The organism is Salinimicrobium maris (assembly GCF_049680855.1).
GTDB lineage: Bacteria > Bacteroidota > Bacteroidia > Flavobacteriales > Flavobacteriaceae > Salinimicrobium.
In genome coordinates, this window is the sequence record NZ_JBMPGS010000002.1 from 688,410 (window position 1) to 746,080 (window position 57,671).

General features: G+C 40.5%; 43 protein-coding genes and 1 other RNA gene (2 of these 44 cut by a window edge). 25 read left to right on the top strand and 19 right to left on the bottom strand.

Features of this window, described 5'->3' with window-relative positions; genetic code table 11:
• From ACOV1Q_RS08690 to ACOV1Q_RS08725, 8 genes are all read left to right on the top strand, one after another.
• On the top strand, window positions 1-602 hold the 3' portion of the coding sequence (locus tag ACOV1Q_RS08690; RefSeq protein ID WP_424494007.1) for a geranylgeranylglycerol-phosphate geranylgeranyltransferase. 310 nt of this gene lie to the left of the window's left edge; only the last 602 of its 912 coding nucleotides appear in the window; its start codon lies off the left edge, out of view; its stop codon occupies window positions 600-602.
• 2 nt (window positions 603-604) lie between these two features.
• Window positions 605-1,192, top strand: a complete 588-nt coding sequence (locus ACOV1Q_RS08695) for a Maf-like protein (protein ID WP_424494008.1) — start codon at window positions 605-607, stop codon at window positions 1,190-1,192.
• Window positions 1,193-1,267: 75 nt separating this feature from the next.
• A complete protein-coding gene (locus ACOV1Q_RS08700; protein WP_424494009.1) occupies window positions 1,268-1,807 on the top strand; it encodes a mechanosensitive ion channel domain-containing protein in 540 nt (179 codons plus the stop codon).
• A gap of 73 nt (window positions 1,808-1,880) precedes the next feature.
• Entirely contained in the window at window positions 1,881-4,382 is a 2,502-nt protein-coding gene (locus ACOV1Q_RS08705; protein ID WP_424494010.1) for a PIG-L family deacetylase, read from the top strand.
• 199 nt (window positions 4,383-4,581) lie between these two features.
• The gene (locus ACOV1Q_RS08710; RefSeq protein WP_424494011.1) at window positions 4,582-6,282 is read left to right on the top strand and encodes a sodium:solute symporter family protein; all 1,701 of its coding nucleotides are present in this window, start codon (window positions 4,582-4,584) and stop codon (window positions 6,280-6,282) included.
• Window positions 6,272-7,246 carry a Gfo/Idh/MocA family protein gene (locus ACOV1Q_RS08715; protein ID WP_424494012.1) on the top strand — a complete coding sequence of 325 codons (975 nt, stop codon included), beginning with the start codon at window positions 6,272-6,274 and terminating at the stop codon, window positions 7,244-7,246. The genes ACOV1Q_RS08710 and ACOV1Q_RS08715 overlap by 11 nt, the downstream gene beginning before the upstream one ends.
• Window positions 7,247-7,392: 146 nt before the next feature.
• A complete protein-coding gene (locus tag ACOV1Q_RS08720) occupies window positions 7,393-10,047 on the top strand; it encodes a PAS domain S-box protein (protein WP_424494013.1) in 2,655 nt (884 codons plus the stop codon).
• An 18-nt stretch (window positions 10,048-10,065) separates the two neighbouring features.
• Window positions 10,066-10,443 (top strand): response regulator, encoded by a 378-nt coding sequence (locus ACOV1Q_RS08725; protein WP_424494014.1) that lies wholly within the window; start codon window positions 10,066-10,068, stop codon window positions 10,441-10,443.
• A gap of 166 nt (window positions 10,444-10,609) precedes the next feature.
• On the opposite strand, the gene ACOV1Q_RS08730 is transcribed toward ACOV1Q_RS08725, so the two are convergent.
• The 3 genes from ACOV1Q_RS08730 to ACOV1Q_RS08740 form a co-directional block, all read right to left on the bottom strand.
• The gene (locus tag ACOV1Q_RS08730; RefSeq protein ID WP_424494015.1) at window positions 10,610-11,455 is read right to left on the bottom strand and encodes a DUF2911 domain-containing protein; all 846 of its coding nucleotides are present in this window, start codon (window positions 11,453-11,455) and stop codon (window positions 10,610-10,612) included.
• 121 nt (window positions 11,456-11,576) lie between these two features.
• On the bottom strand, window positions 11,577-12,287 hold the full coding sequence (kdsB, locus tag ACOV1Q_RS08735; RefSeq protein ID WP_424494315.1) for a 3-deoxy-manno-octulosonate cytidylyltransferase: 711 nt from the start codon (window positions 12,285-12,287) through the stop codon (window positions 11,577-11,579).
• Window positions 12,288-12,387: 100 nt separating this feature from the next.
• The gene (locus ACOV1Q_RS08740; RefSeq protein ID WP_424494016.1) at window positions 12,388-13,824 is read right to left on the bottom strand and encodes an ATP-dependent DNA helicase; all 1,437 of its coding nucleotides are present in this window, start codon (window positions 13,822-13,824) and stop codon (window positions 12,388-12,390) included.
• A 112-nt stretch (window positions 13,825-13,936) separates the two neighbouring features.
• Here ACOV1Q_RS08740 and ACOV1Q_RS08745 point away from each other — a divergent pair, with 112 nt between their 5' ends.
• From ACOV1Q_RS08745 to ACOV1Q_RS08760, 4 genes are read left to right on the top strand one after another with little or no spacing between them, the layout of a single operon-like run.
• Entirely contained in the window at window positions 13,937-14,587 is a 651-nt protein-coding gene (locus ACOV1Q_RS08745) for a hypothetical protein (RefSeq protein WP_424494017.1), read from the top strand.
• A gap of 25 nt (window positions 14,588-14,612) precedes the next feature.
• The gene (locus tag ACOV1Q_RS08750) at window positions 14,613-15,401 is read left to right on the top strand and encodes a DUF3822 family protein (protein WP_489686611.1); all 789 of its coding nucleotides are present in this window, start codon (window positions 14,613-14,615) and stop codon (window positions 15,399-15,401) included.
• Window positions 15,398-15,937, top strand: a complete 540-nt coding sequence (locus tag ACOV1Q_RS08755) for an RsmD family RNA methyltransferase (RefSeq protein ID WP_424494019.1) — start codon at window positions 15,398-15,400, stop codon at window positions 15,935-15,937. The genes ACOV1Q_RS08750 and ACOV1Q_RS08755 overlap by 4 nt, the downstream gene beginning before the upstream one ends.
• Window positions 15,938-15,941: 4 nt before the next feature.
• The gene (locus ACOV1Q_RS08760; RefSeq protein WP_424494020.1) at window positions 15,942-16,319 is read left to right on the top strand and encodes a hypothetical protein; all 378 of its coding nucleotides are present in this window, start codon (window positions 15,942-15,944) and stop codon (window positions 16,317-16,319) included.
• On the opposite strand, the gene rnpB is transcribed toward ACOV1Q_RS08760, so the two are convergent.
• Window positions 16,317-16,655: RNase P RNA component class A (gene rnpB / locus ACOV1Q_RS08765), an RNA gene on the bottom strand. The two genes, ACOV1Q_RS08760 and rnpB, sit on opposite strands and share 3 nt — an antisense overlap.
• A 227-nt stretch (window positions 16,656-16,882) precedes the next feature.
• On the opposite strand from rnpB, the gene ACOV1Q_RS08770 reads away from it, so the two are divergent.
• Both ACOV1Q_RS08770 and ACOV1Q_RS08775 read left to right on the top strand, forming a co-directional pair.
• Window positions 16,883-18,691, top strand: coding sequence for a DNA polymerase III subunit gamma/tau (locus ACOV1Q_RS08770; RefSeq protein ID WP_424494021.1), 1,809 nt, complete (start codon window positions 16,883-16,885; stop codon window positions 18,689-18,691).
• Window positions 18,691-19,272, top strand: a complete 582-nt coding sequence (locus ACOV1Q_RS08775) for a MiaE family protein (protein ID WP_424494022.1) — start codon at window positions 18,691-18,693, stop codon at window positions 19,270-19,272. Before ACOV1Q_RS08770 ends, ACOV1Q_RS08775 begins: the two co-directional genes overlap by 1 nt.
• On the opposite strand, the gene ACOV1Q_RS08780 is transcribed toward ACOV1Q_RS08775, so the two are convergent.
• The 4 genes from ACOV1Q_RS08780 to pdxH are packed head-to-tail and all read right to left on the bottom strand — an operon-like array spanning window position 19,269 to window position 23,394.
• Complete coding sequence (locus ACOV1Q_RS08780) at window positions 19,269-20,168, bottom strand: Ppx/GppA phosphatase family protein (RefSeq protein ID WP_424494023.1); 900 nt, start codon at window positions 20,166-20,168, stop codon at window positions 19,269-19,271. The two genes, ACOV1Q_RS08775 and ACOV1Q_RS08780, sit on opposite strands and share 4 nt — an antisense overlap.
• Window positions 20,165-22,255 carry a polyphosphate kinase 1 gene (gene ppk1, locus ACOV1Q_RS08785; RefSeq protein WP_424494024.1) on the bottom strand — a complete coding sequence of 697 codons (2,091 nt, stop codon included), beginning with the start codon at window positions 22,253-22,255 and terminating at the stop codon, window positions 20,165-20,167. Before ppk1 ends, ACOV1Q_RS08780 begins: the two co-directional genes overlap by 4 nt.
• A 3-nt stretch (window positions 22,256-22,258) precedes the next feature.
• A complete protein-coding gene (locus tag ACOV1Q_RS08790; protein WP_424494025.1) occupies window positions 22,259-22,744 on the bottom strand; it encodes a SixA phosphatase family protein in 486 nt (161 codons plus the stop codon).
• Window positions 22,745-22,746: 2 nt separating this feature from the next.
• On the bottom strand, window positions 22,747-23,394 hold the full coding sequence (gene pdxH, locus ACOV1Q_RS08795) for a pyridoxamine 5'-phosphate oxidase (protein WP_424494026.1): 648 nt from the start codon (window positions 23,392-23,394) through the stop codon (window positions 22,747-22,749).
• A 505-nt stretch (window positions 23,395-23,899) separates the two neighbouring features.
• Here pdxH and ACOV1Q_RS08800 point away from each other — a divergent pair.
• Genes ACOV1Q_RS08800 through ACOV1Q_RS08815 form a run of 4 tightly spaced genes read left to right on the top strand, consistent with a single transcriptional unit; the run spans window position 23,900 to window position 39,945 of the window.
• Entirely contained in the window at window positions 23,900-24,418 is a 519-nt protein-coding gene (locus ACOV1Q_RS08800; protein ID WP_424494027.1) for a hypothetical protein, read from the top strand.
• A gap of 29 nt (window positions 24,419-24,447) precedes the next feature.
• Window positions 24,448-37,131, top strand: coding sequence for an HYR domain-containing protein (locus tag ACOV1Q_RS08805; protein WP_424494028.1), 12,684 nt, complete (start codon window positions 24,448-24,450; stop codon window positions 37,129-37,131).
• Between the two features lie 10 nt (window positions 37,132-37,141).
• Window positions 37,142-38,050 carry a PorP/SprF family type IX secretion system membrane protein gene (locus ACOV1Q_RS08810; RefSeq protein ID WP_424494029.1) on the top strand — a complete coding sequence of 303 codons (909 nt, stop codon included), beginning with the start codon at window positions 37,142-37,144 and terminating at the stop codon, window positions 38,048-38,050.
• 11 nt (window positions 38,051-38,061) lie between these two features.
• Window positions 38,062-39,945 (top strand): OmpA family protein, encoded by a 1,884-nt coding sequence (locus ACOV1Q_RS08815; RefSeq protein WP_424494030.1) that lies wholly within the window; start codon window positions 38,062-38,064, stop codon window positions 39,943-39,945.
• A 102-nt stretch (window positions 39,946-40,047) separates the two neighbouring features.
• Here the strand turns inward: ACOV1Q_RS08815 and ACOV1Q_RS08820 are convergent, their stop codons facing one another.
• The 5 genes from ACOV1Q_RS08820 to pyrR form a co-directional block, all read right to left on the bottom strand.
• Window positions 40,048-40,548 (bottom strand): CAP domain-containing protein, encoded by a 501-nt coding sequence (locus ACOV1Q_RS08820; protein WP_424494031.1) that lies wholly within the window; start codon window positions 40,546-40,548, stop codon window positions 40,048-40,050.
• Window positions 40,549-40,755: 207 nt separating this feature from the next.
• Entirely contained in the window at window positions 40,756-41,661 is a 906-nt protein-coding gene (locus tag ACOV1Q_RS08825; RefSeq protein ID WP_424494032.1) for a ribonuclease Z, read from the bottom strand.
• Window positions 41,662-41,723: 62 nt separating this feature from the next.
• Window positions 41,724-42,056, bottom strand: a complete 333-nt coding sequence (locus ACOV1Q_RS08830) for a ribonuclease Z (protein WP_424494033.1) — start codon at window positions 42,054-42,056, stop codon at window positions 41,724-41,726.
• 36 nt (window positions 42,057-42,092) lie between these two features.
• On the bottom strand, window positions 42,093-43,022 hold the full coding sequence (locus ACOV1Q_RS08835) for an aspartate carbamoyltransferase catalytic subunit (RefSeq protein ID WP_424494034.1): 930 nt from the start codon (window positions 43,020-43,022) through the stop codon (window positions 42,093-42,095).
• Between the two features lie 16 nt (window positions 43,023-43,038).
• Window positions 43,039-43,578 (bottom strand): bifunctional pyr operon transcriptional regulator/uracil phosphoribosyltransferase PyrR, encoded by a 540-nt coding sequence (gene pyrR / locus ACOV1Q_RS08840; RefSeq protein ID WP_424494316.1) that lies wholly within the window; start codon window positions 43,576-43,578, stop codon window positions 43,039-43,041.
• Between the two features lie 162 nt (window positions 43,579-43,740).
• Between pyrR and ACOV1Q_RS08845 the strand changes: the two genes are divergently transcribed.
• Together ACOV1Q_RS08845 and ACOV1Q_RS08850 are read left to right on the top strand one after the other, a co-directional pair.
• Window positions 43,741-45,609, top strand: a complete 1,869-nt coding sequence (locus tag ACOV1Q_RS08845; protein WP_424494035.1) for a DUF389 domain-containing protein — start codon at window positions 43,741-43,743, stop codon at window positions 45,607-45,609.
• Between the two features lie 182 nt (window positions 45,610-45,791).
• The gene (locus tag ACOV1Q_RS08850) at window positions 45,792-46,184 is read left to right on the top strand and encodes a hypothetical protein (protein ID WP_424494036.1); all 393 of its coding nucleotides are present in this window, start codon (window positions 45,792-45,794) and stop codon (window positions 46,182-46,184) included.
• 10 nt (window positions 46,185-46,194) lie between these two features.
• On the opposite strand, the gene ACOV1Q_RS08855 is transcribed toward ACOV1Q_RS08850, so the two are convergent.
• Window positions 46,195-47,151, bottom strand: coding sequence for a L,D-transpeptidase (locus ACOV1Q_RS08855; RefSeq protein ID WP_424494037.1), 957 nt, complete (start codon window positions 47,149-47,151; stop codon window positions 46,195-46,197).
• A 192-nt stretch (window positions 47,152-47,343) separates the two neighbouring features.
• Between ACOV1Q_RS08855 and ACOV1Q_RS08860 the strand changes: the two genes are divergently transcribed.
• A complete protein-coding gene (locus tag ACOV1Q_RS08860) occupies window positions 47,344-47,916 on the top strand; it encodes a pentapeptide repeat-containing protein (RefSeq protein WP_424494038.1) in 573 nt (190 codons plus the stop codon).
• A 33-nt stretch (window positions 47,917-47,949) separates the two neighbouring features.
• A complete protein-coding gene (locus tag ACOV1Q_RS08865; RefSeq protein WP_424494039.1) occupies window positions 47,950-48,369 on the top strand; it encodes a hypothetical protein in 420 nt (139 codons plus the stop codon).
• 38 nt (window positions 48,370-48,407) lie between these two features.
• On the opposite strand, the gene ACOV1Q_RS08870 is transcribed toward ACOV1Q_RS08865, so the two are convergent.
• Window positions 48,408-49,646 carry a DEAD/DEAH box helicase gene (locus ACOV1Q_RS08870; protein WP_424494040.1) on the bottom strand — a complete coding sequence of 413 codons (1,239 nt, stop codon included), beginning with the start codon at window positions 49,644-49,646 and terminating at the stop codon, window positions 48,408-48,410.
• Window positions 49,647-49,996: 350 nt separating this feature from the next.
• Between ACOV1Q_RS08870 and ACOV1Q_RS08875 the strand changes: the two genes are divergently transcribed.
• The 3 genes from ACOV1Q_RS08875 (at window position 49,997) to ACOV1Q_RS08885 (ending at window position 53,217) form a co-directional block, all read left to right on the top strand.
• Complete coding sequence (locus tag ACOV1Q_RS08875) at window positions 49,997-51,193, top strand: DEAD/DEAH box helicase (RefSeq protein WP_424494041.1); 1,197 nt, start codon at window positions 49,997-49,999, stop codon at window positions 51,191-51,193.
• A gap of 138 nt (window positions 51,194-51,331) precedes the next feature.
• The gene (locus tag ACOV1Q_RS08880) at window positions 51,332-51,790 is read left to right on the top strand and encodes a cold-shock protein (protein WP_424494042.1); all 459 of its coding nucleotides are present in this window, start codon (window positions 51,332-51,334) and stop codon (window positions 51,788-51,790) included.
• Window positions 51,791-52,086: 296 nt separating this feature from the next.
• Window positions 52,087-53,217, top strand: a complete 1,131-nt coding sequence (locus ACOV1Q_RS08885; RefSeq protein ID WP_424494043.1) for a GAF domain-containing protein — start codon at window positions 52,087-52,089, stop codon at window positions 53,215-53,217.
• 54 nt (window positions 53,218-53,271) lie between these two features.
• Here ACOV1Q_RS08885 and ACOV1Q_RS08890 read toward each other — a convergent pair whose 3' ends face one another.
• The 4 genes from ACOV1Q_RS08890 to lon all read right to left on the bottom strand — a co-directional run.
• A complete protein-coding gene (locus ACOV1Q_RS08890) occupies window positions 53,272-54,264 on the bottom strand; it encodes an NADP-dependent oxidoreductase (protein ID WP_424494044.1) in 993 nt (330 codons plus the stop codon).
• Window positions 54,265-54,437: 173 nt separating this feature from the next.
• On the bottom strand, window positions 54,438-56,261 hold the full coding sequence (gene rpsA, locus ACOV1Q_RS08895) for a 30S ribosomal protein S1 (protein WP_424494045.1): 1,824 nt from the start codon (window positions 56,259-56,261) through the stop codon (window positions 54,438-54,440).
• Window positions 56,262-56,512: 251 nt separating this feature from the next.
• Window positions 56,513-57,202 (bottom strand): (d)CMP kinase, encoded by a 690-nt coding sequence (gene cmk, locus ACOV1Q_RS08900; RefSeq protein ID WP_424494046.1) that lies wholly within the window; start codon window positions 57,200-57,202, stop codon window positions 56,513-56,515.
• Window positions 57,203-57,518: 316 nt separating this feature from the next.
• Window positions 57,519-57,671, bottom strand: the final stretch of a protein-coding gene (lon, locus tag ACOV1Q_RS08905) for an endopeptidase La (protein ID WP_424494047.1). Its footprint extends 2,298 nt past the window's final position; the window shows 153 of its 2,451 coding nt (coding positions 2,299-2,451); the start codon falls outside the window, past its right edge; it ends in the stop codon at window positions 57,519-57,521.

Here is a 57,671-nt window from a genome sequence, read left to right on the forward strand (position 1 = left end):
TATCGAACATTGTTGGGCAACCCTCTTTTACAGTGCTTTTTATTATTCCTTCGGCACTGCTATACCTCTACGCATCTCATATTAAAAGAACCATCCTGGTGGGCAATCTTGTTGTGAGCATCATGGTGGGAATGATCGTGGTAATGCCGGGGATTTTTGATCTTATCCCGGCCATTACTCCGCAAAACAGAAGTACCCAACGTGTCATTTTTTTCATTCTTACAGATTACGGAATCTTTGCTTTTATGGTGAATTTTCTTCGGGAAATGGTAAAAGACCAGGAAGATGTACGCGGTGATTATAATGCCGGCATGCAAACGCTACCCGTGGTTCTTGGAAAAGAAAGAACCAATAAAATCATATTTTTGACATGCCTGCTTCCCGTTGCAGGTGTTCTTTATTATATTTATGAGTACCTGTATGTGAATTCACTGGCGATGGCTTATGCGCTGTTTTTGATCTTTGGCCCTTTACTTTATTTTCTCGCAAAGATCCTAACCGCTTCATCAAAAAAAGATTTTCGACGGTTAAGTCTGCTGCTGAAAATTGTGCTCGCCTTCGGATTATTATCTATAGGATTGTATAAATTTATTTTACTCTAATTATGCTGAAAGAAAAACTGAAAGATTACAATATTATCCTTGCTTCGGCTTCACCACGTCGCCAGCAATTCTTCAAAGAGCTCAACCTTGATTTTGAGATTCGGCTGAAACCTGTGGAGGAAAATTTTCCGAAGCATTTAATAGGTTCAGAAATAACCGATTTTTTAGCAGAATTAAAGGCTGAACCTTTCAAAAATGAGCTTTCTACCGGCGATATCCTAGTTACAAGTGACACGATCGTGTGGCATGAAGGCAAAGCCATGGGAAAACCCGTAGATGCCGCGCAGGCACTAGAAATGATACAGTCTTTATGTGGAAAGACGCATGAGGTCATTACTTCGGTTTGCTTTACAACTCCCGAAAAATCCAGAACCGTAAATTCTACCACCAGGGTTAGCTTTAGTGAACTTTCCAAAGATGAGATCATGTATTACATCAATGAATACAGACCTTTTGACAAAGCCGGAGCTTACGGAATCCAGGAGTGGATAGGCCTTATAGGGATTGATCATATTGAAGGGAGCTATTTTAACGTAGTGGGATTACCTACCAATCTTGTTTACAAAACCCTGCTCGAAATTATCGATTAGCCATGAAAACTTCGGCATATCAAGTGCGTTAGAGATTGAATATTGAATATCTTTGCGGCAAAGTACGTTTCACGAATGAGAGCATACCTGGTCGAAAATCAGAACGAAATAATCTACACCATTCTCATCTTGTTGGTGTTGGTCATTTTCAGAAATATTTTAAAGCGATCTGCCAACCGAATTGGGAACAAAAGTGAAATTCACGTAACTCGTATCAGGTTGATGTTCAAATACATCAACATCCTGGTGACCATTATTGCTGTTTTTGCACTTGCACTCACCTGGGGTTATGCTGCAAGTCAGCTTGCGTTAGTATTCTCTTCCGTTTTTGCAGTCATTGGCGTGGCAATGTTCGCGATCTGGTCTATTCTCAGCAATATTACGGCAGGGATCATCCTGTTCTTTTCTTTTCCGTACAAAATAGGAAGTAAAATAAAGATCCATGACAAAGATCTTCCGGTAGAAGCTGTTATTGAAGATATAAGAGCGTTTCACCTTCACCTTCGAACAATGGAAGGAGAACTTATTACTTACCCCAACAACCTCATCCTCCAAAAGGCGGTTTCCCTTATAGAAAAGGAACATTTGCCAGATGAAGGAAAAGACGCATTGTAACAAATTTGTGAAAAGAGACTGCAGAAAAGGGAATCTTATTATATTTGGTAGGATTCAGAAATAAACCCTTTTCATGCGTAAGATCTTCGCCCTTTTTCTAATACTCTTTTCAACCGCCTTACAAGCTCAACAGCCCGAAAAATTAAACTCTTCCGAAATTTTTAAAAAGATCCAGAAACTCAACTTTTTGGGTACTGTATTATATGTCGCGGCCCATCCCGATGATGAAAACACCCGGCTTATCTCCTACCTTAGCAATGAACTGAATGCCACTACCGGTTATCTTTCTTTAACCCGCGGCGATGGCGGACAGAATTTAATTGGTCCGCAGCTTAGGGAATTGCTGGGCGTTATTAGAACCCAGGAGCTTCTTGCCGCCCGAAGAATTGACGGCGGAGAACAATTTTTTACGCGCGCCAATGACTTTGGTTACTCAAAACACCCCAATGAAACCCTGGAAATATGGAATAAAGAAGAAGTTCTAAAAGATGTTGTGCGTACCATTAGAAATTTCAAGCCAGATGTGATCATTAACCGGTTTGATCATACCACTCCCGGTTCTACGCACGGTCACCACACCTCATCGGCTATGTTGAGTGTGGAAGCATTTAAACTTGCAGAAGAAGATTTTCAAACGATGGAAGCAGGAGAACCCTGGCAGCCAAAAAAGCTGTTTTTCAATACTTCTCCCTGGTTCTATGAAAGCCAGGAAGCTTTTGAAGCTGCAGATAAATCAAAGTTCATATCTTTTGACACGGGACAGTATTTTCCGTTACTGGGCTTATCGAATACAGAAATTGCTTCACTTAGCCGCAGCCAGCATCGTTCCCAGGGTTTTGGAAGTACCGGTTCCCGCGGAAGCCAAACAGAATATATTAAATTAATTGCCGGGGAGCATCCCAAAAACAACGGGAATTTATTTGAAGGAATTAATACCAGCTGGAGCAGGATCAAAGGCGGAAAAGCCATTGGAGATATCCTTCAAAAAGTGGAAAAAAATTATGATTTTCGGAATCCTGCCGCAAGTGTTCCTCAACTTGTAAAAGCATACAAGCTTATTGAAGATCTGGAAAACCAGCATTGGAGAGAATTAAAGTCTGAACAAATTAAAGAAGTCATTGCCGCCGCCGCCGGATTGTATTTGGAAGCAGTTTCAGAAACAGCCATTAGCACAAGAGGCGAAGAAGTGAAATTACGCTTAGAAGCCATTAACCGCAGTTCAGGAAAAATGGAACTTAGGACCATTATTGTCAATCCCATAAACAACAGCATTTCACCTTCAAAAATGCTGGGCAACAACCAGGACTGGCAACAGGAAATTACTATTAAAATACCAGATTCTGCAGCATATTCGAGTCCGTATTGGTTAGAGGAAGAAGGAACTTTGGGATTGTATAAAGTAGAAAACAAAGAACTCATTGGCCTGCCGGAAACTCCGCAACAGTTTAGTGTAACCTTCAATGTAGACTTCAACGGGACCAGCATTCCATTTACAAGAAATATTGTTTATAAACAGAACGATCCTGTCTTCGGGGAAATGTATCAGCCGTTTGAAATCGTTCCTGAAGTTTCAGTTTCCCTCGCAAATGATGTGGAGATCTTTGCAGATAGTGCATCTAAAATGATACCCGTCACTGTAAAAGGTTCTAAAAATGGCATTTCCGGAAGCTTATTTCTAAAGCATTCTCCCGGCTGGAAAGTTTCCCCTGAATCTTATGATTTTCTTCTTTCTGAAAAAGGAGAAGAGCAAACCTTCATGTTCAAAGTAACGCCGCCGGCAGAACAGGAAGAAACGACGATTTCTCCCCAAGCCGTAATAGATGGAGAGCATTTTTCAGAAGAAATTGTAACGATTGATTTTGAACATATTCCGCTTCAAACCCTGGTGTTACCCTCTAAAGCAAAAGTGGTAAAACTGGATATCCAAAAAAGGGGAAATTTGATCGGGTATATTTCAGGTGCGGGAGATGTGGTTCCGCAGGCACTAGAGCAAATCGGTTACAGAGTGGAAAACCTAACTGTAGAAGAAATTTCCGAAGAAAATCTCCAAAGGTTTGATGCCGTTGTGATGGGAATTAGGGCTTACAACGTGTTGGAGGATTTGAAATACCGCCAGGATGAGCTTTTCAATTATGTAAAGAACGGCGGAAATATGATCGTACAGTATAACACAAACCGCGGCATGGTGACCAATCAACTGGCTCCTTTTTCACTGGAACTTTCAAGAGACCGGGTAACAGATGAAAATGCCCCCGTCGAATTTCTTGTACCTCAACATCCTGTTTTGAATTCCCCAAATAAGATCACTGCTGAAGATTTTAGCGGATGGGTACAGGAGCGCGGATTGTATTTTCCCGATGCCTGGGCGCCGGAATTTACTCCGGTTCTTTCTATGCATGATGAAGGTGAAACGCCAAAACAGGGCAGTTTGCTTGTCGCGCCTTTCGGAAAAGGTTATTACATCTACACCGGGTTAAGTTTTTTCAGGGAATTTCCTGCGGGAGTGCCGGGCGCTTTCAGGCTTTTTGCCAATATGATCTCCCTTGGGAAGGATGAAATAAATGAAAACCAGTAAACTTAGATAAGGCAACTTTTAAATTTAGAAAGATCACTTGTGGAAATGAAAAACCAGGATTCAGAAAATACTAGTTCCCGACCGATCTTACCAGAAAAGCCGGAAAAATACCGCTGGAAAAAATCTTATACGATGGTGCTCATCGCAAATACGGCCTATATTCTTTTGTTTTATTTTCTAATGAACATGTTCTCATAATATGCAGGAAATCGACTGGATCATTCTTATAGGCACCCTTGTTTTCATAGCGGGTTATGGAACCTATAAAACCCGTGGCAGCAATAATGTCCAGGACTACATTAAAGGTGGAGACAATACCAAATGGTGGACCATTGGGTTATCTGTCATGGCCACGCAAGCCAGTGCAATCACCTTTCTTTCCACTCCCGGCCAGGCATATCATGACGGGATGGGATTTGTTCAGTTTTATTTTGGTTTGCCAATTGCCATGATCATCATCTGCATGGTATTTATTCCCATTTACCACAGGCTCAAGGTTTATACAGCATACGAGTACCTTGAATCGAGATTTGACCAGAAAACCAGAACTCTTACTGCACTGCTTTTTCTTACCCAACGCGGACTTTCGGCCGGGATTACAATTTTTGCACCCGCCATTATCCTTTCTGCCGTGCTGGGCTGGGACCTTACCACGCTCAATATTCTTATTGGAGTACTGGTCATTATTTACACGGTTTCGGGAGGAACAAAAGCTGTGAATGTGACTCAAAAACAGCAAATGGGCGTCATATTCCTGGGAATGTTCACCGCCTTCTTTTTAATCCTGAGTTATCTTCCCGAGGAAATTAATTTTACCAACGCACTTAATATTGCCGGTGCCAGCGGAAAGATGGACATTCTTGATTTTTCCTTTGATTTTGAAAACCGCTACACGTTTTGGAGCGGCATCATAGGCGGTACTTTTCTTGCCCTCTCCTATTTTGGTACAGACCAAAGCCAGGTGCAACGGTATCTCTCCGGAAAAGATGTGCGTACCAGTCAGCTGGGACTTATTTTCAACGGACTTCTAAAAGTTCCCATGCAGTTTTTTATTCTGCTGGTAGGAGTCATGGTTTTTGTTTTTTACCAGTTCAACGCTGCACCGTTAAATTTCAATCCTGCGGCTACAGATGCAGTTCATGAATCTCAATATTCTGAACAGTACCAGGATTTGGAAAGGGAATTAAAAGAGATTCAGGAACAACAACAAACCAGGACCCTTCAGTTTGCAAGAGGTTCCAAAAATGCCATTTCTGAAGGTAATTATAAAAATGAAATGCTTCAGCTGAACAAGTTGGAAATTGAAAAAAGGGAACAAGCCCGCACTTTAATTGCAGCGGCCAGTGGGAAAGTGGAAACAAATGATAAAGATTATGTTTTCATTCATTTCATCCTGAACAACCTTCCGCGGGGATTGATTGGTCTTTTACTGGCGGTAATTCTTTCTGCGGCCATGTCTTCAACCGCTTCAGAATTAAATGCGCTTTCAACCACCACCATGATCGACCTTTACAAAAGAAATATACATGGAAAATCTGAAGATCATTACGTAAAAGCTACAAAATGGTTCACTTTGGGCTGGGGTGTGATTGCCATTGCTTTTGCCAGTATTGCTGATCTTTTCGACAATCTCATTCAGCTTGTAAATATTATTGGTTCCATTTTCTACGGGAATGTGCTTGGTATTTTTCTTTTGGCTTTTTTCATTAAAGCGGTACGGAGTAATGCTGTTTTTACAGCAGCCATTATTACGCAAATTATCATTATTATAATTTGGTGGGTAGATGTAATGCCATACCTATGGCTCAACCTGGCAGGATGTGGATTAGTAATGGGAATTGCCTTTCTCATACAGGCATTCACTCCGCCACAGGAAAATAATTTAGCAAATGCAGAATAAAACAATTAAATGGGGAATTTTAGGTCCGGGAAAAATTGCAGGAAAATTTGCCAAAGGCCTTCAGGAAGTTAAGAACGCCGAACTCTATTCTGTAGGCAGTAGATCTTTGGAAAGGGCGCAAGGTTTTGCACAAGAATGGAGTGCCAAAAAGTTCTTCGGATCTTATGAGGAGATGCTGAAAGATGAACAGCTGGACGTGGTATATATCGCAACTCCTCATGTCTTCCATTTTGAACATACGCTGCTTTGCCTTCAGCATAAAAAAGCTGTGCTGTGCGAAAAACCTTTTGCCATCAATAAACAGCAGGTAGAGGAAATGATTGCAACAGCAAGAAGAGAAAATGTTTTTCTGATGGAAGCTATGTGGACGCAGTTCTTACCACATTTTCAATTTGTGATGGACGTTATTAGCTCAAAAAAATATGGCAAAATTAAGAACCTCAAAGCAGATTTTGGATTTAGTGCCCCTTTTGATCCAAAAAGCCGACTTTTTGATATCAATCTTGGAGGAGGAAGCTTACTAGACATTGGAATCTACCCTATTTTTATGGCACTTAGCAGTCTGGGAAGCCCCCAGAAGATCACTGCAAATGCCACTTTTGGAGCCACAGGCATTGATGAAGACTGTGACATAATCTTTCACTATCCAGATGCTGTTACCGCAGAAATTGGCAGCAGCATAATTAAAAAAACTCCAACCACAGCGATAATTATCTTCGAAAAAGCGATTTTAACCATACATTCCAGGTTTCACGAACCTTCTTCAGTAATGATTGCTACAGAAAATGAGGAGATTGTTAAAGAATTCGGTGTCACCTCAAATGGTTATAATTTTGAAGCAGCCCACGTTCAGGAAATGTTGTACCAGGGGAGCATTGAAAGTGACCAGATGACTTTTGCAAAAAGCCTGGAACTTATTGGACTGCTGGATGAAGTTCGGAAAAAAATTCACCTGGAATATTAATTCCGTGGGAATTCTCTTCATCACCCTAAATTGAGCCGTAGTAAACTCTGCCCTTTTATAGTTTTAGCTTTTTCTTAAGAAGGAAAGCTGGAAAAGAAAGAATATATTAGTTGCCCCTAAAAGACGCTTAAAAAAGAATTTAATTTATGGTCCATACCTCCGGAGATTCGAGGGATTATAACAGCACACCAATTGCAGCAAAACATCAGGCAGCGGCTATTACCAGTACTGTGCAGGAGCCTTTGCTTGTTCTTGACAAAAACTTGAAGGTAATATCTGCCAGTATTAGCTTTTGTACCAGTTTTAACCTGGAAAATGCTTCTATTGAAGGAAAATCTTTTTTTGACCTTGGAAACAGAGATTGGGACATTCCGCAGCTTAAAGAGTTATTAAACGCAGTACTACAGGAAAATACGAGGATAGAAAACTTTGTTTTAACCCATAATTTCCCACAGCTAGGATTACGGTCCCTCCTAATAAATGCAAATGAATTCAAATTGGGTAATATAGAGGAAACACACCTGCTTTTATCCTTAAAAGATACAACCTACTTAGATGCCGGGCAACAGCAGGAAGCTTTATATTTTAACAGGTTTGGTGATATTCTCACCAATTCCCCTGCAATGATATGCATACTGAAAGGGCCAAATCATATTTTCGAAATTGCCAATGAAATGTATCATCAGCTCATTGGGAGAGACAATATCATTGGCAAGACGGTAAAGGAAGTCTTACCGGAAATTGAAGGCCAGGGTTTCCTTCAGATGTTAGATAAGGTGTATTCTTCTGGTGAACCCTTTATAGGAAATGAAATACCTATAAAATTGGATGCGGGCGAGGGAACACTAAAAAATTCTTATCTCGATTTCGTTTATCAGCCTATCCTGGATTCCAAAGGTGAGGTGGAAGGTATATTTGTACATGTAGTTGATGTAACTGAAAAAGTAGAATCCAGGAAGAAAGTAGAAGAGAACGAAAGTCTCCTTAAGGAAATGATCGATACGGTGCCTGCTATTATCTGGATCACAGATAAAGATGGGCGCAGCACATATTTAAACGAGAACTGGTACGAATATACCGGGCAATCTACTAAGGACGCTGAAGGTTTTGGATGGCTTAATGCCGTCCATCCGGAAGACAGGTTAAGTGCCGAAGAACAGTTCAAAAAAGCAAATGACAATCAAACGGCGCTTAGTATCAATTATCGATTGCGAACAAGTGAAGGAGACTATAGGTGGGTTATGGACAGGGGTCAGCCAAAATTTCTAAGTGATGGCACCTATGAAGGTATTGTTGGTACTGTAGTAGACGTGCATGAAGAAAAAATTCAGGAACAGCTTATCCGCGAAAAAGAGCATAGAATACGTAGTATTGTTGAAGAAGCCACTGTGGCGACCGCTGTATATACGGGCAAGGACTTAAATATAGAACTGGCCAATGATGCCATGATAAAACTGTGGGGGAAAGACCCTTCTGTGATAGGCAAAAATCTTGAAGATGCTTTACCCGAGCTGGAAGGACAGCCTTTCATTGGTCTGCTCCAGGAGGTTTATTCTACCGGTGAAACTTATTGGGGAAAAGAAGACAAAGTAGATTTGATGATTGGTAACAAGCTGCAAACCGGCTATTTTAACTTTACCTATAAGCCTCTGCGTGATGAGAAAGGGAATATCTATGGCATTTTGAATATGGCCATAGATGTCACTGAAATGGTGAAATCAAAAAACCTCCTTAAGGAAAGTGAATCCTATTTTAGGCAAATGGCAGACCTGATGCCAGATAAGGTTACAAATACCGACCCCGAGGGTAATTTCATCTACTTCAACCAAAACTGGCTGCATTACACAGGATTTACAAGTGAAGAACTTTACACCAATTTCTGGACACATCTGGTACATCCAGATGATCTCGAGGAAATGAGAAAAAACTGGAAAGAATCTTTAGAAACCGGAAATGATTTCGAAACTGAAGTTCGATATATTAACAGGTACGGGAAATACAAATGGCACTTAAGCAGAGCCGAAGCTGTTAAAGATGAGCATGGCAAGATAAAAATGTGGATTGGCACAAATACAGAAATTCACAAATTAAAAGAAGAAGAAAAGAGGAAAGAAGATTTCCTCAAAATGGTAAGCCACGAACTTAAAACCCCGGTGACTTCAATAAAGGGCTATGTACAGCTTTTACTAACGCTGCTAAATAGCGACGAGGAAATTTCAACATTTAAGCTCCCTCTAAGGCCTTCCCTTGAAAGAATTGATCATCAAATAAGTCGTTTAACCCGCCTTATTTCAGAAATGCTAGATCTTTCCCGTCTTGAAGAGAATAAGTTGGAACTTCAAAAAGAAAAATTCAGTATTAATGATCTGGTAACAGAGACCGTACAGGATATCAACTATACCAACACACAGCACCGCATAAGCATTGAACATGATTTTAAATGCGAGGTCTTTGCCGACAGAGACAGAATTGGGCAGGTCTTAATCAATTTCATCACAAATGCCATAAAATATTCGCCGGACAGTCGGGATATTGGAATCAAAATAAGCAAGTCAAAAAACAACCAGGTCTCAGTAAGTGTAAGGGACCAGGGAATTGGAATAGATAAGAAAAACCATAAGAATATCTTCAAGCGCTTTTATCGTATTGGGGGAAAAAGTGAAGAAACCTATTCAGGATTTGGGATAGGATTATACCTCGCAAATGAAATCATAGAACGTCATGAAGGGGCTATAAGCGTTAAAAGTAAAAAGGGTAAAGGCTCAGATTTTTGTTTCACATTGTCTGTAGCCAAAGAATAGTAAAATTAGAATAGAAAAATGGCTGAGAAAAAAACAATTTTGGTAGTAGATGATGATTCGGGCATTGGAGACATGCTCAAGACTTTACTGGAATTTTATGATTATGAAGTTTATGTCACTGAGGAACCAGAGAAAACTAAAACTCTTATCCAGGAGCACGATGTAGACCTTGTAATGCTAGATATGCTCATTTCTGGGGTGAACGGTACAGATGTTTGCTCGAGAATAAGAGAAAATGAAGCAACCGCAAACACGCCTGTAATTATGATGTCTGCTTTGCACAATGCGGGACCAAAATGCAAAGACGCGGGAGCTAATGACTTTATAGCAAAGCCCTTTGAAATGGAAGATCTAATCAAGAAGATCAACAGCATTTTGGAAAATCCGAACTCCTAAAATAAAAAAACTGCCTGAAAAATCTCTTTTTCTCCACCTGTCCCCGAAGCTTCGGAATTTCAGGTTCTTTTAAATTATTGGCTTAAAATCTGAGTTTTGCAATTAAACTCAGCAGACGTTTAAAAGATTTTTCAGGCAGTTTTTCTAAAAATGGAATACTATGGTTTTACATAGCTCCCCATTCTTTTAAAGAATCGGTATTCATTTTTACATAATCTTTATTTCCTGCATTTTCGGCGGCGGCCAAAGATTTTTTTGCTGTAGCAATAGCTTCATTCTTCTTGCCCATATCGGCCTCAATTAAAGATTTTCTCCGAAGCACCCAAAAAGCTTCTTCCCCTCCCATTTCCACGGCTTTTGTGATCCATTCATGAGCTTTCTTCAAATCTTTGTCGGCAGAATGATAATAACTTGCTGCTGCAAAATAATCGTTTGCTCCCGGCCCATTCATGACTTTTTCAATACTTGCCATTGTTGCAGCATCTGTAGGCACTTCAAATGGAAGAATAGCTACCTTGTTTTCCCATATGAAATTCAAATTTGCTGAATCATTTTTCAGTTCATCGATTATGATAGTAAAAGTTTCCATAGAGAAAGGCAGTTCCTCAAGTTGGGCTGTAGCCCGTAATGCTATATTTTCCTCCTTCCATTCCGCTGGTAAACCCCAGTTATTGATGTCTTTATAAAAGATCACTTCCCACTCATTTTCCTTCGGAATTGTATAAATGGAATACGTCCCCTGTTCCAGTTCCTGGCCGTCTATTGTTATTTTTTCACTGAAACTAACAGTAGTGTTCTCATTGGCACCCGTTCTCCATATTTCGTTATAAGGTACAAGGTCTCCAAAAATGGTACGACCTCTCATCCCCGGGCGTGAATATTTAACGGTAACGTCTGTAAGGCCTACCTTTTGTTCAATTTTTCCAGTGGGACTGGGTTGTGGTACCTGTACCTGGCTCATGCCCGAAAAAGAAATGAGTCCTGCGCAAAGAATTAAAAAAATGTTTTTCATGTTTAAATGTGTTGGTTTTTCCAAAGATATAGAATTCCCTCCTTCACCTAACACAGTTTTCTTATCTAGAAAACGGTGAGAAAATATTTTTTTCCATAAAAAACCTTCAAAAATAACTTTTTTAAAACATTTTCCGGGCTTCTTCTAAGTCTTCGGGAGTGTCAATACCAACACCCTTGACGCTGGTTTCCACCATTTTTATATTATGCCCATATTCGAGGTAACGAATGCATTCAATTTTTTCTGTCGCTTCCAGTTCAAGCATAGGTAACCTGTAGAAATCCATTAAAGCCTGTTTCCGAAATGCATAAATCCCAATATGTTTGAAATAAGTTACCCCGGAAGCTTTTTCCCGCGGATACGGAATTGGAGATCGCGAAAAATAGAGAGCAAAATTATCTTTGTTGGTGATCACCTTCACATTGTTCGGGTTATCAATATCCTTCTGCTGCGTTAAAGGCGTTTTTAGCGAAGCGAGGTCAATTTTTTCAGCATCGTTCCCGCGGAATACCTCTAAAACTTTTCGTAAGCTCTCGCTGTCTATCATAGGTTCATCGCCCTGCACGTTTACCACGATATCCACATCCATTTCCTCAACAGCTTCCGCAATGCGATCACTCCCGCACTCATGCTCCTTTTTTGACATGAGGGCATTGCCACCAAAAGATTTTATTTCCGAAAAAATGATATCACTGTCGGTTACTACATAAACTTCTTCAAAAAGAGAAGTGTTGACGGCGGCTTCATAGGTTCTTCTAATCACGGTTTTCCCATGTAAATCCTGCATTAATTTCCCCGGAAATCTTGCCGCAGCATATCTTGCAGGGATCATGGCTATTATTCTTAATGGTTTTTTGTTCAAAACAGTAAAATTTATTTAAAAGAGCTTTTAAAATGCCATTTTTAAATGGCCAATTTTCAGGAATTAACAATTAATCCAGCTCAAAAGAGTCATTTTTAAAACCTATTAGATAAAGTTTTTCCTTGGCTCGTGTAACAGCTGTATAGAGCCAGCGCAGGTAATCTTTATCAATTCCATTGGGCAAATAAGGTTGCTCCACAAATACCGTGTGCCACTGTCCTCCTTGTGATTTATGACAGGTCATCGCGTATGAAAATTTAATTTGAAGGGCATTGAAGTATCTGTTGTTCTTCACCTTTAGGAATTTCTTATATTTCGTAGTTTCCTCTACATAATCTTTCATTACTTCCTGGTAAAGCGCATTTGATTCTTCATAGGTGAGAGATGGATTATTACTTTCTAGCGTATCTAAAAGTACCACCGTTTCAAAGGGTTTCATGTTTGGGTAATCCACCATTTGCACCTTCACCTCGGCAAATCTAAAACCATACAATTCCTTGATCGCAAAGATTTCAAGCACTTTAACAATATCTCCATTCGCTATAAAACCCGCTTCGCTGTTGGGCTTGATCCAAAAATAGTTGTTCTTGACCACCATAAGATAATCTCCGGCAGAAATTTCTTCTTCCTGAAACAAAATCCTATTACGAATTTGCTGGTTATACATATTCGCTCTTTTATTTGACCGAACGATAATGGTCGTATCCTCGTGGCCCAGATTTCGGTAGGAATCTTCAATGGCTTCCATTATTTCGTGCCCGTCGATAAGCCTCACTACATCTTTTTGAGTGGTAAGCTGAAATTTAAATGATTCATAAAATTCCTCCCGCAGGGCTTCCCGAATTAGTGTGGCGTTTAAGAGAATATCGCTTTCCTCGCTTTGCCGTACTACCTCATCGAGTTCAATATGAGTGACTTCCTTGTTGTAATTATTCTGAAGTTTTTGTTCTTCCAGTGCAGGGCTCACTTCCAGTTTAACTGGCGGCAACTGCGCGGTATCTCCCATGAGAATGAGCTGGCATTTGTGCCCTGAATAAACGTACTGAATCAAATCGTCGAGCAAAGAACCATTTTCAAACATTTTGGCATCATTATTCACATCGGGAATCATGGAGGCTTCATCTACTATAAAAAGGGTATTTCTATGCTTGTTTGGCTGCAGTACAAATTGCACGCCCGCCCCCGACTTTTTCTTCGGAAAATAGATCTTCCGGTGAATTGTATGGGCTTCCCTTCCAGAGTAATTTGATATCACTTTAGCGGCCCTTCCGGTGGGAGCAAGCAGCACTCCGCTCTTTTTTACTTTCCATAAATTCTTGACAAGCGAACTTATTATGGTTGTTTTTCCAGTTCCGGCGAAGCCTTTAAGAAGAAAAACAGCATCCTTTTTTTCTTCAATAACGAAAGATGAAAGCTGTTGTAAAGCAATGTCCTGCTTCATCTTAGCTTCAAAACCAAGGTCTTTAATAAGTAAATTGTAGAAAGATCCGGCAGTCAATATCTCCATAAGTGCGTGTGAAATCTCAAAGATACTAATGATTTTTAGCAGAGAAACTTTTGCGAATAAAAAAAAGTTGTAGATTTGCGATGAACACTTATTAACTAAAATTTCACAAAGCATGAAACTTGTAATTCAATTACTTCTTTGGATTATTATCGTAGTCCTGGGATATCTTGTATTCAACGCAGTTTACGAGCCTATCCAATTCAATAAAATTAAAGAAAAGCGTTATGCTAAAGTAATTGAAAATCTTAAAGACATAAGAGCAGCCCAAATGGCTCACCGCCAGGTTACCGGAAGATTTGAAGAGGACTTTGATGATTTGGTAAGCTTTCTTGATACTGCCCAATATACCCTTACTCAACGTCGTGACACTACTTACCTTGACGAGGAATACCGAAGAACTTATGGAGTTGACAGGGAAGTGGAAGATGTAGTGATCGATACTTTAGGGTTCGCATCTGTTAAGGATTCTCTGTTTGGAAACAGCGACCGTTTTAGAACAATGATGAATGTTCCAATTGAAGGTGTAGATGCACAATTCGAGATGGACGCCGGTACAGTTACGAAAAATGAAAGTCAAATTCCTGTTTTTGAAGCCAGGATTGCTAAGAGCGTAGTACTTCATGATCTTGACAGGGAACTGGTAATGCAGGAAGAGGAAATAGTAGGTGTCGATGAAGTACCTGGAGCATTTTTATCTGTCGGCTCGATGAATGAAGTTAAGACGAGCGGGAACTGGCCATTAAGGTATGGGGATAACGAATAACCGCAAAGAAATAAAAAATATAAAGATGTCCATTCAGGTTAGCCTGAATGGACTTTCTTTTTGCGCCCTGGACAGGGAGCGAAACGCTGTAGTTTTCCTTAAACAACTGGATTTCGAAAAAAAATTGAATCCTATTGAAGTTTTGGCGCAAATTGAGAAAGTGTACTCGAAAGAGGCTTTCCTTCAAAAAATTCCGGGGGAAGTAGAGGTGCTGTTTTCAAATGATCTTTACACCATTGTGCCCGAAGAATTGTTTAGCGAAGAAAATGCTTCAGATTATTTGAAATTCAATACCAAGATTCTGGAAACAGATTTTGTTGCACATGATTACCTCAAGGAAACCGGTCTGGTAAATCTTTACATTCCGTACACCAATATCAACAACTACTTTTTCGACAAATACGGGGAATTTGAATATAGGCACAGCACCACCATTCTTGTAGAAGAATTTCTCAAAAAGAACAGTCACCAAACTGGGGAAGCAAAAATATTCCTGAATAATTATGCTTCGGGATATGATCTAATTGTAATTCAAAACGGCAAATTACTCCTTACCAATTCCTTTACCTGCGAGACTAAAGAAGATTTCATCTATTACCTCCTTTTCACTGCAGAACAGCTGGAATTAGATCCTGCTACCTTTGAACTCATATTACTGGGAGATATTTCAGAAGAATCTGAAGAATATAAGATAGCCTATACCTACGTTCGAAATATTTCCTTCCTGCCTACAGCTTTTGGTTTTATTTTTGAAGCCGAAGGCACACTGCCAATAGGTTATAAATTTTTTACATTATTTAAATCACTTCAATGAGAATTGTTTCAGGAATTCACAAAGGGAAAAAGATTTTTGCGCCAAAGAAGCTGCCGGTACGCCCCACGACAGATTTTGCAAAAGAAGCCCTCTTTAACATTCTGAACAACCATTACCATTTTTCGGCCTTGACGGTACTCGATCTTTTTAGCGGCACCGGCAATATCGCCTATGAATTTGCTTCCAGAGGAGCAGAATCTATAGTTGCTATAGACGGCCACTATGAATGCGTAAAATTTATCAACAAAACTTCTGCAGAACTTGAAATGCCCATAACTACTGTAAAGAGCGATGTGCAGAAATATCTTTCAGGAACGCCTTTTACTTTTGACATCATTTTTGCCGATCCTCCTTACAACTTTGATCTTGAATCTTTACAAAATATGGTGAGTACCACCTTTGAAAATAAGCTTCTAAAAGAGGAAGGAGTGCTTATTATAGAGCATTCAAAGAAGATGGACATGTCTACCGTTCCTCATTTCACCGAAGCCCGAAAATATGGAAATTCTGTTTTTAGTTTTTTCTTTGTAAATTAAACTCATGACTGCTTACATCAAGACGGTTGAATTATCATTCGTGGTTCTGCGCTTTCACGAAGGCTTTGTGGTGGCCCGCATCAAAAACGGCGTAGTATTGGATCATGAGAAACTTGATGAACTATTGAGAACTGTACAGAAATTTTTTAATGGCAAAAAGCACGTTTACATTTCAGAGAGAATAAACGATTACAATGTTGACCCATTAATATATCCACAACTTGTGCAGGAAAAAACGCTTAGCGGCATCGCAATTATTTGTAAAACAGCTGCAGCTGTAAAAGGCGCCAATTTCGAAAAAAAGTTTTCCAAAGTACCTTTTGAAGTCTTTATGGAATTTGAAGACGCACGGGAATGGGCTCTGGAGCTTTTGAAAAAATAAAAAAGCAGGCCTATAAGCCGGATTTTGTCTCCTAAGACCCGATTATTACCGGAAAGGATCCTTATCATTTATCTAAGATTACTGTTACCAGCAACCTTTAGCTGCCTACCCTCCGGCAACGGACGGGCAATCCTTAAATGCCGGTATACATGGCATTGCACCGCATAGAGTTTACCTGGTTTCACTACAGCATTACCTGTACATTCTTTCTGTTGCACTTGTCCTGGCCTCACGACCGGTGGGCGTTACCCACTATGCTGCCCTACGGTGTCCGGACTTTCCTCCCTCCCGCCCCAAATAATCTTGGGACGGGACAGCGATAAGGCGACCTGCTTTGCAGCAAATATACTACAGAAATACCATTTTTGAAGCTTCTGAATATTTCTTATTCCAAAGAATCGCTTCAGAAACTATCATTTTCGAAACACCCGTGTTGTCATCACGTTCATCTAATCTAGAGCTGCAGTTCATATCTCTATTAACCAGTATTTGTGGATAAAATAAAAGCTTTGTTCCCCTACTTCGCATTTGTATTTTTATATTTGCCCTGATAAAGAATTTCAATGGAGCATTTTGTAGTATCGGCGAGAAAATATCGCCCTCAAACCTTTAAAGATGTGGTGGGCCAGCAGGCGATCACCAACACATTATTGAATGCCATTGAACATGATCATTTGGCACAGGCACTGCTATTTACAGGCCCCCGCGGAGTGGGAAAAACTACCTGCGCCCGTATTCTTGCCAAAAAGATCAACCAGGAAGCCACCGAAAATCCGCAGGAAGATTTCGCTTTTAATATTTTTGAACTGGATGCCGCTTCTAACAACTCTGTAGATGATATTCGAAATCTTATCGACCAGGTAAGGATTCCGCCGCAGGTTGGAAAATACAAAGTTTATATCATTGATGAGGTACACATGTTATCCCAGTCGGCTTTTAACGCTTTTCTGAAAACACTTGAGGAGCCGCCAAAACATGCCATCTTTATTTTAGCAACTACAGAAAAACATAAGATCATCCCTACCATTCTTTCCCGTTGCCAGATCTTCGATTTTAAACGGATTACGGTAAAGGATGCTAAAGAATACCTAGCCTACATTGCAGAACAGGAAGGAATTGATGCTGAAGACGATGCATTGCACATCATTGCCCAGAAAGCCGATGGCGCCATGCGTGACGCCCTTTCCATTTATGACAGGGTAGTAAGTTTTAGCGGTAAGAACCTCACCCGCCAGGCGGTTACAGAAAACCTGAATGTTCTTGACTACGATACCTATTTAAGCGCAACAGATCTTATTCTGGAAAATGAGATCCCACAGCTGCTCGTGATGTATAATGAGATTTTGACCCATGGTTTCGACGGACATCATTTTATCGCTGGCCTCGCTTCACATTTTAGAGATTTGCTGGTTTGCAAAGATCCTAAAACGGTTAATTTGCTGGAGGTTGGAGAAAATACCAAAGTGAAATACTTTGAGCAGGCACAAAAAGCTTCCACTCTTTTTCTTCTGAAAGGAATTGAGCTGGCCAATGAATGTGATCTACAGTACAAAAACAGCCGAAACCAAAGACTGTTGGTAGAGCTTTGTCTTATGCAATTAGCCTCTGTCACGTTTGACGGAGAAAAAAAAAAGGATGAGCGCTTCATAATCCCGCCGTCTCATTTTACACAGGCACCACCTCCCCCGCCGGCTTTAAAACTTTCCAGTGAAGAAAAGTCAGTAATTACCAACAATGAATATTCAGAAGGAGATGCAGCACCTTCAGGTGAATCCCAAATTCCTTCCCCTGAAGTTGGAAAATCCTCCTGCCTTCCGGAAAAAGAAACTCCCAAAGAAGTAGAAGAAAAACCGGTTCAGGAGGAAGAACCGCAGCCCGCACCAACGCCTTCCGTAGCAATAAAAACACCCAAAAAGCGGGTTTCCGGCCTCTCTTTAAAAAGTATTCAGAAGAAAAAAGAACTGGAAGCCCAGCAGCGAAAAGCTGAAAAAGAAAGGGCTGTTGAGAAAGATGAGGATTTCACCGAAGCCCAGATGCAGGAAGCCTGGAAAGAGTTTGTAGAAATGCAGCATGAAAAAGGGGAAAAAATTCTTGCTTCGATCATGGAAACGGACACTCCTACGCTTGATGGGAAAAAGATCATACTGGAGTTGCCCAACGATACCATGAAACAGGAACTGGAAAGAGCACAATACCACCTGCTGGGACACATTAAGGACAAGCTTCAAAATACCCATATTAGCCTTGAAATTAAGGTAAATGAACAGGTTGCGAAGAAATATGCCTTTACTCCCATGGAGAAATATGAAAAACTGAGAGAAAAAAATGCGCTTATTGATAAACTGCGCACCACTTTTGATTTAGATATATAATGTTAGGTTTAAAACTTCCCACAGACCCAAGATGGGTGAATATAGTTGAGAAAAACATAGAGGAAATCCTCGTGGACCACGCCTGGTGCGAACAAAAAGCAGCTTCTACGGCTGTATCTCTTATTGTCACGTATCCTGAATATTCTGAACTCGTGACCGCAATGACGGCTTTGGTAAAAGAGGAAATGAGTCACTTTAAAATGGTTCACGAAAAGCTGCTTGAAAGAGGGCTGACTTTAGGAAGGGACCGAAAAGATGAATATGTGCTTCAACTGCTCAAATTTTTTCCAAAAGGAGGCAGCAGGTTGACAAATCTTACGCATCGCCTGTTGTACGCAGCCCTTATTGAAGCCCGCAGCTGTGAAAGGTTCCGGTTGTTGTCTGAAAAGTTAAATGACAAAGAACTGGCAGAATTCTACCGAAATTTAATGGTAAGCGAAGCCAATCATTATACCATGTTCCTGAATTTCGCCCGTAAATATGGTGATCGTAAAGAAGTAGACCAGAAATGGCAGGATTTACTGGAGTATGAAGCGGGGATCATGAAAGATCTTGGAACTTCAGAACAAATTCACGGTTAAACCGGGCTCTTGTTTTCCTGGTAAAGGGATTTAATAATCCCGTCAGATAATCCTATTTTTGGAACATGTATGCGACGCGCTCGTGTCCATTTCATGGCCGAGAGATAGATTTTTGCTGCCGGCACGATCACATCTGCCCTGTCCTGGTTCAGGTTCAGTTCAGTGATCCTTTCTTCATAGGTGAAAGATTGTAATAACTGGTAGTACGAACTGAGGTAGAAAAAACTCAGAGGTTTTCCATTAGATTTTCCGCTGCTCTTAAAAATGTTATTGATATTACCACCAGAACCAATTAAATCAATTCTAGAATATTTCTTGGTTACTTGCTTTATCCAGACTTCAACCTCATTCCAGGTTTCCTGGGTTACCATATCATTGAGTAACCGCACAGTTCCCAATTTAAAAGAACGTGACGCAATGGTCTCTCCACTGGAATATAAGGTGAATTCTGTACTTCCACCACCCACATCAACATAAAGGTAAGTTTTGTCATTTTTAATGAGCGTATGAAGATCTGTAGCTGCGATGATCGCTGCCTCATCATTTCCATCAATAATATTGATCTCAATACCGGTTTTCTGCTCTATAAGTTCTGCTACCTCATTCCCGTTTTGGGATTCCCTCATGGCCGAAGTGGCGCAGGCTTTGAATTTCTCGATCCTGTGTGATTTCATGAGCAGCTTAAAGGCCTGCATGGTATCTAACATACGGTTCACATTTTCTTCAGAAATTCTTCTGTTCAGAAAAACATCGGTCCCCAACCGGATAGGCACCCTCACAAGAGACGTTTTTTTGAATATGGGCTCCCGCCCTTCCAGCTCGGTAATGGTAGAAATAAGTAACCTTACGGCATTGGACCCTATATCTATTGCAGCATATTTCTTCTGAGTAATCAAGATTTTTCTTTTTGTATTTTTCTTAAATAATAATCATACAAGGCAAATTGAGATCTTAATGCAGGTTTGTTGTTACGTTTGTATGCATTGTCCTGGTTTTCGGAAATGATCCTTGCCTTTACATTGTCTTTCCAGCATATTTCAAAAGTATCAATCAATTCCTGCTGAATGGCCTCATCATAAATGGGGCAGGCAATTTCTACCCGAAGATCAAGGTTCCTGGTCATCCAGTCTGCCGAAGAAATATAAATCTTCTTGTTTCCACCATTTTCGAAGATGTAAAGCCGTGGATGTTCCAGGAATTTATCTACAATACTTATCACCTCAATATTTTCACTCATTCCTTTAATCCCGGGGATGAGGCAACAAATTCCGCGGACGATTAATTTAATCTTAACTCCTGCCCTGCTCGCCTCATACAGCTTATCAATCATTTCATAATCTGAAAGGCTATTGAGTTTCAGTCTTATTCCTGAAGGTTTTCCCACCGCCGCGTTTTCAATTTCTGTGGTAATAAGTTTGGTGAGCGCTGAACGGGTATAATGCGGAGAAACGATGAGATGTTTATACCGGTTGATTTTATAGTTTACCTCAAAGAAGTCAAAAACCTTGTTTACCTCCTTCAAAAGCCCCTGGTCTGCGGTAAAAAGGGTATAGTCTGAATAAATTCTTGCAGTGGATTCGTTAAAATTACCGGTACTTACAAAACCATACTTTTTCAGTTTCCCCTGTTCCTGTCGTTCAATCACACAAGCCTTGCAATGTACTTTTAAACCTTTTACTCCAAAAATGAGATTTACACCTTCTTTTTGAAGCTGCTCTGCATAATTAATATTGGCGACTTCGTCAAAGCGTGCCCTTAATTCTATTTGAACCGTGACTTTTTTACCATTTTTGACTGCATTGATAAGGGAACTGGCAATGTGCGAGATCTTGGCCAATCGGTAAATTGTGATCTTAATGGACCGTACTTTAGGATCAAGTGCAGATTCCCGCAGAAACTTTACGATATAAGAAAAATTCTGGTAAGGAGTATGCAGCAAAAAATCCCTCTCTGCAATACTCTTCAATAAACTCGTTTGCAGCACCAAACCTGGGATGGAAAGTGGCTCTATAGCCTCATATAATAATTCTTCCCTTCCCAGGCTGGGAAAGTTCATGTAATCTCTTCGGTTATGGTAACGTCCGCCTGGAATAATACTATCGGTCACGTCAATCCCCATTTTACTCATCAAATAATCCAGCGTATCCTGCTCTATGTTCATATCATACACGAAGCGCACCGGTTCTCCTTCTATCCTATCCTGAACGCTGGCCGTTATTTTTTCTATAAAAGTTTTGCTTAAGTCACTGTCAATATCAAGTTCAGCATCGCGAGTAATCTTGATCATATGCGCCGTCACACTTTCATATTCAAAAATGTTGAAAATAGAATGCAAATGAAACCTGATGAGATCATCCAGCAGAATGATGTACTGTTTTTTCCCCTCCTTTGGCAGCACCACAAATCGTTCAATGCTCCTGGGGATTTCAATTAATACATATTTTTTTTCTTTAGCGTATTTAACTCCATTTCCATTTTTTACAGGTTCTTTCATGACCATTTTAACGGCCAGGTAAGCTGCACTATCCTTCAATCGTGGTAATTCCGCAAGATCGTTTAAAATGATGGTCACCAGTGCCGGACTCACCTTTTGAAGAAAAAAATTCCGAAGAAACTTCTTTTGAGAATTCGAAACCTGTTTTTCATTAATGATGAAAATGTTATGATTCTTAAGCTGGTTATGAATAGAATCCAGGATTTTTAAACTGGTACTTTGCTGCTCAATCACGACCTGCGTGATCTCTTCAAGTAAGGTACTGGCTTTATAACCACCCAAAACACTTTTACCGCCTTTACCCGCAAGATCAATTCTTTTGATCGTTGCATACCGCACCTTAAAAAATTCATCCAGATTATTGGAAAATATTCCTAAAAAACGCAACCGCTCTATAAGCGGTACTGTTTTATCTGCAGCTTCCTGTAAAACCCGTGCATTGAACTGGAGCCAGCTTAATTCCCTGTTTACGTATTCGTTGTTCTGCATAGATTACCTTAAGTTCTTTGGAAACAAATATAGGAGCGTTTTGCCATTTTTAAGATTCTTCCATGAATTAGATTCAAATTCAATGACTACAAGTCCCGTAGTGGGAACATTGCCAAAAGTTTTGTCTCCTAAAGAATTCACCAGGCTGGTCATGGCAGGATTGTGCCCAAAAACCATTAATTGTGCTACATCATCATCACAAGACTCAATGACTTCCAGCAACTCCTTCTGATTAAATGTGTACAGATCTTCTTTTATTTGAAAATGTTCATCCTCAACTTTAAATTTATTTTTGAAAATACCTGCGGTTGTTTTGGCTCTTTCAGCATAACTCGTCCATATCAAAAATGGCTTTTTTAAAACACTTTTTAAGCCTTTAATCACAAGATCAGCATCCTTGTAAGCTCTTTTCTTTAAAGGTCGTTCATCATCTGGAAGGTCCTGCTTCCATGAAGATTTTCCATGTCTTCCGAGGATGAGTTTTTTCATAATTATGGCGCTAAACGGTCTATATTCCAGTTGGTATCATTTTCCTGGGTAAAGTAAATTCTGTCATGCAGCCTGTTTGCTCTTCCCTGCCAGAATTCAAATCGGGAAGGAATTACTTTATAACCTCCCCAGTGTGGTGGTTTGGGAACTTTCTTGCCTTCATATTTTTTTTCCAGAGCCTCCAATCGTTTCTCCAGGTAATCACGCGAGGAAATTACGCTACTTTGTTCTGAAGCCCAGGCTCCTAACTGGCTGCCCCTTGGGCGCGATTTAAAGTACTGCAATGATTCATCTTCCGAAGTTTTTTTAGCTATCCCGGTAATGATCACCTGCCGCTCAGACTGCGGCCAGAAAAAAGACAAACAAACCTTTGGATTGTTAGCGATGGATTTTCCTTTTTCAGAGAAGTAATTGGTGTAAAAAGTGAATCCCTCTTGATCATACTCCTTTAATAGTACAATTCTCGACTTCGGAAATCCATCAAGACCCACAGTGGAAACCGTCATTGTGTTGACTTCTTCCACTTCGCGGCTTGCTTCTATTTCATCAAGCCAAAGTTTAAAGAGCCGAAAAGGATCTAACGGGATCTCTTCTTCTAATAGTTTATGTTTCTCGTAGGATCGTCTATAATCGTGGAGGTTATTTTTCATTACTGCAATTTAAATTATTTATGCTGAAGACTGCAATAAAGATACTGGGAATATTAGAATTCTTCAATAGATAAGGATCCAAAAAGGGTGATTAAAACTGCTTTTTTGGAAGGTATGTCGGCAGATTATTTTCTGTTATCCATATACCCAAAATCAAAACATAAAAAGTAGTTGAAATAGGGATGACAAAACTGCATCTAGGGAAAACCCCTAGTTTCATATAGAAGTCATAACAACCTGTTAATATGTATTTTGTCCGTAAAAACGCACATTACATCTAAAAGATGAATATTTCTTTTTTTTAACAGAAAATTGAAGATAGTTTTACTTCAGAAATAATGATTTCTAATGCCCTTAAAATCTATTTATGAATCTTAAAAACCTAAACCGCACCACCCGATAAATTATTGATTTTTCTCGTTTTCCCGGAAGCCCCTTCTCCACAGGATCATCAAAAATCTAACTTCTACTTCATTTTTTGGCTGGCGACAGTAAAACATACATCATGGCATATCCTATAAAAAACAATCTCAATTACTTCCTCCTGGGAATGGCAGTCCTGTTTCTTTCCAATTCAGTAAAGACGCATGCTCAAAATTACCAGGTCACTAATCTTGAAGAACTCCAGGGAACTGTAGCAAATTCTAATCAGCGATATAGCAGCAATGAAATCGAGGAGCTGGAAAAGCTGGTTTACGGTTCAAATGCAACCATTATCATAAGTAATACCGGTGCCCAGATTTTAGGAAGCGGAGTTCCTACGGTTGCCGTTTTTGATACCAATAACCTTCAGGCGCTTCAAAAATCAAATCCAGATTTCAACTCGGTAAGACTGCTAAAATTAAAAGTTGATAGTTCTGCTGATTTAAAAAGATCCATTGATCTTTCTTCACTCAATGAATTTTCGAACCTTAAGTACATTCTGATTCAGTGTGCTTTTAACTGCAGCTCATCGCAATTACAAAATATATTCTCTAATGTGGGGAATAAGCGAATCGTTTACATGATCGCAACTCCAAAATAAAATATTTCCTGTCACCAACATCCGGTTCTATGGAACAATACTACTTAAAAGACATTTCTGTTTACATCTCAAAAAAGACGTTGCTGCTGCTTGCCATTTTTATGGGAAGCATGCTGCAGTTAAGCGCGCAGGTAAGAGCTCCTTTCACTCAAAGAACCTCTGAGGCCTCTCCTAACAAGAAGATCTATAGCATTAATGGTGATTTTACCATGCTTGGAAATACAAACATGACCGTGCATAACTATTCCGTTGACAAAATGAATAGTCTCAACTATATGTTGGCTGTTGATTCTGATACAGATTGGAGCACTAGTAATTCCTCGAGTGCTACGCTGGTTTTTTCAAACGAGAACAATGCGAACCCTGAATGTACCAATATTCTTTTCGCCGGACTTTACTGGACCGGAAGAACGAATAGCAATGTAAGAGATTCCAAAAAACGAAGCATTCGGTTTAAAGCGCCAAATGGAATTTATCAAAACATTTTTGCATCGGCATACAACACTCCCGGTGACGATAACATGTATGCTTCCTACGCCGAAGTTACTGATATTGTAAAGGCAGGAGGTACCGGAGAATATTGGGTCGCCGATATGGCAATTACTGAAGGTGACGGCGGTTCTACAGGCTACTACGGTGGCTGGGGCATGGTAGTGATCTATGAGAATGCCCAAATGAACCTGAGGGATGTAACCGTATTTGATGGCTACGCCTACGTGGAGGGAAATGCCACCCGCAGCTTTGAACTTCCTATTTCCGGGTTTAACACCGCACAGGAAGGACCTGTAAACATGAAGCTGGGAATGATGGCAGGTGAAGGTGACCGCGGAATAACGGGAGATTATTTTGATATTCAAAAAAGGAACAGCAATTCCTGGAAGCGTTTAAGCCATGACCAGAACGCTACCAATAACTTCTTTAATTCCTCGATTAAAACAGACGCCGGAAGAAATCCTAACCTGTTGAACAATACCGGAATGGATATTAGCATGTTCACTATTGATAATCCTGATAATTCGGTAATTGGGAACAAGCAAACTTCCACCAAATTCAGGTATGGTTCTACACAAGATACTTACATCATCTTTAATATGGTGATGTCTGTTGATGCTTATGTACCCGACTTTGAGGCGGTAGTTTCTACAGAGCAATCAACTGCCGCACCAGGAGAAGAAGTAGAATATACGGTAGGGGTGTATAACAAAGGTTCAGAAGAAGTTGATGATGCTAAAATCACAATTCCTGTTCCCTTTAACTACGAGTTTGTCCAAAATTCTGGTAAAGCAAAGTTCTATGGTAAAACACCTTCTCCAAACAATATTATCTACGATCCGGCAATGGGGCCTAACGGTTCTATTATTTGGGATATTGGAACGCTGCCACTTCACAACAGCACCACTAAACTTTTGGGGGATCTTCACCTTAAATTTAAAGTCACAGAAGATTGTACCATACTCAAAAATTCTACCTGTGGCAACCAGTTTCAAATACCTTTAACAGGAAGCCTTAGTGGTAAGGGCGCTATTACAGGTGCCATTTTTAATAATATAGGATTAATTCAGGGCTACCAGGACAACGGGCAGTGTTACGGGCAGCCTATTACAGACCCTTTACTGGTCACCATAGATGCGACAGAATTTATCCAGAACAACTGCCAGGCAACACCAGAAAGAATTTCCTTTTCTACCTGTAACGTGGATGAAGGAATTGCGGTGCAGGATATCATTTCTGAATTCCCTGCAGGAACCAGATTCTATGACAATTACCCTGTAAATTCAGGATCTAACGAGATTACAGGAAATTTCCCTACTACCCCTGGAACTACCGCTTATTATGCTATTTTGGAAGGGTCTACTTCATGTTACATTCCGTTTGATGTAACTGTAGATGAGATCACATCTGTTCCACAGGTAGAAAACGTGGAATATTGTGTGGGTGAGTCGGCAGCTGCTCTAACTGCAACACCAAGCATGCAGAATTATACGCTTTTCTTCTACACTTCGGAAGACGGAACTGCTCAAAGTTCTGTTACACCATCTACTTCCGAAGCTGGTGAGTTTACTTATTACGTTGCCGAAGGAGAATCTTCAGAATGTATTAGCCAGAACAAAGCAGCAATTAAAGTTAGGGTATTTGCAAAGCCTGAAGTAACAGCGCCTTTAAACGTTGAGTTGCAGGGATGCGGAACCGAATTTAATAACTCCTCTATTCCTGAATTCTCTTCCGCTTTTAGAACCATTTCAAGAAGCACTTTTGAGCGACTGGGAGGAACTATAGCTTCAGAAAAGGCTATTCAGAGCATACTTTACAAAGATCGTTTAGAACAGGATTTGCCTTCGGTGATCACACGGACTTTCCGTATCACTTCAGAATGTGGTAGTCAGGAAGTTCAGCAGGTAATCAAGGTTATAGACAAGGCTGCTCCCGAAGGAGTCAGTTTAGAGGATATTACCGCGCAATGTGCCGCGAATGTTGAAGCTCCCGTAACTATCGACAATTGTGACGGTGAAATTACAGGAACTACTAATGATTCTGTAAATTTTACTGAACAAGGCGAATACCAGATTACATGGACATTTGAAGATAAAAGCGGAAACATTACCACGGCCGTACAAAACGTGACAATTGAAGACACAGTCGCTCCCGAAATCACCTGTGCAAATGACATTTTTGATAGTGTAGCTTCTGGCTCAACAACTGCCGTTGTCACTTACGATGCACCGGTTGCTTCAGATAACTGTGAATTCACTGTTGAACAAACAGCAGGTTTAGCTTCAGGAAGTGAATTCCCACTTGGAACAACAACAAATACATTTGTTGTGACCGACGGTGCTGGTAACACTGCTACCTGTAGCTTTGATGTAGTGATCACCGATGATGAAGATCCAACACTGGAGTGCCCTGCTCCAAATAACGTAAATGTTGATGCAGGAATCTGTGGTGCTGTGGTTGAATTCACCACTCCGGAAGGTTTTGACAATTCAGGTGAGGTCACTGTGACCCAAATTGCCGGTCCGTTGTCTGGAGAAGTTTTCCCTGTGGGAACTACTACGGTGACTTTCCAGGTCGAGGATGCTTCAGGAAACACTGCTACCTGCAGCTTTGATGTAACTGTAACTGATAATGAAGCCCCTGAAATTACTTCAGTTTTAAATATCACTCAGGATGTGGATTCAGATTCCTGTTCCGCAACTGTTGAATACGAACTACCAACTGCAACTGATAATTGTGAAGGTGTGGAAGTTACTTTAACTGAAGGTTTAGCTTCAGGATCTGAATTCCCGCTAGGGGAAACTACCGTGACTTACACTGCAACCGACGCTTCAGGAAATGAAGTGACCACCACTTTCACTGTAACTGTGGTTGACAATATCGCTCCGGAAATCACCTGTGTAAATGACATTTTTGACACTGTAGCATCTGGCTCAACAACTGCCGTTGTGACTTACGACGCACCGGTGGCTTCTGATAACTGTGAATTCACAGTTGAACAAACAGCAGGTTTAGCTTCAGGAAGCGAGTTCCCACTTGGAACAACAACAAATACATTTGTTGTGACCGACGGTGCCGGAAACACTGCTACCTGTAGCTTTGATGTAGTGATCACCGATGATGAAGATCCAACGCTTGAGTGCCCTGCTCCTATCAATGTAAATGTTGACTCTGGAATTTGCGGCGCGGTGGTGGAATTCACCACTCCGGAAGGTTTTGACAATTCAGGTGACGCAACGGTGACTCAAATTGCAGGTCCGGTGTCAGGAGAAACTTTCCCTGTAGGAATTACAACTGTAACTTTCCGGGTCCAAGATGCTTCAGGCAACACTGCTACCTGTAGCTTTGATGTAACTGTAACTGATAATGAAGATCCTGAAATCACTTCAATTTCCAACATTACTGAAAATGTAGATGTTGATTCCTGTTCTGCAATTGTGGAATACGAACTACCGACTGCAACTGATAACTGCGAAGGAGTAACTGTAGAACTGACTGAAGGTTTAGCTTCAGGATCTGAATTCCCGCTTGGAGAAACTACCGTGACTTACACTGCGACTGACGCTTCAGGAAACGAAGTGACTACTACTTTCACTGTAACTGTGGTGGACAACATCGCTCCTGAAATCACCTGTGTAAATGACATTTTTGACAATGTAGCTTCAGGCTCAACAACTGCCGTTGTGATTTATGACGCTCCTGTTGCTTCTGATAATTGTTCTTACACTGTGGAACAAACTGCAGGTTTAGCTTCAGGAAGTGAATTCCCACTTGGAACAACAACAAATACATTTGTTGTGACCGACGGTGCAGGAAACACTGCTACCTGTAGCTTTGATGTAGTGATTAGCGATAATGAAGATCCAACAATCACTTGTCCTAATAACATCGACGTAAATGTTGATGTAGGAATCTGTGGCGCTGTTGTAGAATTCTCAACTCCGGAAGGTTTTGACAACTCAGGTGAGGTGACTGTGACCCAAATTGCAGGTCCGGCGTCAGGAGAAACTTTCCCTGTGGGATCTACAACTGTGACTTTCCAGGTGGAAGATGCTTCCGGAAACACTGCTACTTGCAGCTTTGATGTAACTGTAAATGATAATGAGGCTCCTGAAATTACTTCAGTTGCCAATATCACTCAAAATGTAGATGTAGCTTCATGTTCTGCAAATGTGGAATACGAGCTACCGACTGCCACTGACAATTGTGAAGGAGTGGAAGTAACCTTAACTGAAGGTCTATCTTCAGGAGAAACTTTTCCGCTTGGCGAAACTACGGTAACTTACACTGCTACTGACGCTGCAGGAAATAAAGTGACTACTACATTTACTGTAACTGTAGTTGACAACATCGCTCCCGAAATCACCTGTGTAAATGACATTTTTGACACTGTAGCTTCAGGCTCCACAACTGCAGTTGTTACTTACGATGCACCGGTTGCTTCCGATAACTGTGAATTCACTGTTGAACAAACTGTCGGACTTCCTTCAGGAAGTGAATTCCCGCTTGGAACTACAACAAACACTTTTGTAGTGACCGATGGCGCTGGAAACACTGCTACCTGTAGCTTCACTGTAACTATTACCGATGATGAAGATCCAACCCTTGAGTGCACTGCTCCTATCAACGTAAATGTTGATGCCGGAATTTGCGGTGCTGTGGTGGAGTTTGCAACTCCCGAAGGTTCTGACAATTCTGGTGACGTGACAGTAACTCAGATTGCAGGTCCGGCGTCAGGAGAAACTTTCCCTGTTGGGACTACCACTGTGACTTTCCAGGTGGAAGATGCTTCAGGAAACACTGCTACCTGCAGCTTTGATGTAACTGTAAATGATAATGAGGTTCCTGAAATAACTTCGATTGCCAACATTACTCAGAATGTGGATGTAGATTCCTGTTCCGCAACAGTGGAATATGAACTACCGACAGCAACTGATAATTGTGAAGGTGTAACTGTAGAACTGACCGAAGGTTTAGCTTCAGGATCTGAATTCCCGCTTGGAGAAACTACCGTGACTTACACTGCGACCGATGCTTCAGGAAATGAAGTAACCACTACTTTCACTGTAACTGTAGTTGACAACATCGCTCCTGAAATCACCTGTGTAAATGACATTTTTGAGACTGTAGCTTCTGGCTCAACAACTGCCGTTGTTAATTTTGATGCACCTGTAGCTTCTGATAATTGTTCTTTCACTGTTGAACAAACTGCCGGACTTGCTTCAGGATCTGAATTCCCATTGGGAACCACTACCAACACTTTTGTTGTGACTGACGGTGCAGGAAACACTGCTACCTGTAGCTTTGATGTAGTGATCACTGATGATGAAGATCCAACTCTTGAGTGCCCTGCTCCTATTAATGTGAATGTGGACGCAGGAATCTGTGGCGCTGTTGTGGAATTCACCACTCCGGAAGGGTCTGATAATTCTGGTGAGGTAACTGTGATCCAGATTGCAGGTCCGGTGTCAGGAGAAGTTTTCCCTGTGGGAATTACTACTGTGACTTTCCAGGTCGAGGATGCTTCAGGAAACACTGCTACCTGCAGCTTTGATGTAACTGTAACTGATAATGAAGCCCCTGAAATTACTTCAGTTTCAAATATCACTCAGGATGTGGATTTAGCTTCCTGTTCTGCAACGGTGGAGTACGAACTTCCGACAGCTACTGATAATTGTGAAGGTGTAACTGTAGAACTGACCGAAGGTTTAGCTTCAGGATCTGAATTCCCGCTTGGAGAAACTACCGTGACTTACACTGCGACCGATGCTTCAGGAAATGAAGTAACCACTACTTTCACTGTAACTGTAGTTGACAACATCGCTCCTGAAATCACCTGTGTAAATGACATTTTTGAGACTGTAGCTTCTGGCTCAACAACTGCCGTTGTTAATTTTGATGCACCTGTAGCTTCTGATAATTGTTCTTTCACTGTTGAACAAACTGCCGGACTTGCTTCAGGATCTGAGTTCCCACTCGGAACCACGACCAACACTTTTGTTGTGACCGACGGTGCAGGAAACACTGCTACCTGTAGCTTTGATGTAGTGATCACCGATGATGAAGATCCAACTCTTGAGTGTCCTGAAAATATTAATGTAAATGTTGATGCCGGAATCTGTGGCGCTGTGGTGGAATTTGCAGCTCCGGAAGGTTTTGATAATTCTGGTAAGGTGACTGTTACTCAAATTGCTGGTCCGGTTTCTGGTTCTGTCTTCCCTGTTGGAACTACCACTGTGACTTTCCAGGTGGAAGACACTTCAGGAAACACCGCTACCTGCAGCTTTGATGTAACTGTAAATGACAACGAAGCTCCTGAAATCACTTCAATTTCCAACATTACTGAAAATGTAGATGTTGATTCCTGTTCTGCAATTGTGGAATACGAACTACCGACTGCAACTGATAACTGCGAAGGAGTAACTGTAGAACTGACTGAAGGTTTAGCTTCAGGATCTGAATTCCCGCTTGGAGAAACTACCGTGACTTACACTGCGACCGATGCTGCTGGAAACAAAGCAACCACTACTTTCACTGTGACAATTGAAGACACAGTCGCTCCCGAAATCACCTGTGTAAATGACATTTTTGACACTGTAGCTTCAGGCTCAACATCTGCTGTTGTTACGTACGACGCACCGGTGGCTTCCGATAACTGTGAGTTCACTGTAGAACAAACAGCAGGTTTAGCTTCAGGTTCTGAATTCCCACTTGGAACAACAACAAATACATTTGTTGTGACGGATGTCGCCGGAAATACTGCTAGCTGTAGCTTTGATGTAGTGATCGCTGATGATGAAGATCCAACAATCACTTGTCCTAATAACATCGACGTAAATGTTGACGCAGGAATTTGTGGCGCTGTTGTAGAATTCTCCACTCCGGAAGGTTTTGATAATTCAGGTGAGGTGACTGTGACCCAGATTGCAGGTCCGGTGTCAGGAGAAACTTTCCCTGTGGGAACTACAACTGTTACTTTCCAGGTCGAGGATGCTTCGGGCAACACTTCGACTTGCAGCTTCGACGTAACTGTAAAAGATAATGAAGCTCCTGAAATCACTTCAGTTGCTAATATCACTCAAAATGTCGATGTTGACTCATGTTCTGCAACTGTAGAATACGAGCTACCTACTGCAACTGATAATTGTGAAGGCGTGGAAGTTACTTTAACTGAAGGATTAGCTTCAGGAAGTGAATTTCCGCTAGGTGAAACTACAGTGACTTATACTGCGACCGATATTTCAGGAAACGAAGTAAGCACTACTTTCACTGTGACTGTGGTGGACAACATCGCTCCCGAAATCACCTGTGTAAATGACATTTTTGACACTGTAGCTTCTGGCTCAACAACTGCCGTTGTGACTTACGACGCACCGGTGGCTTCTGATAATTGCTCTTACACTGTGGAACAAACCGCCGGTTTGGCTTCTGGTTCTGAATTCCCACTTGGAACAACAACAAATACATTTGTTGTGACCGATGCTGCCGGAAACAATGCTACCTGTAGCTTTGATGTAACCATCACCGATGATGAAGATCCAACACTTGAGTGTCCTGAAAATATTAATGTAAATGTTGATGCAGGAATCTGCGGCGCCGTGGTTGAATTTACAACTCCGGAAGGTTCTGACAATTCAGGTGAGGTGACTGTGACCCAGATTGCAGGTCCGGTTTCTGGTTCAGTTTTCCCTGTGGGAACTACCACTGTGACTTTCCAGGTGGAAGATGCTTCAGGAAACACTGCTACCTGTAGTTTTGATGTAACGGTAAATGATAATGAAGCTCCTAAAATTAGTTCGATTGCCAACATTACTCAAAATGTCGATGTTGACTCATGTTCTGCAACTGTAAAATACGAACTACCTACTGCAACTGATAATTGTGAAGGCGTGGAAGTTACTTTAACTGAAGGATTAGCTTCAGGAAATGAATTCCCGCTTGGAGAAACTACAGTGACTTACACTGCGACCGACGCTTCAGGAAATGAAGTAACCACTACATTTACTGTAACTGTGGTTGACAATATTGCTCCGGAAATCACCTGTGTAAATGACATTTTTACCACTGTAGCTTCAGGCTCCACAACTGCCGTTGTGACCTACGACACTCCTGTTGCTTCTGATAATTGTTCTTTCACTGTGGAACAAACAGCAGGATTGGCTTCAGGATCTGAGTTCCCACTTGGAACCACGACCAACACTTTTGTTGTGACCGACGGTGCAGGAAACACTGCTACCTGTAGCTTTGATGTAGTGATCACCGATGATGAAGATCCAACTCTTGAGTGTCCTGAAAATATTAATGTAAATGTTGATGCCGGAATCTGTGGCGCTGTGGTGGAGTTTGCAACTCCCGAAGGTTCTGACAATTCTGGTGACGTGACAGTAACTCAGATTACAGGTCCGGTTTCTGGAGAAGTTTTCCCTGTTGGAACTACAACTGTGACTTTCCAGGTAGAAGACGCTTCAGGAAACAAAGCAACTTGTAGCTTCGATGTTACTGTAAATGATAATGAAGCTCCAACGATTACTTCAGTGGCCAACATTACTCAGAATGTAGATGTAAATTCCTGTTCTGCAACTGTTGAATATGAACTACCGACTGCCACTGATAACTGCGAAGGAGTTGAAATTACTTTAACCGAAGGTTTAGCTTCAGGAAGTGAATTCCCGTTAGGAGAAACTACAGTGACTTACACTGCGACCGATGCTTCAGGAAATGAAGTAACTACTACTTTCACTGTGACTGTGGTGGACAACATTGCTCCTGAAATCACCTGTGTAAATGACATTTTTGACACTGTAGATGCAGGCTCCACAACTGCCGTTGTGACTTACGACGCTCCGGTTGCTTCTGATAATTGCGAGTTCACTGTAGAACAAACAGCAGGGTTAGCTTCAGGAAGTGCGTTCCCACTTGGAACAACAACAAATACATTTGTTGTGACCGACAGTGCAGGAAACACTGCTACCTGTAGCTTTACTGTGACCATCACCGATGACGAGGATCCGACACTTGAGTGCCCTGCTCCTATTAATGTGAATGTGGACGCAGGAATCTGTGGCGCGGTTGTGGAATTCATCACTCCGGAAGGTTCTGACAATTCAGGTGAGGTGACTATAACCCAGATTGCAGGTCCCGTATCAGGAGAAGTTTTCCCAGTTGGAACTACAAAAGTGACTTTCCAGGTAGAAGATGCTTCAGGAAATACTGCTACCTGCAGCTTTGATGTAACTGTAAATGATAATGAGGCTCCTGAAATTACTTCAGTAGCCAATATCACCCAAAATGTGGATGTAGATTCTTGTTCCGCAACTGTGGAATACGAACTACCGACTGCCACTGATAATTGCGAAGGTGTTACTGTAGAACTAACTGAAGGCTTAGCTTCAGGAAGTGAATTCCCGCTAGGGGAAACTACCGTGACTTACACTGCGACCGACGCTTCAGGAAATGAAGTAACCACTACATTTACTGTGACTGTGCTGGACAACATCGCTCCTGAAATCTCCTGTACAAATGACATTTTTGACACTGTAGCTTCTGGCTCAACAACTGCCGTTGTGACTTACGATGCACCTGTTGCTTCCGATAACTGTGAATTCACTGTTGAACAAACAGCAGGTTTAGCTTCAGGAAGTGAATTCCCATTAGGAACAACAACAAATACTTTTGTTGTGACCGATGCCGCCGGAAATACTGCTACCTGTAGCTTTGACGTCACTATCACCGATGATGAGGATCCAACAATCACTTGTCCTGAAAACATTGATATAAATGTTGATGCAGGAATCTGTGGCGCGGTTGTGGAATTTGCAACTCCCGAAGGTTTTGATAACTCAGGTGAGGTGACTGTGACCCAGATCGCCGGTCCGGTTTCAGGAGAAACTTTCCCTGTAGGAATTACTACGGTGACTTTCCAGGTAGAAGATGCTTCAGGAAACACTGCTACTTGTAGTTTCAGCGTGACTGTAACTGACAATGAAGCTCCTGAAATTACTTCAGTATCAAACATTACTGAAAATGTAGATGTAAATTCCTGTTCCGCAACTGTGGAATACGAACTACCGACTGCAACTGATAATTGCGAAGGTGTTACTGTAGAACTGACCGAAGGATTAGCTTCAGGAAGTGAATTCCCGCTTGGTGAAACTACAGTAACTTACACTGCAACCGATGCTTCAGGAAACGATGTGACCACCACTTTCACGGTGACTGTAGTTGACAACATCGCTCCTGAAATCTCTTGTGTAAATGATATTTTTGACACTGTAGCTTCAGGCTCCACAACTGCTGTTGTTACTTATGACGCTCCTGTTGCTTCTGATAATTGTTCTTACACAGTTGAACAAACAGCAGGTTTAGCTTCTGGTTCTGAATTCCCATTAGGAACTACAACAAACACTTTTGTTGTGACTGATGGTGCAGGAAATACTGCTACCTGTAGCTTTGATGTAGTGATCACCGATGATGAAGATCCAACTCTTGAGTGTCCTGCTCCAATTAACGTAAATGTTGATGCAGGAATTTGTGGCGCTGTGGTTGAATTTTCAACTCCGGAAGGTTTTGATAACTCAGGAGCTGTGACTGTGACTCAGATCGCTGGTCCGTTGTCAGGAGAAACTTTCCCTGTTGGAACTACCACTGTGACTTTCCAGGTGGAAGACGCTTCAGGAAACACTGCGCCTTGCAGCTTTGATGTAACTGTAACTGATAATGAGGCACCTGAAATTACTTCAGTGGCCAATATCACTCAGAATGTAGATGTAAATTCTTGTTCAGCAACAGTGGAATATGAACTACCGACTGCAACTGATAATTGTGAAGGTGTTACTGTAGAACTGAATGAAGGTTTAGCTTCAGGAAGTGAGTTCCCGCTTGGAGAAACTACTGTGTCTTACACTGCGACCGATACTTCAGGAAACGAAGTAACCACTACATTTACTGTGACTGTCATCGATAACATCGCTCCGGTTATTCCTGAGCTCGAGACGGTGTACGGCGATTGTGCAGTGACCATAACCGCTCCTTCGACTATAGACGGTTGTGCCGGTGAAATCACGGGAACTACCGCAGATGCGCTGACGTATGATGAACAGGGAGAATATGTTATTACCTGGTCATTTAATGACGGCAACGGAAACACCTCAACTGCTATTCAAAATGTCATTATTGAAGATAATTCGGCTCCTGAATGGACTTCCGCTTTACCTTCAGATGTTACGGTATCTTGTAACGACATTCCAGAGGCAGCTACTTTAACTGCTGAAGATAATTGCGGCGTCGAAGTAATTTTTTCCGAAGAAATGGAAGCATCAGACTGTGCTTCGGAATATCTTCTTACAAGAACCTGGACTGCGACCGATAGCAATGACAATTCCATTGTTCATACTCAAATAATTTATGTAGAAGATAATGTCGCTCCAGCCCTAACAGGGAATTTTGAAGAGGTGATCAACATCACCTGTGAGGAAATCCCAATGGTTCCGGAACTTGAATTCACTGATAATTGCTCTTCTGAAGTAAATGTAGAGTTTGAAGAAAGTATCATAAATGCCGAAGATGGCAGCTTCACGATCACCAGAACCTGGACTGCTACAGATTGTCCCGGAAACGAGGCTGTGATCACTCAGACAGTAAACGTGAACCCGGCGGTAACAGAAATTGAAACCACCACTGTTGATCTTTGTACCGAAGATGTTTCTTACAAGCTTTCTGATCTTCTGATTGGAGAATATAACGAAAACGGAACCTGGGAAGATCCTCAGCAAACCGGGGCACTCCAAAATGGCATTATAGAGCCTTCTTTGCTTGCAGTGGGAATGTATTCTTTTGACTACGTCATCAATGATGGTGAATGTTCGTCTACTACCACCGTACAGGTGGGTATCAATGATGATTGCGTTGTATTGCCTTGTGGCGTGGACGATATTAAAGGCAGCATATCTAAAACGGTGACTCCAAACGGAGATCAAAAGAACGACCGCTTTGAAATTGGTCTTGACCTTGACTGCGGATTCACTTATGACCTTCAGGTTTTTAACCGTTGGGGAAATAAAGTGTATGAAGCGAAAAATTATCAAAACGACTGGACAGGAACTTCTATTAATTCGGTGACCGGTTCAAATCAACTTCCTTCAGGAACCTACTATTACATTATAACTATCAACCAGGGCGGATTTGAACCAATTCAAGGTTACATCTACCTGGGCACGAAATAAACCTCTGAAAATGAAAAAGATTTTTATCATAGCTTTGATTCTTTTCGCCGGTGTTAATATGTATGCGCAGCAACTGCCCCAGTTCACGCAGTACATGTACAACACTATTTCAATAAATCCGGCGTACGCTGGTAATCGCGATGCAATTTCGGTAGTTGGGCTTCACAGGAGTCAATGGTCCGGGCTGGAAGGCGCGCCAAAGACTCAGACGTTGTCTATCCACTCCCCGCTTCGGAACGAGAAAATTGGATTGGGACTTTCTGTAATCAATGACAAAGCGGGTTATGAAAATTACACTTATGCTTATGGTGATTTTTCCTATACCATAAATGTAAACGCTTTAACCACGCTTTCTTTCGGATTAAAGGCCGGAATGAGCTATTATAATCTGGACGAAGAACTTCTCGTAGATGTGCCCGATGATCCTTTTTTTAACGGAGATACTTTTAACCGCTGGACTCCAAATTTTGGTGCCGGATTATTTCTTTCTGCTCAGGATTGGTACATTGGCTTTTCTGCACCAAAGCTGCTGAACAATGACAACAACAAACAAAGTGAATACGTAGCATTAGAGCAGGTGCATTACTATTTGACTGGAGGTTATGTATTTGATTTGAATGAGACTTTAAAACTCCGCCCTACCACCTTGTTAAAAGCGACCAAAGGAGCTCCTCTTTCTGTAGATATTTCCAGCACCCTTATTTATGATGAAAAAGTATATTTTGGAGCTAACTACAGGTTTGATGATGCGGTGGGTGCTTTTGTGGATTTTCAGATCGTGCCTTCCTTCAGGCTGGGTTACGCTTATGAATATTCGGTTTCAGACCTGCAGCCCTACACTTCGGGAACTCACGAGATCCTGTTGATCTATGAATTCCGAAGACAAAATACCAAGTACAAATCCCCAAGGTTCTTTTAATAACTACCAGGATGATGAACAAAAACTACTTTTTACTACTCCTTTTCATTTGCCAGTCCTTTCTACTTACCGCGCAATCTGGGAAGCAGAAAAAGGCCGACAGGTTATATGATAATTTCGCCTATACCAGGGCCATAGATATGTATCTTGAGTTACTGGAGGAAGATTACAACAAAGAGCACAACCAGAAGAAACTGGCAGATAGTTACCTGTTACTTAGAGATCCCGAAAATGCGGCGCCTTATTATGCAAAGGTCGTGGAGCAACCAGAGGTTTCTCCTGAATATTACTACAAATATGCCCAGGTGTTACGTGGAATTCGGGAGTATGAGGCGTCTAGGGAATGGCTGAAAAAATATCAGGAAGAAGGAAAATACAGGAATGTTGTTAAAGAATTTCTTTCTGAAGATGAGATCAATATTTACCCGGGACTGGAAAAGTTCAGAATTCAACCGGTTGATTTTAATTCTAAATTTAGTGATTTTGGGGCTTATGAAAATAACGGGGTAACCTATTTTACTTCAGCCAGAGCCGAAGGCGCTAAAAATCCGAAGATCTATGACTGGAATGGAGAGCCTTTTCTCGATGTTTACAGCTTAGGTTCTAAAAATGGCATTTTGGAATCGCTTTCCGGAGAGGTGAACAGCGTGCGTCATGAAGGTCCGCTGGTGATTTCCGAAGATGGAAAAACCATGTATTTCACCCGAAATAATTACCTCAACAACAAAAACGGTAAAAAAGATAAAGAAGGCGTCAATCATTTGAAGATCTACAAAGCTTCCTTGGTCGACGGCGCGTGGACCAATATCGAAGAACTGCCTTTCAACAATAACAACTATTCTGTAGGGCATCCTGCGCTTTCAAAAGATGGAAAAACGCTGTATTTTGCTTCGGAAGCACCGGGCGGTTATGGCGGCGCCGATCTTTACAAGGTAAGCCTTGAAAATGGCATTTTTGGAACTCCTGAAAATTTGGGTTCGAAAATCAATACCGCCGGAAACGAGGTTTTTCCGTTTATTTCTGAAGACGATAAACTCTACTTTTCTTCAGATGGTCATAAAGGTTACGGATTGCTGGATATTTTTGTAATTGATCTTGAAAAGGAGGAAATTCCGTACAATTTAGGGGAGCCGGTGAACAGCAGCCTGGATGATTTTTCTTTTTCTATTTCTTCTAAAGATCCTTCCGAAGGTTTCATTGCATCCAACAGGCCTGGCGGACAGGGCGGAGACGATATCTACAACATGAGATTGCTTGCGCCTCTTCTGCTAAAAGGAACCGTGACAGATTCCATCAATGGGAAACCCATTGCCAATGCCACGGTACGGCTTATGGACGAAAACGACCGGCAAATCGCCTTTTTAGAAACTGACAGTACCGGGTATTATGAAAAGGAAATCCGCCGCGACCATACCTATCCTATAGAAGCAAAGCATATCAAATACGATCAAAAATTGGGCACTGTGAACAGTTTTGAGATGGATGATAAGATAGAACTTATCTATAACATTGAATTGTCACCTATTAACGACGTAGAATATCTGGCAGAGATCAACAAGATCTATTTTGATTTCGACAAGCACAACATTCGCCCAGATGCTGCTGCAGAATTGGATAAACTAGTGAACCTGATGAAAAATGATTACCCGGGACTGGTAATTGAAATCGGCTCACACACCGATTTTAGAGGCTCTATAGAATACAACAGAAAGTTGGCAGACAGGAGAGCACAATCAACCTATGATTATCTATTATCAAAAGGTATATCTCCGGAAAGAATTGTAACTTACAAAGGTTATGGCGAGCTCCAACCCGATGTTGATTGCGATAATTGCAATGAAGAACAGCATCAATTAAATAGAAGATCGATCTTTAAAGTGGTACGGATGGAATAGGCTCTATCTAACCAACCACGAAAAACGCGGCCCATGGGCCGCGTTTTTTATTGAATTAATCGAAAAAAAAGTGGAATTAAATAAGGGGGGGCTTTTTTCCTCCTATTTTCTAACAAAGATATTGGTAAAATACAATTTTCCAGAAGCATCTTCTTTTACTGAGATACCAAAATGCGTAAGCTCTCCTTCCATATTCTTTCTATGTCCATCACTGTTTATCCAGGCCTTTACCACAGCTTCTGCAGAATGATAACCGTAACCTACATTCTCACTAACCGCTTTCGCTCCTACTGAATTAACCAATTCCGTATAACGGCTTGGGAAATTATCATGACAAACTTCATTTTTCTGGATCATGTGAAAATTGTGATCTTCTGCTACCCAGGAAATTTCATCAATGAAATCAAGTTGAGGAAGACCTTTTTCAGCCCTATAGCTGTTTACACGCTCCATTATTTCAACTTCAATAGGAGTATACTTTACTGGTGGTGCAACTGCAACAAGATCTGAAGTGCTGTTTTCGTCAATATTTTCTTTAGAACAAGAAGATAAACTGATCACACACAGGGCCAGCAGACATAATTGGGAGGCTAATTTTTTCATACTAGTTACGTTTAGTAAACTTGGGAGTCGAAAAGTAGAAAAAAATTCCGTTAAGTGCACAATTTAATCGACGAACTACACAATTTTAGTTAAAATTAACGAGTTTTAACCTTAGTTCCTACAATATAACGTGCAGAAACTGTGCATTTCATCGATTTATATATGTCGATGAACGAGTAAAAATGGAGGTCTGAAAGAAGTAATTAACTAGAAAGAGAATGTTTTTCCATCATCTGCAAGTTCAACAGAAGGAAAAATTTCTTCAGCTTCATCTTTGAAAAGCTGAATATCTTTATATCGTGTGGAATAGTGTCCTAGAACAAGGTTAGAAACATTTGCAGCATTGGCAATGGCAGCGGCCTCTTTTGCAGTAGAATGTTTGGTAGGAGCGGCAAGATATGCATGCTCCTCAAGGAAGGTGGCTTCATGATATAGAACCGTGACATCTTTAATCTGGTCCACCATTTCAGGATTGTATTTTGTATCGCTGCAAAAAGCGTAACTCTGTGGTGGCTCTGGAGGTGTGGTGAGTTTTTTATTTGGTATTACAGTGCCATCTTCCAAAAAGGCATCTTTGCCTTTCTTTATACCTTTGTAGTAAGCTACATCAATTTCATAATTGAGCACTTCATTCATCAACAACTTTCTATCCCCGGGTTTTGCTTTAAATAGAAATCCGTTGGTATAAATGCGGTGCTGCAGCGGAATCGTTTCTACAGTCACCTTTTTGTTGTTGAGGATCAATTGTGGTTCCTTATTTTCCAATTCATGAAAATACAGCGGATAACTTGTCCAGGAACTTGAAAGTTTCAGCTGAAGGGTGATGACCTCTTTAATTCCTTTTGGCCCGTATATATGTAGTTCGTTTTCCCTGTTCAACAACCTGAAGGTCGAAATGAGCCCAACGAGTCCGAAGAAATGATCGCCGTGAAGATGGGAAATAAATATATGCTTGATCTTTGAAAACTTAATCTTGTTCCGCCGAAGTTCCACCTGAGTTCCCTCCCCGCAATCAATCAAGAAGAGTTCATTATTGATCTCCAGCACCTGGGAGGTAGGATTGGTGAAAGTTCGTGGAGTGGCCGCGTAACAACCTAAGATGGTAAGTTTCATGAATGTATTTTCTTCAATACAGAAAAGATTTCAGAAAAAGCTTTTAAAAAAGCCATTTTTGACTAGTCTTCCAAATCTCTTTCTATCTCTTCCATCTCTATAATATCTTCAGCTTCGTGAAGAGTTGGTACCACGATAAGTTCCTCGGGGACTTTTTCGATGTCTACTGCAGCGTTCACTAAAACGAACGACTTCTTTTCCATACGGTGACGATCTGAAAGTTCCAAAAAGCTTAAAATATGGGCGGATTCTGCAGTTTCGTAATTCAGAAGATCTACAACCACGTTTTCATTTTTAAATTCTTCATGCTTCTTTGTAAGTACCGAGGAAAAGTCTGTTATAGATTGTCCTTGAGGCTCAATGAGCATATATTTATTTTTCTTTGTTGTTTTCATAGCTTTTATTTTTAAAATTTAAAGTAGGCTTTTTACCTACTGCTTGATCTTGGATGCCAGCAAATAAATCACTGCCATTCTAACTGCAACTCCATTCTGCACCTGGTCTAAAATGATCGCCTGGTCAGAATCTGCCACATCGCTGGTAATTTCCACTCCCCGGTTAATAGGCCCAGGGTGCATCACGACGATCTTTTTATCTAACGAATCGAGCAGGGCCTTGTTTAGGCCAAAAAGTTGAATATACTCCCGGGTACTTGGAAAGTAACTAATATCCATACGTTCATTCTGTACCCGCAGCATATTTGCCACATCACACCATGCCAGCGCCTTTCTAAGATTTGGCTCTACCTCTACTCCCAAAGATTCAATGTATTTTGGAATAAGGGTTTTTGGCCCGCAAACCTTTACTTCTGCACCCTGCAGTTTCAATGCAAAAATGTTGGAAAGTGCAACCCTGCTGTGCAAGATATCACCTACTATTACTACTTTTTTTCCTGCTACACCACCCAGTCTTTCCCTTATGGAATAAGAGTCTAGTAGCGCCTGGGTAGGGTGTTCATGTGCCCCGTCACCAGCATTAATGATACTTGCATCTACATGTCGGGAAAGGAAAATTCCCGCACCTGGATTTGGATGGCGCATTACCACCATATCCACTTTCATAGAAAGAATATTATTGACGGTATCAATTAAAGTTTCCCCTTTTTTAACCGAAGAGGAGGCTGCAGAAAAATTGATCACATCTGCGCTCAGCCTTTTTTCGGCCAGTTCAAAAGAAAGTCTTGTCCTGGTACTATTTTCAAAAAATAAATTGGCAATGGTAATATCGCGCAGGGAAGGCACTTTTTTAATGGGCCGGTTGATCACTTCTTTAAAATGATCTGCAGTTTGAAAAATGAGCTCTATGTCTTCTTTTTGAAGATATTTTATTCCTAATAAATGGTTGACACTTAACTCACTCATGGTGGGCACCTGTTCTTTATGGGTTTATCACGTACACCTTATCTTCTCCTTCGTTCTCCTGCCAGTGCACTTTTACTTTTTGTTCATTGATAGCATCTACCTGCCGACCATTATAATCTGGCTGAATGGGCAAATGCCTGCTAAACCTCCTGTCTATCAATGTAAGAAGTTCAATATCTTTTGGTCTTCCGAAGGATTGAATTGCCGTCAAAGCTGCTCTAATACTTCTTCCAGTGTATAATACATCATCTATAAAAACCACCTGCTTATTTTCTACGATAAAATCAATCTTTGTTTTATTTGCCTCCAGGGGCTTACCGCTTCTTCTAAAATCATCGCGGTAGAAAGTAATATCTAAAGCTCCCAGGGGAAGATCTTTTAAACCATACTCTTCCAGAAGGATTTTGTGAATTCTATTTGCAAGGAAAATACCTCTTGGCTGAATTCCAATAAGAACAGAATTCTCAAAACTATTATGATTTTCAACTAATTGACAGGCCAGGCGATGAATAATGATGTTTACCTCTTTGGAATTAAGCAACACTTTTTGGCCCATAATGAAAAATTGCGCAGTAGTTATGAACACAAAAGTACTATTTTTTTTATTTAACCTGAAGCATGAACCCCATTTTACTATCGCAAACTTGTTCATAATTGACGTTTCAAAAGGTGGGTGAAAAGAGTATATTGCAGTAGCATTAGCCGCTAAAATAAATTTATGCTTTACATACTTCACCAGTCCAAATATCACGAAGAAGTTCAAAACAAAGTAATTCCCCTGCTGAAGGATTCCAATTACAACCCTGTTGCATTTTCAGAACTTTCAGAAGTTGCTCCTGAAAAAGATGACGTGGTCCTTACTTTTTTAAGTGATGAAGATATGAGAACTTTTCTTCCCATGGCAGCCAAGAACGACTGGTGCGTGGGCATTCTTCCTCACCCCGAACTTATCTTTACCAGTAAAGGACTGGGAATTGCAGAAAGTCTGGAAAAAGCGGTGGAGGATATTCTCCATTCCGAAGAAAAAGAAAAACTTGACCTGCTTTACTGCAACGGGATTCCCGTACTGCAATCTGTCAACATAGGAAACGTATTTATCCTTACCGAAAGAAGAAAGAGTAAAAATTTCTTTTCGCAGGTGGTTAGCTTCTTTAGTAATATAAGAAAGGTTTCAGGTCTTAGTCACCGTTCCTTCACTTTAGAGATAGATGGTGAAAAGCTCATTCAAACTTCTGCTCTTGGCTTAATTGTGGTAGAGCACCCAAGCAATTCGGTAGTCGCAAAAACCCTCATTCCTGAAAGTCCGCTGAATGACGGTATGTTTTACGTGCTTATACTCTCTCCACAAAACCTGCTGCAACTTATTTGGTTTTTATTAAAAAGTCTTGTGCCCAGTAATCAAAAAGTGCGTCAACTTCCCTCATTCATAGGAAGTATTAAAACTAATAATTTAAAGATCACCCATCCTTCGGAAGTAGAATTTACCGTTGATGGACAAAAAATAACCTGCACCACAATAAATCTCCAATTACAGGCCGAAGCTATTAGTTTAAGTCAACCCAGTATCTATCACAGCAAAGAAGAAAGTAACGGGGAGAAAAAAAGCATAAAAATTGATCGTTTACCAACCGGTGAAAAACGGGTGGAACTTGCCCGGCGCACATTGCCTTTTCTTCCGAGAGCAACTACAGAAGAATTTCAGGATTTGTTCAAAATTTTAAGAGAGAATTCCAAAGCCACGGCTCCTTTTACCGTAATGATGATTCTCTCCACCCTCATCGCAACCTTCGGGTTATTTGCTAATTCTTCTCCTGTAATTATTGGGGCAATGATCCTGGCGCCCATTATCTCTCCAATTGTGGCTTTTTCTATGGGTATGGTACGCTATGACGTGAACCTACTCAAAAAGGGCATTATTACCATTCTTATCGGTACTGTGGTTTCCCTTCTAATTTCAGCGGGTGTAAGCCTTATCATTCCTTTAAAAGTTATCACTGAAGAAATGAACGACCGCCTTTCTCCTACCCTCCTGGACATGGGCATCGCCATTGCTTCGGGAATAGCTGCAGCTTACGCTCACGCCAAAGAAGGAATTGCCAAAAGCCTGGCAGGAGTTGCCATTGCAGTTGCTTTGGTTCCACCCCTGGCAGTTGCAGGTGTAGGGCTGGGTTGGACGGACTGGGAGGTATTTTCGGGAGCTATTCTGCTCTATCTTACCAACCTTTCAGGCATCATCATGTTTGCAGGAATTACCTTTCTCGTCCTTGGATTCGCACCTTTTAAAAGAGCCCGGGCAGGTTTAGTATACACCTTCATTATTATTGCACTTGTGATGATCCCGCTCTCGTTATCTTTTAACAGAATCAATGAAGAAGCCAAAATTACCCGGCAACTTGAAGGCGCTAATATAGAAGGAGTCATTTTAAGGGATGTCAAAGTGAGATATGGGTCTAGTTTTATGGTGTCTGTAAAACTTGTAGGCCCCACCATCATGGGATCTGAACAAATGGAGGAGATCAAAGAAAAAATTGAAGAGCGCATTGGGCATACCATTACACTGGAAGTTATCTCGGCTCTGGAATTCTAAAAAAGAATTCTTTCTGGAAATGTCATTTTTGAATCTGCAATTACAAAAACAATGCTTGAAAAAATGCCGCTATTTTTTATTTCCGGATTGATCTATTTTTTGAAAAATGCATACGATTTCCCCTTCAAAAGAAGTTTATTAAAGAAATTTTAATACATTAGCAGCACTTCAAATATCATGCTATGAGAATTTTACTTTTGTTGGGAGCGCTGTTTTTTTGTTCCGGGATTTATGCCCAGGAATTTCAGGTGACACAGGAATTTCCTAAACAGGAATTACCCAGTTTTCCTGAGCTGCACAACAAGCAATGGGATATATCTTTTTCAGGAGATTCTTCCAGTTTTGATTCTAAAAGCCAGATTTTGGAGCTAAAGGGAAATGTACAATTCTCCACCTCTATTGTAGAAATCGCCCAGGCAGATAAGATTGTCTACAATAGAAAAACAAAAGAATTTACCATTAGCGGGTTTAAAGAAATTCGTGTGAACGGCAAAATTCAGTTAGCAGAAGACCTTGGTCCTACAACTTTAAAATTTGAATTAGGAAATTGTGTCGCGTATCTGGTTGCCGAGTAGTTGTATCAAGCTACACTGAAAGCTCAGCTTCAGGCTCCTCTGCCTTTTTGAAATTTCTGGCGTCCTGAAAATAACGCTGGCGATATGCTTCTAGAGTATCCAGTTCATCCTCATTGAGGAAATTATCTTCTAAATTTTCAGCCATGCGTAGCCATGGTGGCGAAGGATTTTCATAATCATATTCCCCAAAAACCATAAATGGAGTTCCGTTTTGCAAAATTACCTGCCTGTTGTCATTAAGTTTCCATTGCTCGGCCCAATCATAAATGAATTTTGCATCTTCCATTAAAAGACGTACACATGCGTGACTTGCAGGATATCCGGGCATTGAATATTGGTGTACTCCCACTCCTTCAAAATTCATAAAATTGAAATAGTATGGCAGTATCCAATCTGGGTTGACAGTGCTCACTTTTCTCTTAGATTTGTGATTTCCGTAATGAAGTCCATTTGGAGTTGGTGTGCTTTGCTTTCCGGAGCTTGTAGGCCCCCAGTGAATCAATTCTCCATCTTCATATAACGCGATGCCCTGCACCCTCTGGTTAATAAGAATTGCTTTAGGAATAGAATCCAGAATTTCCAGAACTTCCGGAAATGGTGAATATGTAAGAAAATCTTCTGAAAGAGAGTCTGGAACAACAATCTTAGCGCCGGGAGAAATTCGCCAGGCATCCATCCTATTGAGGGCAAAGATCATCTTTTTTTGAGCTTCAGAATATCTTGTATTGAAACTATCCACATCTGCAGCTGTGGCAAGACTGTCTACATGATATGTAATGACTGGTTTTGGCTCTTCCTTAACTTTCGCCAGCGGCTCCTTCACAGCGATGGAATCACTTTCCATAGTTTTTTCTGAAATTTCGGCTTTATCAACAGGCCGATCTTTATCGCAAGAAAATCCTGTTATAGCTATGAGAATTAGGATTATAACAGCAACAGATTTTTGGTAGATATAAGGGTTTTTCACAATAGGTTCTTTCTTTAAAGATATTCAAAACAAAGCCTGTGGCCCCTACAAAAAAATGTAATTAATTGTGAAAAAATGTAAGACAATTCCTAAAAAATTTCCTTAAAAAAATTGCATTTTTGAATCCTATCTATACTAAGGATTAGTATTTTTACGGCGCAAAGCAGATCAACCTACATTTTAATTATCGAAATGCACAAGGATTTTATAGAAGATCAAGAGTACAGCATGAAAAATTTTTCTGAAGAACAGCTAGAAGAAAAAGAATATGAAAATTGCCTTTTTTCGAACTGTATCTTTGCAGGAAGTAATTTCACCGGCAGCTCTTTTTCTGAATGTAATTTCGAAAACTGTGATCTAAGCAATGTGATTTTGCGAGGTACTTCATTCCGGGATGTAAGTTTTAAAAACTGCAAAATGCTGGGATTGAAATTTGACGAATGTACCGCTTTCCTTCTCTCTTTTAATTTTGAAGAATGCCTTCTCAGCTTTTCCTCCTTTTATAAACTAAAAATTAAAGGAACAAAATTTCACGGCTGCAAACTGGAGCAGGTTGATTTTTCTGAAACTGATCTTACACGAGCAGACTTTCAAAAATGCGATTTTAGCGGCGCAATTTTCAGCAATACTAATCTGGAAAGCGCCTCCCTTCAAACTTCTTTCAATTTCTCCATTGACCCGGAAATCAACAGGATAAAAAAAGCACGTTTTTCTACTGAAAATATTAGCGGACTGCTGGACAAATACCAGATAATAATAAAATAATTTTACATTGCTCCTCTTACGTATCTCTATTTCATGAAGATCTCATACAACGAAAGTAAAAACACCATAAAAATTAACGACGGAGCAAAAAATCAGTATTTCCTGGTGAGAACAATGGTGGTCCTCACCTTTATTAATTCCCTGCTTTTTCTTTCCAAGCTTTCAAATGATCATTTTGCAATGATGGCCTTCATTTGGATTATTCTTGGTATTACCTCACTGGTTTTATCGTACTTCCTCTTTCTGAAATTAAGTGCTGCGGAAGAATTGAGCTGTAATGAGATTGATTCCCTGAAAGAAAAGAATGTTCTGGGCAGAAAAAGACTCAGTCTGCGCCTGAAAAATGGAAAATCCAGAAATCTCATTACAGGAAATCATGCAGAAATTGTAGCCGCAAAAACCTTTTTTGCGAGACATGGAGTTCAAATAAAAAATAGTACTGACGTTTTATAGGTCGCCCTTGAAAGCTTTTTACAAGGCTAGAAATTTACTTAATACCAACGTTTCTTTTTTGATTTAGAACCGCTGCCCTTTCTGCCTTTTTTATGTTTACTTCCTTTTTTACGATGTACCTGTGGAGTCGCATCTTTATCTAGCGGATACGGATTGTTTTCTTCTACAGGAATTTTGTCGGTCAAAAGTTTCTCAATATTTTTTACATATTCCCGCTCATCTACACTACAAAAAGAAATTGAAGCCCCCACATTCCCGGCACGACCGGTACGGCCAATACGATGAACATACACTTCTGGAAGGTTTGGAATATCAAAATTGATCACGTAATCGAGCAGGTCAATGTCAAGTCCGCGGGCGGCGACATCTGTAGCTACTAAAATCTTGACTTCTTTATTTTTAAAATGATTAAGTGCCAAAGAACGGTTGCTTTGGCTTTTATTCCCGTGCAAAGCTTCTGCTTTAAAGCCATTTTTGAGTAGTGAGTCAAGCGCTTTTTCTACTCCAAATTTTGTTCTTCGGAAGACCAACACAGAGCCCTCTTTCACCACATTTCTCATTACATGAAGCAGCAGCTCGATCTTTTGAGGCTTTGGAACCATGTAAAGCTTTTGAACAACTTCTGGCGCTGCTGAAGAATTTTGATCCACCTCAATCCTCACAGGATTCTGCAATAGTGTTTTCGCTAAATATTCTACTTTGTGCGGTATGGTTGCCGAAAACATAAGCCGCTGCTCCAGGTTTGGTGACAAATGAATGGTTTTTTGAACCTCATCTATAAAACCCATGTCCAGCATTAAATCGGCTTCATCAAGTACAAGTACAGAAACTTCATCCAAATTGATGTATCCCTGTTTCCTCAGGTCAAGCAAACGACCCGGAGTAGCAACCAAAATGTCCAGCCCGTTCTTGAGCATATCTATTTGAGGCTGCATGGAAGCGCCACCAAAAACAACGCCCGACTTTACCTCAGTATGTTTTGCATAAGTTTTGATATTCTCTTCTATCTGTACCGCCAGTTCACGCGTAGGGCTAAGAATAAGCACCTCGAGCTTGCGGTTTTTCACTATACCTGTCAATTTCTTGTTCAAAAGCTGGAGCAATGGTATGGCAAAGGCACCGGTCTTCCCTGTTCCGGTTTGAGCACTGGCCAAAACGTCATTCCGTCGTAAAACTTCAGGAATTACCTTTTCCTGTACTCGTGTAGCGCTTTTATACCCTGCTTCAGAAACTGCCTGTAGAATTGGTTGAGAAAGAGAAAGATCTTCAAATAACATATACAAAATTTATAGGGCAAAGATAAGACTAAATATAGAGCTGTGTTTTTTCCGAAGAATATTTACGTAAAAACCTCCTCTCGAAGAAGACAGGAGGATCTACTTCCCACATATAATTGTGGCACTTGTTTTGCATAACCAGAAAAGGAATCCGGTGCATATCCAAAAAAGGTATTTTGAACGCGAGTTTCCACAATAATTCTTTCCAAATTATTCCTTAATTAAAAACGCTATATTTGCGTTCTTCTTTACGCGAAAAAACGGCAGGTTGTAAGCCGGTTTAGAAAGCAAAAATCAAATCCGCTGATTCAGAAAATGCAACGTCTTTTTTAGCATTTTATATATAATGAATGTCATTTAAAAATTTAGAATTAACTCAACCTATCCTGAAAGCTTTAGACGCCCAGGGATACACCAATCCTACACCTATTCAGCAACAATCCATTCCTTTGGTATTAAAGGGAAGAGATTTGCTGGGGGTAGCACAAACAGGCACCGGAAAAACAGCTGCCTTTGGAATTCCGCTTTTACAGCTTCTGGATGCTCAAAAGAATCCAAAAAAGGGAATTAAAGGACTTATTTTAACTCCAACAAGAGAATTAGCAATACAAATTGAAGAAAGCCTTACCGCTTACGGAAAATACACAAAACCCTCTCATGCGGTTATTTTTGGAGGTGTTTCCCAAGTCCCACAAGTAAAAAAATTACAACAAGGTGTAGATATTCTTGTCGCAACTCCGGGAAGGCTTCTGGATCTTATGGACCAGGGTTTTATTAAATTGAACCAGCTCGAGATTTTCGTTCTGGATGAAGCCGATCGTATGCTTGATATGGGATTTATTCATGATGTAAAAAAGGTCATCAAAAACCTTCCGGCAAAACGGCAAACCTTGTATTTTTCGGCTACGATGCCACAAGAAATCCAGAGTCTGGCGAATATGCTTTTGAAAGATCCTGCCAAAGTGGAAGTTACTCCCGCATCATCAACGGTAGATAAAATTAATCAAAGCGTTTATTTTACTAATAAACCCGATAAACGAAAACTTCTCTTGCACCTGCTTGCAGAAAACGAAATTTCCACCGCCCTGGTTTTTACACGTACCAAACATGGAGCTGATAAAGTGGCAAAATTCCTTAGCAAATCAGATTTTAAATCGGCAGCCATTCATGGAAACAAAAGCCAGAATGCCCGCCAGAATGCTTTGAAAAATTTTAAAAATGGTAAACTGAACGTGCTGGTTGCAACAGATATTGCCGCGCGCGGGATAGACATAGATGAACTCACACACGTATTCAATTTTGACCTTCCCAATGTTCCAGAGACTTACGTACATCGTATAGGTCGTACAGGTAGGGCAGGAAATAATGGGATAGCGATTTCTTTTTGCGCCGCAGAAGAAAGACCCGATCTTAAAAACATTGAAAAGCTGGCCGCGATAAAAATTCCGGTGGTACAGGGACACCCTTTTCCGCTTGATGAAAATGCAGCCCCACAGGCCGCCCAAAAGAAGCAGGGGAATCGCAACCGCCAAAGAAGAAGGGCTTAAATTCAGTAATTTATGAATTACCTGATTTTCGGAAAGAACAATTAATTTAATTATCTTTGTATCAGGTTGATGTAAAAAACTTCTTCAGGAACTGCACCTTTTTGCAGTAACACATATAAAATAAACCAATAAACGTACATGGGTAGATCACAGGAAACCTCTAATAAAAAAGAAAAAGAAAAGAAAAAGCTAAAAAAGAAGCAGGAGAAAGAACTTAAAAGGAAAGAGCGTAAAGCAAATTCTGATAAAGGTAAAAGCCTGGAGGACATGCTTGTTTATGTCGATGAGAATGGGCATTTGACAGATACGCCACCAGATCCTGCTAAAAAGAAGAAAATCAAAGCTGAAGATATCCAGCTTGGTGCAGCAAAAAGAGAAGAGGTAGAGCCTGAAGACCTGATTAGGAAAGGTACCGTGACTTTCTTTAATGAATCAAAAGGATACGGTTTCATTAAAGATCTCGGAAATCAGGAAAGTATTTTCGTTCACGTGAACGGTCTTGAAGATGAGATTACTGAAGGAAATAAAGTCACTTTTGAAACCGAAATGGGACAAAAAGGACTTAACGCAATAAATGTAAAGTTGCTAAAGGATTAAAACTCTAAGAACAAAGCTTACAATATCAATAAATCTAAATATTCGGAAAATGGCATTTTCCGGATATTTTTTTTGCCTTAATTAAAAATTAAACCCTGGCTTTTAATAACTTCTTACAACGGGTTCAATTTCTTTTCTACTTCCTGTCTAAAAAATATCAGGTATTAAATATTTGTAAAAAAATATAAATTTTCACCTTATACAACTCGCACGTTTCCAGTTTTTTATATAGATTAGCACTTTTAAAGTTAAACAAAAGTCTTTTTTTATTACTGTACTTTCCCAATTTCAAAGAAATGAGTGAAGAGGCAAGGCTGCAAGAGCTTGAAGATTTTAAAATCCTGGATACTCCCTACGAGCAAGAGCTTGATGAACTGGTAGCAATTGCCTCTGCAATTTGCGATACTCCAATTGCATTAGTATCCCTGGTTGATAATAAACGCTTGTGGTTCAAATCAAAAATAGGGATAGATATAAAAGAGGCTGCACGAGATACCTCATTTTGTCAATATACCCTGGATAATCCCAAAGAAGTCCTGGTCGTAGAAGACCCTCTTAATGACGTAAGATTTAAAGACAATCCTTTTGTTTTGGGAAATCCGCATATTCGATTTTATGCCGCCGCCCCTCTTGAAACTACAAAAGGAAATGTGCTGGGCACGCTTTCTATCATTGACAGTAAACCTCGTACTATTTCTGAAAGTCAAAAAATTGCTTTGCAGCTTCTTGCAAAAAGGGTGATGAATTACCTGGAAACTAGTAAGATGCTGGCCATTCAGGGCGATCAACTGGAAATGCAGGCAGAAAAACTCAGAAAACTTACCAATTATGCTCCGGGAGCCCTCTTTCAGCTCAAAATGGAAAAGGATGGGAGAATGTTCTTTCCGTTTCTTAGCCAGGGTTTTGCAGAAATCCATCCGGAACTGGACATGGAAGCACTTAAAACAGATGCCACTATTTGCTTTGAAGTCGTTCACCCCGATGATGTAGGGCCGCTACAAAAAAGCCTGGAAGCGTCGTTTGCAAATCTTTCGCCTTGGAGTCAGGAATACAGGGTGGTTTCTGAAGACGGTGATATTTCCTGGCATTGGGCAAATGCAAAGCCCGAACGTAAAGAAGATGGCGCCATGATATGGCACGGTACTTTTCAGGACATTACAGAACGAAAAGAATATATGAACACGCTGGAGCAAATTCTTTTCGACATTTCTCACGTTATAAGAAAACCAGTGGCGAACATGTTGGGCCTTACAACTGCAATAGAAGAGTATGACCTTGATCCCGAATCATTAAAAACCTATGTTTCACGGCTGAAAATTGTTTCTGAAGAAATGGACAGTCACATCAAGAAGCTAAATGAGGTATACATGCAAAGAAAATCACAGGCACAGGGGATCGTTTCGGCAGTTCCTGCTGAAGAAGATTAGTCAAAAATGACATTTTAGACTTCTTTTCTAATAAAAAACTTTCAGGAAGAAAACTTATACCTTTACAATCATTTTACCATGATTTTTTCCTTCGAACAGGTCCAGAAATGCCTGCGGAATCTTTTCGAACCCCTCCTGCAGAGTTTCGTCATAGATTAATCTCTCTTCCTCCATCCAAATTGCCAGTTGTTTTACAGCCGGACCAAAATCTTTTACATGATCCCGCACTAAAAATCCCTGCATCAAAGCACTTTTCTTAATAAGAGTACCTTCATATCTGGGTCCCGTGGGAATTTCGGTTTTATTATATATTGAAATCGCGCCGCAATTTATAATACGGGCATCTTTGTTAATATTAGCTATGGCAGCATCAAGGATCTCTCCGCCAACATTATCAAAATATACATCTACACCATTGGGGCAGGCTTCTGCAATAGCCTCTTTCATGTTTTTAGTAGTCTTATAATTGATGCCTCCATCAAACCCGAACTTGTTTTGAATATGATCAATTTTTTCATAACTCCCGGCGATACCAATAACTTTACAGCCTTTAATCTTTCCTATTTGACCAGCCACAGAGCCCACTGCTCCTGCTGCACCTGAAACCAGCAACGTCTCCCCTTCCTTCAGCTTTCCTATTTTCTCAAGTGCCAAAAATGCGGTTAAACCAGTCAGTCCTAAAATTCCAAGGTATGCCGTGGGTTGGCGGGTAATATCAATTTTGTTTAATCCGGTTCCTTTACTGGTTTGATATTCCTTCCATTTTAACATTCCGCTAAGGAGCTCGCCCCTTTTAAAATTTCCGTTCATGGATTCCATCACCTCTGCAACTATCATGGATTCCATCGGTACGTTGAGCTTGAAAGGCTCAATATAAGATTCCTCATCACGCATTCTACCGCGCAGGTAAGGATCTACAGAAACATAGAGGGTCTTTAAAAAAATCTCCCCTTCAGACACCTGCGGATCCTCTTCTTCAATGATTTTAAAATCATCTAAAGAAGGTTTTCCTTTGGGCCGGTTTACAAGAAGAATTGATTTTATCATTTTCCAGAAGTTTTCCTGAAGATAATGCTTTCAGGAAAACCGAACAAGTTCAAAAATGTCAAAACTTCGCCAAAACATTTGACCAAAAAAACATAAAAAAACCCCTCCAAATTGCTCTGGAGAGGTTCTTATTATTAAGATAAAGTTCTTTCGCTAAAGCGAAATTTCAGAAATTATTTTCCTTCCATTTTATCTTTAAGCGCTTGTAGATCTGCATTTACATCACCAATGGTGGTTTTGTCGTTTTGTGCAGCTTTCTTAGCAGCCTGTTTTACGATTTGTTGCTCCTCTTCTCTGTGGATAGCAGTATGAGATGCTACAACACGTTTAAATTCTTTATTGAATTCAATGATTTGGAACTCTGCAGATTCTCCCTGCTTCAATTTGTTTCCATCCTCTTTTTCAAGGTGACGTTGCGGTACAAAAGCAGTGATATCTTCGTTAAAGTCAATAGTCGCTCCTTTGTCTACGATCTCAGAAATTTCAGCAGTATGCGTAGTACCTACAGCAAATTCAGCTTCATATTTATCCCAAGGGTTAGACTCAGTTTGTTTGTGACCAAGACTCAATTTACGTCCTTCAACATCAAGCTCAAGAACTACTACGTCAAGCTTATCACCTACGTTAGTAAATTCACTTGGATGTTTGATCTTCTTAGTCCATGAAAGGTCAGAGATATAGATAAGTCCGTCAATTCCTTCTTCAAGTTCTACGAATACTCCAAAGTTAGTAAAGTTACGAACGATACCAGTATGTCTTGAACCTACAGGATATTTAGAAGTGATATCTGTCCATGGGTCTGGAGTCAATTGCTTGATACCTAGAGACATTTTACGGTCTTCACGATCTAAAGTAAGGATTTGAGCTTCAACCTCATCACCAACATTTACGAAATCCTGAGCTGAACGCAGGTGCGTGCTCCATGACATTTCAGAAACGTGGATAAGACCTTCAACACCTTCTGCAACTTCGATAAATGCACCGTAATCTGCGATCACAACTACTTTACCTTTTACTTTATCACCAACTTTAAGGTTCTCGTCAAGAGCCTCCCATGGGTGTTTACTCAATTGTTTAAGACCCAACTGAATTCTTGTTTTAGCCTCATCAAAGTCAAGGATAACAACGTTCAGTTTTTGATCAAGTTCAACGATCTCATTTGGATGGTTAATTCTTGACCAGCTAAGATCTGTAATGTGAACAAGTCCGTCAACACCTCCAAGGTCAACGAATACACCGTAAGAAGTAATGTTCTTAACAGTACCTTCAAGTACCTGACCTTTTTCAAGCTGCCCAATGATCTCTTTTTTCTGCTCTTCAATATCAGCTTCGATAAGTGCCTTATGAGATACAACAACGTTCTTGAATTCATGATTAATCTTAACCACTTTGAATTCCATTGTTTTTCCTACATATGCATCGTAATCCCTAATTGGTTTCACATCGATTTGCGAACCTGGAAGGAAAGCTTCAATTCCAAAAACGTCAACGATCATACCACCTTTGGTACGACATTTAACGAATCCATTCACGATAAGACTTTCATCATGAGCTTTGTTCACTCGGTCCCAAGCCATGATCACACGCGCCTTACGGTGAGAAAGGATCAATTGACCTGTAGCATCTTCACGAACATCAATCAATACTTCAACTTCATCTCCAACTTTAAGATCTGGGTTGTAACGGAACTCATTTAAAGAGATCACACCCTCACTTTTTGCATTGATATCGATGATCGCATCACGATCGGTAATGTTGATTACTTTACCTGTAGTAACTTCGTCATCTAGCGTGTCAACGAAATTCTCTGCTACAAGCTTCTCAAACTCTTCCAGCTTTTGATCGTCGATAGGATCAATTCCTTCTTCGTAATTGTGCCAGTTGAATTCTTTTAAGAATTGCTCAGGGTTTTGCTGTTGTTCAACTGTCTCAGGTTGAGACGCAGTATCCATTCCGGCTACTTCCTGAACTTCTTTGTTTGTGTTTTCTTCAGCCATTGCTGATTATTAGTTTGTATCCCATATTCTTCGGAAGAAACTTTGCAATAAAAGAATACAGAAGTGTTTATAATATTGATTTTCAGTCCTTTTAATCTTCCAACTATCGCTAAAAGGAGTGCAAAAATACAACTATTTTCTACAATATTCAATTATCAGAAAATAATTATCAGAAAATTGATTCTGAGGGAAATACAGCCGTTTGCAATTAACAATAATAAACAAGCATTTTTAATGAATACCAGTTATTGCTAATTGTTTATTGCATTATTGTAAAGCTGAAGGATCTTTTCAAACTGACCTTCTAAAGTGAGATGCGAATTATCAATTTCCTTTGCATCACTTGCTTTTACAAGCGGGGAATCTTCGCGTGTTGTATCTAAGAGATCTCTTTTCTGCACATTTTCAAGCACATCTTCATAAGTTACCTCTTCCCCCCTTTCGCGTAGCTCCTTAAACCTGCGTTGCGCACGTTCTTCAGCAGAAGCAGTCATGAAAACCTTAAGTTCTGCATCGGGAAAAACAACTGTTCCAATGTCGCGACCGTCCATCACAATGCCTTTTTCTCTGCCCATTTCCTGCTGTTGCGCTACAAGCATTTCTCGCACCTGTGGAACTGCTGCCACCAGGCTCACAAATTCTGAAACTTCCATTTGTCTTATTTCCCTTTCCACATTTTCATCGTTCAGGTACATCTCTGCAAAGCCTGCATCATTACTAAAGACAAATCGCAACTTTATTTGCGGAAGAGCCTTTACAAGGCCGTCAACATCAAAGGAATTCTTACTAATATAATCTGTTTTGAGCGCATACAGCGTCACCGCTCGATACATAGCACCCGTATCTACGTAAACATAACCCAGTTTTTTAGCCAGTTGTTTAGCTACTGTACTTTTACCCGTAGAAGAAAAGCCGTCAATGGCAATAGTGATTTTTTTCAATTTCAGAAGTTTTAATCTCCGCAGCGGGAGTATTCAAAAAGAGGATTATAGCGAGCTATTTTTTCATATTAATTAAAAATATCAGCTGAAAAACATATTTGTTACTTTTAATCTGAACAATATGCTCACCCGGCGGCAAAGATAAAAATAAACTGAAGAATGTACTTGCTACAAATTTTCCGGTGTGTAGAAAGTTCAAAAGGTTTCAGATTTATATTTGAAATATACGCTCCAGAATCTCTATATCAAATCCCCTTTTTGGAACCTAAGCAAAAAAAAAGCTCCGGAATTTTCCGGAGCTCTATGTTTAGTTATCCTATAACTGTTTGGGATTCTTCACCATTTCATCTGTAATGGCAAGTTTAATAACTTCCCCCATCTCTTTGACGTAGTGGAAGGTTAATCCGTCAAGATATTCATCTTTAATCTCCTTCACATCGCGCCTGTTTTCCTCGCAAAGAATAATCTC

Coding starts and splice junctions, on each gene's coding strand:
- ACOV1Q_RS08730 (WP_424494015.1), bottom strand. CDS start 11,455: ATGAAAAACATTTTTTTAATTCTTTGCGCAGGACTCATTTCTTTTTCG.
- ACOV1Q_RS08725 (WP_424494014.1), top strand. CDS start 10,066: ATGGCTGAGAAAAAAACAATTTTGGTAGTAGATGATGATTCGGGCATT.
- ACOV1Q_RS08860 (WP_424494038.1), top strand. CDS start 47,344: ATGCACAAGGATTTTATAGAAGATCAAGAGTACAGCATGAAAAATTTT.
- kdsB (WP_424494315.1), bottom strand. CDS start 12,287: ATGATCCCTGCAAGATATGCTGCGGCAAGATTTCCGGGGAAATTAATG.
- ACOV1Q_RS08745 (WP_424494017.1), top strand. CDS start 13,937: ATGAAACTTGTAATTCAATTACTTCTTTGGATTATTATCGTAGTCCTG.
- pdxH (WP_424494026.1), bottom strand. CDS start 23,394: ATGAAAAATAACCTCCACGATTATAGACGATCCTACGAGAAACATAAA.
- ACOV1Q_RS08790 (WP_424494025.1), bottom strand. CDS start 22,744: ATGAAAAAACTCATCCTCGGAAGACATGGAAAATCTTCATGGAAGCAG.
- ACOV1Q_RS08850 (WP_424494036.1), top strand. CDS start 45,792: ATGAGAATTTTACTTTTGTTGGGAGCGCTGTTTTTTTGTTCCGGGATT.
- ACOV1Q_RS08800 (WP_424494027.1), top strand. CDS start 23,900: ATGGCATATCCTATAAAAAACAATCTCAATTACTTCCTCCTGGGAATG.
- ACOV1Q_RS08760 (WP_424494020.1), top strand. CDS start 15,942: ATGACTGCTTACATCAAGACGGTTGAATTATCATTCGTGGTTCTGCGC.
- ACOV1Q_RS08875 (WP_424494041.1), top strand. CDS start 49,997: ATGTCATTTAAAAATTTAGAATTAACTCAACCTATCCTGAAAGCTTTA.
- ACOV1Q_RS08750 (WP_489686611.1), top strand. CDS start 14,613: ATGTCCATTCAGGTTAGCCTGAATGGACTTTCTTTTTGCGCCCTGGAC.
- ACOV1Q_RS08700 (WP_424494009.1), top strand. CDS start 1,268: ATGAGAGCATACCTGGTCGAAAATCAGAACGAAATAATCTACACCATT.
- ACOV1Q_RS08705 (WP_424494010.1), top strand. CDS start 1,881: ATGCGTAAGATCTTCGCCCTTTTTCTAATACTCTTTTCAACCGCCTTA.
- ACOV1Q_RS08890 (WP_424494044.1), bottom strand. CDS start 54,264: ATGATAAAATCAATTCTTCTTGTAAACCGGCCCAAAGGAAAACCTTCT.
- ACOV1Q_RS08870 (WP_424494040.1), bottom strand. CDS start 49,646: ATGTTATTTGAAGATCTTTCTCTTTCTCAACCAATTCTACAGGCAGTT.
- ACOV1Q_RS08770 (WP_424494021.1), top strand. CDS start 16,883: ATGGAGCATTTTGTAGTATCGGCGAGAAAATATCGCCCTCAAACCTTT.
- ACOV1Q_RS08815 (WP_424494030.1), top strand. CDS start 38,062: ATGATGAACAAAAACTACTTTTTACTACTCCTTTTCATTTGCCAGTCC.
- pyrR (WP_424494316.1), bottom strand. CDS start 43,578: ATGGGCCAAAAAGTGTTGCTTAATTCCAAAGAGGTAAACATCATTATT.
- ACOV1Q_RS08715 (WP_424494012.1), top strand. CDS start 6,272: ATGCAGAATAAAACAATTAAATGGGGAATTTTAGGTCCGGGAAAAATT.
- ACOV1Q_RS08755 (WP_424494019.1), top strand. CDS start 15,398: ATGAGAATTGTTTCAGGAATTCACAAAGGGAAAAAGATTTTTGCGCCA.
- ACOV1Q_RS08805 (WP_424494028.1), top strand. CDS start 24,448: ATGGAACAATACTACTTAAAAGACATTTCTGTTTACATCTCAAAAAAG.
- ACOV1Q_RS08885 (WP_424494043.1), top strand. CDS start 52,087: ATGAGTGAAGAGGCAAGGCTGCAAGAGCTTGAAGATTTTAAAATCCTG.
- ACOV1Q_RS08835 (WP_424494034.1), bottom strand. CDS start 43,022: ATGAGTGAGTTAAGTGTCAACCATTTATTAGGAATAAAATATCTTCAA.
- ACOV1Q_RS08720 (WP_424494013.1), top strand. CDS start 7,393: ATGGTCCATACCTCCGGAGATTCGAGGGATTATAACAGCACACCAATT.
- ACOV1Q_RS08820 (WP_424494031.1), bottom strand. CDS start 40,548: ATGAAAAAATTAGCCTCCCAATTATGTCTGCTGGCCCTGTGTGTGATC.
- ACOV1Q_RS08825 (WP_424494032.1), bottom strand. CDS start 41,661: ATGAAACTTACCATCTTAGGTTGTTACGCGGCCACTCCACGAACTTTC.
- ACOV1Q_RS08710 (WP_424494011.1), top strand. CDS start 4,582: ATGCAGGAAATCGACTGGATCATTCTTATAGGCACCCTTGTTTTCATA.
- ACOV1Q_RS08830 (WP_424494033.1), bottom strand. CDS start 42,056: ATGAAAACAACAAAGAAAAATAAATATATGCTCATTGAGCCTCAAGGA.
- ppk1 (WP_424494024.1), bottom strand. CDS start 22,255: ATGCAGAACAACGAATACGTAAACAGGGAATTAAGCTGGCTCCAGTTC.
- ACOV1Q_RS08810 (WP_424494029.1), top strand. CDS start 37,142: ATGAAAAAGATTTTTATCATAGCTTTGATTCTTTTCGCCGGTGTTAAT.
- ACOV1Q_RS08695 (WP_424494008.1), top strand. CDS start 605: ATGCTGAAAGAAAAACTGAAAGATTACAATATTATCCTTGCTTCGGCT.
- rpsA (WP_424494045.1), bottom strand. CDS start 56,261: ATGGCTGAAGAAAACACAAACAAAGAAGTTCAGGAAGTAGCCGGAATG.
- ACOV1Q_RS08865 (WP_424494039.1), top strand. CDS start 47,950: ATGAAGATCTCATACAACGAAAGTAAAAACACCATAAAAATTAACGAC.
- ACOV1Q_RS08775 (WP_424494022.1), top strand. CDS start 18,691: ATGTTAGGTTTAAAACTTCCCACAGACCCAAGATGGGTGAATATAGTT.
- ACOV1Q_RS08880 (WP_424494042.1), top strand. CDS start 51,332: ATGGGTAGATCACAGGAAACCTCTAATAAAAAAGAAAAAGAAAAGAAA.
- ACOV1Q_RS08740 (WP_424494016.1), bottom strand. CDS start 13,824: ATGGAGATATTGACTGCCGGATCTTTCTACAATTTACTTATTAAAGAC.
- ACOV1Q_RS08845 (WP_424494035.1), top strand. CDS start 43,741: ATGCTTTACATACTTCACCAGTCCAAATATCACGAAGAAGTTCAAAAC.